This window comes from Neisseria subflava (genome assembly GCF_003044935.1).
Classification (GTDB): Bacteria; Pseudomonadota; Gammaproteobacteria; order Burkholderiales; family Neisseriaceae; genus Neisseria; species Neisseria subflava_E.
Genome location: NZ_POXP01000001.1, coordinates 172299 through 229969 on the forward strand (window position 1 = coordinate 172299; position 57671 = coordinate 229969).

Below are 57671 nucleotides of genomic sequence, written 5' to 3' on the forward strand. Positions count from 1 at the left end.
TGAAATCCTGCTCAACCCAGCCACCCAAGTCAGCCTGCGTACAGAAACCCTGCTGATGTTTGCAGCCAGACAGCAACACTTGGAAACAGTCATTTTACCTGCCCTAAAAAACGGCACGCATGTCGTTTCCGACCGCTTTACCGATGCAACGTTTGCCTATCAAGGCGGCGGACGCGGCGTTCCCTTGCAAGATATTGCCACGCTTGAGCATTGGGTACAGGGCGATTTCCGCCCAGATTTAACTTTGCTGTTGGATGTGCCTTTGGAAGTGTCAATGGCGCGCATCAACCAAACGCGTGAGAAAGACCGCTTTGAACAAGAAGAAGCCGAGTTTTTCAATCGGGTGCGCGAAGTATATCTGCAACGTGCTAACGAACAGCCGGAACGCTATGCCGTCATCGACAGCAGTCAAAGTCTGGACGCGGTAAAAAATCAGATTGAAACCGCGCTAGATAGTCATTTTGAATTGAATGTTTAAGTTTAAATAAAATGCCGTCTGAAAGAAGGGTAGTGTGGCGAAGAAATATTATTACAGAAGTTTTTAGACATAAAACCAAATAAAACGAAATATCAAAACAAATGTAATAAATATCGGTATGCGCCACCAAAAGAACATGATAAAATTACGGTCCCTTACAAAGCCGGTCTGTTAACAACCCGACTTTAGAAATTTTAAACGTCTGAAGCAGCCTGTTTCAGACTTGTTCGCTGTAAAATCTCTCTCGCAAACAGGATCGATAAATGGAAAATTCATTAAAAGAAGCCGCCCTGCAGTTCCACGAATTCCCCGTGCCGGGCAAAATCTCCGTTACCCCAACCAAATCTCTGGCTACGTCTAAAGACTTGGCGTTGGCGTACTCTCCGGGCGTAGCCGCTCCTTGTATGGAAATCCATGCCGATCCGCAAACTGCCTATAAATACACTGCCAAAGGCAATTTGGTTGCCGTGATTTCCAACGGTACCGCAGTGTTGGGTTTGGGCAACATCGGCGCATTGGCCGGTAAACCTGTAATGGAAGGCAAAGGCGTATTGTTCAAAAAATTCGCCGGCGTTGACGTATTCGATATCGAAATCGATGAAAAAGACCCGCAAAAACTGGTAGACATCATCGCTTCTTTGGAACCGACTTTCGGCGGTATCAACCTCGAAGACATCAAAGCGCCTGAGTGCTTCTACATCGAACGCGAATTGCGCAAACGTTGCAAAATCCCTGTATTCCACGACGACCAACACGGTACCGCCATCATTACCGCTGCCGCTGTACTGAACGCTTTGCGTTATACCGGCCGTAAAATCGAGGAAGCGACCTTGGTGTGCTCCGGCGCAGGTGCCGCAGCGATTGCTTGCTTGAACCAATTGCTGGATTTGGGTCTGAAACGTGAAAACGTAACTGTCTGCGACTCCAAAGGCGTGATTTACAAAACCCGCGAAGACAAAGACCGTATGGACGAGTCCAAACAGTTCTACGCCATTGAAGATAACGGCCAACGCGTATTGGCCGATGCCGTTAAAGGTAAAGACATCTTCTTGGGTCTGTCCGGCGCAAACCTGCTGACGCCTGAAATGCTGAACACCATGAACGAAAAACCAATCGTGTTCGCCATGGCAAATCCGAATCCGGAAATCCTGCCTCCATTGGCAAAAGAAACCCGTCCGGATGTGGTCATCGGTACCGGCCGTTCAGACTTCCCGAACCAAGTGAACAACGTATTGTGCTTCCCATTCATCTTCCGTGGCGCATTGGATGTCGGCGCGACCACCATCAACGAAGAAATGAAACGCGCTTGCGTATACGCTTTGGCTGACTTGGCAATGGAAGAGGTAACTGAAGAAGTGATTGCTGCTTACGGTAAGAAATTTGAATTCGGTGCGGAATACCTGATTCCTACTCCATTCGACTCCCGCCTGTTGCCGCGCGTTGCTTCTGCTACCGCTAAAGCAGCTATGGAAATCGGCGTGGCTACCCGTCCAATCGCCGATTTGGATGCGTATGCTGCTAAACTGGCCGGTTTGAAATTGTAATCCGGTAAGTAGTATTTGATTGAAAAGGCCGTCTGAAAGTTGTATTTCAGACGGCCTTTTTGTTTACTGGGTATTTTAGAAATGGCTTAATGCAGCAATTGGAATGAAAAACACGATAAGCTGCTGATTCAACGGAGACGTGGGCATATGGATTGCTTTCTAAGATAGGTTTCTTATTTTTGAAGTATTTTGATTTTGCAGAATTTTTATGGGATTAAATACAATATTTTTGCCAGTTTTTTAGACAACATCAGGCCGTCTGAAATTGGGTTTTCAGACGGCCTGAGTTAATGAAACGGTTTATTTTTGCCAATAGGTTTTGACGTTGACGAATTCGTACAGTCCGAATTCGGATAGCTCCCGTCCGTAGCCTGAAGCTTTGACGCCGCCAAAGGGGAGGCGCAAGTCGCTGCTGGTGTGGCGGTTGATAAAGACAGAGCCTGCTTGGATTTTTTCGGCGTATTGCCATGCGTTTGCCGTGTCGGCTGTGTAGATACAGGCGCCGAGGCCGAAAGGTGTGTCATTGGCAAGTACGACGGCGTGATCAGGATTGTCGGCGCGTAAGATCATGGCAACCGGGCCGAAGACTTCTTCGTGCCAAACGCGGCAGTTGGGATTGACTTGATCCAATACCGTGGCAGGGTAAAACCAGCTTTCGCCATCAGGGATATAGCCGCCGCTCAAGCATTGCGCACCGTGTGCAACCGCATCTTGAACCTGCTCGTGTACGGTTTGACGCAAGTCTTCACGGTGAAGCGGGGCAAGGGTGGTGTTCGGATCTTTGGGGTTGCCGGTTTGCAGTTTGGTGCATTCGGCAAGGAAGAGCGGGATAAATTGATCGGCAATATCTTGGGTAACAATGATGCGTTTGGCGGCATTGCAGGATTGTCCGGCATCGCGGAAACGTGAATAGCAGGCATCGATGGCTGCGCGTTGCAGATCGGCGTCGGGCAGGATGATAAACGGATTGCTGCCGCCTAGTTCAAGGACGGTTTTTTTCAGATGTTTGCCTGCGTGAGCAGCCAGCAGGCGGCCGGTATGGGTTGAACCGGTAAATGCCATGGCATCGGTATCTTCAATGGATTTAAGCGTATCTTCATGGTTTAACCATGCGCCGATAAGCGGCAAACCTTTGGGGACGAGGCTGAAGAGGGTTTCGCTGACGCGGGCGACACTGGGCGCAGGTTTGACCGCGCAGGCATTGCCGGCACATAGGGCAGGGATGGCAAATCGTAAAATCTGCCAAACAGGATAGTTCCACGGCATGACTGCCAAAACAACGCCCAAAGGCTCGAAGCGGACTTGGCTGAGGCTGGCTTGGGTGGCGATGGTTTTATGGGCAAGTAGTTCAGGGGCAAGGCGGACGTAGTAGCGGATAAGCTCGATGGATTTGCTGATTTCGGCACGACATTCGTGCAGGCAACGGCCGACTTCTTCGCAAACCATTTCGGCGAGGCGTTCTTGGTTTTGGGTGAGGCTGTTGGCAAATTGCTGCAAGAGGGCGGTACGCTCGATAATGCTTGATTGTGCGAAGGTTTGCTGAAGGGTTTGGAGGCGGTTTAATTCGTAGGTGAACTCGATATAGCTTTGCACCGGTCTGCTGTAAATGGTTTCTCCGGTGAAAACGTGGGTGCTGTGAAACATGGTTGGCTCCTTTGTTTTTATGTTTTTATGAGGCCGTCTGAAAATGTTTCAGACGGCCTTTTATTGTGATAATTGTACTTCAAGCGACCAGTTGGGGAAAAATAGATTTTAAGCCGGCAACAATAATCTCTACGGAAATAGCAGCAAGCATCATGCCCATAATGCGGTTGAGGATGGTCAGGCCGGTCGTGCCCAAGCGTTTACTGATGCGCCCGGCAACGATCAGGATGAGATAGCAAATCAGGCTGACCAGAAAGCCGGAGATGATAATTAGGGCAATATCGCTGTAATTTTTGGCGGCAGAGGAGTAAATGATGACGGTAGAGATACCACCGGGGCCGATGGTAATCGGAATGGCAATGGGTACGACGGCAATGGCTTTTTCATTGCGGCGGACTTGTTGCGCACTTTGATGTTCTTCTGAATGGGAATCAATTTTGGGTTTGGCAGGATTATCGTTGCCGTTCATTAAGGAGATGGCAATCAGCAAAACCAGAATACCGCCGCCGACTTGGAAAGAGCCCACGCTGATACCGAGTACTTTCAACAAGATACCGCCGCCTAGCGCAAAGACGACAATCACGATGAAAACGGCTAGTGCGGCAGTACGCGCAATTCTGCGTTTTTCTTTGGTGCTGTGGTTTTGTGTCAGATCAAGATAAATTGAGAGCGCGCTGAAAGGATTAATCAGCACGAGAAATGCCACAAGCAGCTTGCCGATTTCTACACCCAGTTCCATATTATTCCTCGCTTTCAGTTAGGTCATCGTTATCCGCATTACGGCGGCGACGGTTTTTGTGTTCGTTGGCAATACCCATCAACAGGGCGAGTACCACCATGATGGAAAGCGTAGCCGTACCGCCGTAGCTGACCAAGGGGAGGGGGACGCCGACGACGGGCAAAATGCCGCTGACCATGCCCATGTTTACAAAGGCGTAGCAGAAAAAGGTCATGGTCAATGCGCCTGCTAGAGTACGGCTGTAAAGGGATTGCGCTTGCGCGGCAATCCACAATCCGCGTGCCAGAATGATAAGGTAAACCAGCAGTAAAAGGATATTGCCAATCAGTCCGAACTCTTCGCCGAATACTGCGAAAATAAAGTCAGTCGTTGATTCGGGAATATAGTCCAAATGGGTTTGCGTACCGTTGAGCCAGCCTTTACCCCATACACCACCCGAGCCGATGGCAATCATGGATTGGATGATGTGGTAGCCTGCGCCCAACGGGTCTTTGGTTGGGTCGAGCAGGGTGAGGACGCGGGTTTTCTGGTAGTCGTGCATGCCGTAGTTCCACAAGATCGGCAAAGCGGCCACAAAGGCAATAATGGCGGCAAAAATGGCCTTCCAAGGCAATCCGGCAAAGAAGATGACAAAAATGCCCGAAGCCATAATCAGCGCGGCTGTACCGAGGTCGGGCTGCTTCAAAATTAGGGCGACAGGAACAAGAATCAGCACGAGGGCGACAATATAATGTATCCATTTCAGACGGCCTTCATAGCGTTGGAAATACCACGCGACAGTCATGGGAATACCGATTTTCATGATTTCGGAAGGTTGGATACGGGTAAAGCCGAGACTCAGCCAACGGGTCGAGCCGTTGACGGTAACGCCGGCGACTTCGACGCCAATCAACAGTAATACGCCGACAATGTAAATAGGCAGGGCAACTTTGGCAGCCGTTTGCGGCTTGAATACGGCAATAATCCATAAAAGGGCAAAGCCCAAAACGGTATGGATGGTTTTGTTTTCCAATTGGCCGAACTCTTGCCCGTCTGCAGAATAGAGCAGGAACAGGCTCATGATGTAGATGGCGAGCATGGCAAAAAACAGCCAAGGGTCAATCGGGGCTGTAATGGTGGATTTGAAATTTTTCCACGCTGATGTGTTATTCATGATGAACCTCCGGCTGTGAGGCAGGGCTTGTCGGCGTCAGTCCGTAGGCAGATTGGAAAATGCTGGTAATAGGCTGATGTTTGTCCGTTGTTTCGGTTTTGGCCGAATCTGATTCAAGGCCATCTGAAAACTGTTGCGGCTTGACGTGAAGCATATAAAAATCAGTCATTTCACGGGCCAATGGCGCGGCATACGCACCCCAGCCGCCGTTTTCCAAAATAACGGCAATGGCGATTTCAGGTTTTTCCAATGGCGCAAACGAGATAAACCATGCGTGGTCGCGGTGTTGTTCGCGCAGGGCTGCGGCATTGTAGCGGCCGCCTTGTTTAATTTGTACGACTTGGGCCGTACCGGTTTTACCGCCCATCGTATAGGAGAGTCCGCCACCGATACGGTGCGCCGTACCACCCGGTTTCAATACTTTTTCCATTGCGCGTTTGACGTATTCGAAGTTGTCGGCTTTGAACGGAATTTGACGCTCAGGATTGGGGTTGATACGGGTAATTTTGCGCGCGCCGAAATCCAATATTTCTTTGACCAAATGCGGCTGATGGACAACACCGTTGTTGGCCAGAGATGCTGTCGCATGTGCCATTTGCAAAGGCGTGTAGGCATTGTAGCCTTGGCCGATACTGACGGAAACCATCTCGCCGGCGCGCCATTCTTTGGCAGTAGGGTCGGAAGATTTGGCAAAGCGTTTGGCTTTCCATTCGCGGCTGGGCAAAACGCCTGTGTATTCGCTGGGCAGGTCAATGCCGGTTTTCTGGCCGAAACCGAATTGCGCCAGATACGGAGAGGCTTTATCGATACCCATTTCGTAACCCAAACGGTAGAAGAAGGTATCTGAGGATACTTGAATGGCTTTGCTCAAGTTGGCCGAGCCGTGACCGCTGCGGACGGAGTCGCGGAAGATATGGCGGCTGCCGGGTATGCTCCATGCGCCGGGAGCGGGGACGATGGTGTTTTGAGTGATTTTGCCGCTTTCCAACAAAGCCATGCCCATAAAGGGTTTGAATGTAGAACCCGGCGGATAAAGGCCTTGGGTAACGCGGTTGATCAAAGGCTTTTTCCAATCGTCATTCAGCATTTTCCAAGTGTCGCTGTCGATGCCATCAATAAAGAGGTTGGGATCGAAGGAAGGTTTGGAAACAAATGCCAAAACAGTACCGTCTTGCGGATTGATGGCCACCAATGCGCCACGGCGGTCGCCCAAGATGCGGTCGGCTTCCTGCTGCATGCGGATATCCATGCCTAGGCGCAAGGTTTGCCCCATTTTGGACGGGACATTTTTCAATATGCGGACGATATTGCCGTAAGCGTCTTTTTCGACTTCCTGATAGCCTGGGATGCCATGAAGCTGGTGTTCGTAATATTTTTCCAAGCCTGATTTGCCGATATGCGTACTGCCGCGATAGAGGGCAGTCAGGCCTTCTTCTTCCAGAATTTCTTTGTCTTTATCGCTAATACGGCCGATGTAGCCTAAGAAATGGGAGGTCAGCTTGCCGTAAGGATATTCGCGAAATGTGCGTGAATTGACCTCTACGCCTTTGAATTCGCGCAGATGCACGGACAAACGGGCTGCCTCTTCATCGGTCAGCCTGAGCTTGAGTGGGATATTTTCAAATTTTCGATAGCTTTCGCGGTATTTTTTGAAGCGTTTTAAATCTGTCGGCGTGATATCGACGTATTTTTTCAATGCTTCAATGACATCTTCCATCTTACCTTCGATGCGGCTGGGAATAACTTCGAGCGAAAAGACTGGATAGTTTTTGGCCAAAGGAACGCCGTTGATATCGACGATTTCGCCACGTACGGGCGGAGTTGGAATCAGGGTGATGCGGTTACTCGATGCCTGACCGGAAAACTCATTGTGTTGAGTCACTTGCAAGTAAAAGAACCGCGCCAGCAAGATGGAAAAGAAGATGACAATCAGGACAAAAGCAACGAGCAGGCGCAATAAAGCGTCGGCTTGTGCAGCCTGAGCAGAAGGTTTTTTGGTATGTTGACCACCGGAAAGACGGCGTGGAAGAATCGGTTTCATCTTTTCAGTGGGAGCGGTAAATACGGGTCACAATCAGCATCAGCTGGCTGAGTATCGGCCAAAGCAATGCGCCGACAAATGGGGCAACAAAGCCTTGCAAAGTAATGACCTGATGATTGAGGAACAGACGGGCAACAGTTAAGACGGCCTGATTGAGAAGCAGCGCAGCCAAGACAGCGGCCAATTGCATAATATGGCCGTAAAGCATGATTTGGCGGCGGCGGTTTAAGATGAAATAAGTCATCACGACGTAAGACAGGGCATGTAATCCCAAAGTCGCGGCGGTTGCTGCATCGACAATCAGACCGATGGCAAAAGCCAGTCCCATGCCTGCGCGTTGCGGTTGGTGCAATGCCCAATACAGTAACATCAGTGCCGTCATTTCAGGCAGCCAGAAGAATCCGTCAAAGGAAAACGGCATAAAGTCCAGTATCATCATCACAATGAGACTGGCCGCCATGATGTGCAGCGGTACTGCACGGTAAGAATCGTCAAAATCGTTCATGAAATCAGCGTGGGGAAGAAGGGGCGGAAGAAAGTACCAAGACAAAACGGCTGCTGCGTAAAGCGGCCAAAGGCGTCAGTTGCGTATCGTAATAAGGTGTTCCCGATGCGCGAACAACCTTGCTGACGGTTGCAACGGGAATCCCCGCCGGATAAGTACCGTCCAAACCGGAAGTCAGTAGAACATCGCCAGGTTTCAAGTCCGAGCCGGTTGGGAAATAGCGTAAATCCAAACCGCTGCCATTACCGTATGCCAAATTGCGTTCACCGGTGCGGCTGACGGCTACGGGGACAATGCTTTGTCCGCTTGAGATCAGTTCAATTTCCGCGCTTTGTGTGTGGACTTGTGTCAACAGGCCGATCAAACCACTTTGATCGATGACCGCATCGCCAACTTTCAAGCCGTCTTGACTGCCCTTGCCGATAATCAGTCTTTCGGAAAGCGGATCTTTGCCATTGGAAATGACTTCCGCACCGATAACGTTGTGAATGCCTTTTTGTTGCAAACCGTATAGTTTTTTTAATTCGCGCAATTCATTGGTATTGACTTTATCCCGCTGCAAATCAATTTTCAGACGGCCATTCTCTTCCAGAAGCTGGCGGTTTTGTTCCAAAAGCTCGGATTTGGACTGGGAGAGGTCGGCAAAATATTGATAAAGTTGAACAGGTTGATTGGCCAACCATTGAACAGGATAGAGCATGGGCATTACTGCTGCACGTACAGGCTGCATCAATGAAAAGCGATAATCTGCCACTATCAGGCCGGCAGCCAGCATGATATAAACGACAAAACGAGGCAACAGCTTAGGGCCTTTTGCCTCGTCAAAGCGCAAAGAAGAGCGTTCCATAACCATTTACCTTATGGGTTTTCCGTAAATACGGTATCCCATTTGCCGATATAGTCCAAAGCCTTACCGGCACCATAGGCGACGCAGTTTAGAGGCTGATCGGCAATACCGACGGGCAGGCCGGTTGCATCGGCTAAGACGGTATCAATACCGTGCAGAAGCGCACCACCGCCGGTCAGCATAATGCCGCGGTCGGCAATGTCGCCGGCCAGTTCGGGAGGAGCCTGTTCCAAAGCCAGACGGACGGCACGGATGATTTGATTTACCGTTTCACTCAATGCTTCACGAATTTCATTTGAAGTAACCGCCAAGGATTTAGGCGTGCCTTCGGCCAGATCGCGGCCTTTAATGCGCATGGCTGTTTCGGTTTCAAAGCCCGAGGCCGAGCCGATTTGTTTCTTCAATTCTTCGGCTGTAGCTTCACCAATCAAGACACCGCGATGACGGCGCAGGTAATGGATGATGCTTTTATCGAATTCATCGCCGGCTGCGCGGACAGAAGCAGAATAGGCCATGCCGCCCAGTGAAAGAATACCGATTTCAGTCGTACCGCCGCCGATATCGACAATCATCGAACCTGCAGCATCTTCAATCGGTAAACCCGCACCCAAAGCGGCGGCCATCGGTTCTTCAATCAAATGTACACTTGCCGCGCCGGCAGCAAACGCAGAGTCCAAAATCGCTTTACGTTCCACTTGGGTAGAGCCGCCCGGAACACAGATAACCACACGAGGCGGAACCAAAGATTGTCCTTCGGTGGCTTTTTTAATCAACATACCCAGCATACGCTCAGTAATCACAAAATCGGCAATTACACCGTCTCTCATCGGGCGGACGATTTCAATATTGCGCGGCGCACGACCCTGCATTTTTTTGGCTTCCGTACCCACAGCCATAATTTTACTTTTATTGCCTGCGCCGGATTGAATCGCAACCATAGACGGCTCATCCAAAACAATCCCTTTGCCGCGTACAAAAATCAGCGTGTTGACCGTACCCAAGTCGATGGCAATATCATTAGAGAGGAAACGAGATAAAAGACGAAACATAGGATTCCTGAAATTCCGGCCCAGCCCGGATGTGTTTAGCATTATTTAAAATAAGAAAAACAGGTACACGGTTTTAGACGGATAAATGCGCCCTTAAAAGGCCGTCTGAATCAAAACACCATGCCAACCTGTTTGGTTTTCGGTTATAATTCTTCGCTTCATAGAAGACGAAATGCAATGATACCCCAAACCCAAGAGGCATTGCTATCAGACAAGGATTTTTTATGGCTTTAAGCTTAAATGATGTGGAAAAAATCGCAAAACTCTCGCGCCTCACTTTAACGGACGAAGAAAAAAATAAAACGCTTGCCGAGTTGAACGACATTTTCGCCATGGTTGAAAACATGCAAAGCGTCAATACCGACGGCATCGAACCTATGGCGCATCCGTACGAAGCCGCTTTGCGCCTGCGCGAAGATAAAGTGACTGAAACCGATCACACTGCCGAATATCAGGCTGTTGCCCCAGAAGTGCGCAACCGCCTGTATATCGTTCCTCAAGTGATTGAAGAATAAGGTTTCAGACGGCCTTTGCTTATCGGCAAGCCCCTATTGCAAGGCCGTCTGAAAGGATATTCTGTTCAGACGGCCCGATTTATTGATTTAAACGGATGTTTTCAATATCTGTTTTGAAAGCAAAAACTGTTTTATAGAAAGTACGGCACAATGACCGCTTACACGCTCAAACAAGCCAGCAGCCTGCTGCAATCCAAACAAATTTCCGCAGTCGAATTGGCGAACGAATATTTGGCCGCTATTGCTGCGAAAAACCCTGCCATCAACGGCTATGTTACCATCGACCAAGATAAGACCCTTGCTGAGGCCAAAGCAGCCGATGTGCGTATAGCAGCCGGTAATGCAACGGCTTTGACCGGTGTACCGGTTGCTTACAAAGATATTTTCTGCCAAACAGGTTGGCGCAGTGCATGCAGCTCCAAAATGTTGGATAACTTTGTTTCTCCTTATACTGCCACTGTGGTGCAAAACCTGTTGGATGTCGGCATGGTCACTCTTGGCCGTACCAATATGGACGAATTTGCCATGGGTTCGACCAATGAGACTTCATTCTACGGCGCAACCAAAAACCCGTGGAACCTTGAACATGTTCCCGGTGGTTCGTCAGGCGGTTCGGCTGCCGTGATTGCAGCGCGTTTGGCGCCTGTTGCCTTGGGTTCGGATACCGGCGGTTCTATCCGCCAGCCAGCGTCGCATTGCGGTATTACCGGCATCAAGCCGACTTACGGTACGGTTTCACGTTTCGGTATGGTTGCTTATGCTTCCAGCTTTGACCAAGCCGGCCCTATGGCGCAAACGGCCGAAGACTGTGCGATTTTGTTGAACGCCATGGCCAGCTTTGACGAGCGCGATTCCACCAGTTTGGAGCGCGACAAAGAAGACTACACCCGTGATTTGGACAAGCCGCTCAAAGGTTTGAAAATCGGTTTGCCTAAAGAATATTTCGGCGAAGGCGCAGATGCCGATGTTCAGACGGCCTTACAAAGCGTTATCGATTTGCTCAAAGCCCAAGGCGCAGAGACTGTTGAAGTTTCCCTGCCGCAAACATCATTGTCGATTCCTGCTTATTACGTTCTCGCCTCTGCGGAAGCAAGTACCAACTTGTCCCGTTTCGATGGCGTACGTTATGGCCACCGTGCAGCACAATTTGGCGATTTGGAAGAAATGTACAGCAATACTCGTGCCGAAGGTTTCGGTGGCGAGGTCAAACGCCGTATCATGATTGGTACTTATGTATTGAGTCATGGTTACTATGATGCTTATTATCTGAAAGCGCAAAAACTGCGTCGTCTGGTTGCCAATGATTTTCAGACGGCCTTTGGTCAATGTGATTTTATTCTTGCGCCGACTGCGCCGACTGCCGCGCCGAAACTCGGTAGCGACATCCACGACCCTGTCCAAATGTACTTGTCCGATATTTACACCATCGCCGTGAATCTTGCCGGTTTGCCTGCACTGACTCTGCCTGCCGGTTTCAGCGCAAACGGCCTGCCGGTTGGTGTGCAATTTATCGGCAACTATTTCTCCGAAGCCAAAATTTTGGGTGCCGCACATCAAGTTCAGCTGAACAGCGATTGGCACACCAAAGCGCCGGAATAATGTTTTAGGGCCTTGATGATTCAAGGCCGTCTGAAAATAAACCATATAAAAGCGCCTGAATGTATTGAGGTGCTGCATATTGTAGATATTTAAAAACATGACAGCCACCGACTTCATTCAAATCATTGGGACAGCTGCGTTTGCCATTTCAGGCTATTTGGTCGGCTACAACAAGCGGTTGGATGTGCTCGGTGTCGTCATTACTGCGTTACTGACGGCTGTCGGCGGCGGCATGATACGCGATGGCTTGGTTGGCCGGATTCCGCAAGTGTTTTTGCAAACCGATGCGCTGATTGTTGTGTTTGCTACGCTTGCCATCGCATGGTTAATAAGGGTGCAACGTTATCGCAGCACCTATTTGGCCGCTGCTTTTATTATTGCCGATGCCATCGGTTTGGCAGCGTTCAGCATTACCGGTGCACAAATCGGTATGGCCTTGCAGCTTAATCTGTTTGGCGTTATTTCTTTGGCTTTTGTGACTGCCGTTGGTGGCGGTATTGCGCGCGATATTTTGGTCAATGATGTGCCGATGATTTTGCGCACCGACCTTTACGGCAGCGTAGCCATTTTGATTGGCGGACTGATTTATCTGTTCGGGCATTTGGGCTGGATTAATATCTTTACGTTAAACCTGCTCTTTGCTGGCGGATTGTTGTTTCGCCTGACTGCATACCGTTTCCATTGGCAACTGCCCGGTTTCCAACGCCGCAGGAAATAAACTTATCTTACAGACGGCCTATTATGTTTTTTATTCAGGCCGTCTGAAAAACGAATCACTCATTTAACCGATTAACTTTTTTTCGACAGAAAGACCCTTATGACTTGGGAAACCGTAATCGGACTGGAAATCCACGTCCAACTCAACACCCAATCCAAAATCTTCAGCGGCGCATCCACTGCATTCGGTGCCGAGCCTAATGCCCACGCCAGCGTGGTTGAGTGTGCGTTGCCGGGCGTATTGCCGGTAATGAACCGCGAAGTCGTCGAAAAAGCCATCAAACTCGGTTTGGCTTTGGATGCGAAAATTAATCAGAAAAACGTGTTCGACCGTAAAAACTATTTTTATCCTGATTTGCCGAAAGGTTATCAAATCAGCCAGTTGGATTTGCCGATTGTTGAGCACGGCAAGCTGGAAATCGTAGTAGGCGATGAGGTTAAAACCATCAATGTTACCCGTGCGCACATGGAAGAAGATGCGGGTAAATCCGTACATGAAGGTTTGAACGGTGCTACCGGTATCGACTTGAACCGTGCCGGTACGCCTTTGTTGGAAGTTGTCTCCGAGCCTGAAATGCGTTCTGCAGCCGAAGCCGTGGCATACGCTAAAGCATTGCACGGTTTGGTGACTTGGCTGGATATTTGCGACGGCAATATGGCGGAAGGCTCGTTCCGTGTCGATGCCAACGTTTCTGTACGTCCAAAAGGTCAGGCAGAGTTCGGTACGCGCCGTGAAATTAAAAATCTCAACTCTTTCCGCTTCTTGGAACAAGCCATCAATTATGAAGTGGAAGCGCAAATTGAAATCTTGGAAGACGGCGGTAAAGTACAGCAGGCAACCATGTTGTTTGACCCTGAAAAAGGCGAAACCCGTGTGATGCGTTTGAAAGAAGATGCGCACGATTACCGCTATTTCCCAGATCCGGATTTGCTGCCGGTCATTATTTCAGACGGCCAGTTGCAAAAAGCCAAAGAGCAAATGCCTGAATTGCCGCATGAAATGGCGGCGCGTTTTGTTGCCGATTACGGCGTGTCTGACTATGATGCGCGCCTGTTAACTGCCAGCCGTGCTCAAGCTGCCTATTTTGAAGAAGCAGCCAAGGCTTGCGGCCAAGGTAAATTAACGGCGAACTGGATGAACGGCGAGCTTGCCGCCACCTTGAACAAAGAAGGCTTGGAATTGGCTGAAAGCCCTATTACAGCTCCACGCCTTGCCGAGTTGGTTGCTAAAGTTGCAGATGGAACATTAAGCAGCAAACTGGCGAAAAAAGCTTTTGAAGCAATGTGGGCCGAGCCTGAAGCAGGTATTGCAGAAATCATCGAGAAACATGGTTTGCAACAAATTACTGACACTGGTGCAATTGAAGCGATGGTGGATGAAGTGTTGGCAAATAATGCGAAAGCCATTGAGCAATTCCGTTCCGGTAATGAGAAAGCCCTGAATGCGATTGTCGGCCAAGTGATGAAAGCAAGTAAAGGCAAGGCTAATCCGGCTCAAGTTCAAGAGTTGATTAAAGCTAAATTAGCTTGATAGATAGGACAGGCCGTCTGAAAAATAGGTCTTATTTTTCAGACGGCCTTTATTTTTGATTCTAAAATTATTCTAAATGCCATGACACATACTATTACCTTATCAGATGAAATCACATTTACGGCAAACGAGGATGAAACCGTTCTTGCTGCCGCGACCCGTCAGAATTTAAATTTGCCTCATTCTTGTAAAAGTGGCGCCTGCGGACAATGTAAGGCCGAGTTGATGAGTGGCGAATTTGAAATGGGCAAGCATATTGATAAAGCCATCAGTGAAGAAGAAAAAGCGCAGGGCAAAGTGTTATTGTGTTGCACTACCGCGAAGAGCGACCTCAAAATCAATGTGCCGGGGTTTAATCCGAATGCTTTGCCGGTGCGCACTTTGCCTGTACGCATTGAAACGATTGAAATCAAACATGATGTTGCTTTGTTGCGATTGGCTTTGCCTAAAGCGCCGTCATTTGCATTTTATGCCGGACAATATATTGATTTGCTGCTTCCCAGCAATATCAGCCGCAGCTATTCAATCGCCAATTCGCCTGATCAAGAAGGCATTTTGGAATTGCATATCCGCAAACGTGAAAACGGCATATGCTCAGAAATGATTTTTGGTGCCGAGCCTAAAATCAAAGAAAAAGGCATTGTCCGCGTTAAAGGCCCATTGGGTACGTTTACTTTGCAAAAGGACAGCGATAAACCGATTGTTTTGTTGGCAACCGGTACAGGTTATGCCCCTATTCGCAGTATTTTGCTTGATTTGATTCGTCAGAATAGCGAACGTCAGGTTCATTTTTACTGGGGGGCACGTCAGCAGGAAGATTTGTACGCATTGGAAGAAGCAGAAGCATTAATAGGCCGTCTGAAAAATGCGAAATTCTCGCCTGTTCTTTCTAAGCCTGATTCCGATTGGAAAGGGGAGAATGGGTACGTGCAAAATATTGCCGCACAAAATTATCCTGATTTGAGTCAATATGAAGTTTATGCTTGCGGGTCACCAGCCATGACGGAGAGTGCGCAAAGTTTGCTGACTCAAAAATGTGCTTTACCGGAAGATGCCTTCTTCTGTGATGCTTTTTCACCGGCATAGTGATGTTTATACAGGATTTATATGTTTGAATGCAGCTGTTAAGAGTAAAATTTGATGGCAATTTGTTTGAGAAAGAGTGTGTTTTTGCATACTCTTTTTTCTATGTGGTAGTTATTGCATAGATGTTTATGTCTTGAAGAGATGACTATTTTGTTATCAAAAATTGAATTTATTATTTATCATAAAGAAAAAGGCCGTCTGAATATTTCAGACGGCCTTTGTTTTGAAGCAAGTATTAGCTACCAATCAGTTTCAAACGTTGACCAGGGGTCACCGTACGTGTATTGCGGTTCCAACGGCGGATATCGTTAATATCAACATTGAAACGGCTGGCGATGGTGTTCAGGGTATCGCCTTTGCGTACAGTGTAGGAAACGTTTTGAACCGGGTTGCTGCGGACTTTTGCCGGAGCAGCTGTAACACGGAGGATTTGGCCTTTTTTGATATTGTTGCCTTTGATGTTGTTGGCAATAATCAAATCGGCTACGCTCAGGTTATAGCGTTTGGAGATGTTAAACAATGTATCGCCATCTGCCACACGGTGTGTGCCTGCTGTAAGTGCAGCGGTTTGTGTGTTTTGTTGGCCATTTACACGAGCAAGACGTGCATTGATGCGTTGTTGTTGTTTAGCGGTATTGGCTGCGATACGTTCTGTACGAGCGTTTTCAGCAGTAACAACAGTTTGAACTTGTTTGGCTTCAGAAGTCGCTTCAGCAACAGTCGCTGCAGGTTCCTCCGCAGGTTGGCTTTGTACCAAAGCCATCAGGTCATCATGCTCTTCTTGAACCGGAGCAACAGCAACAGATTCAACTGCTGGAGTAGGGGCTACATCGTTTGCGGCAACAGTCGGTGCAGTCAAGTCGGCAGGGATAGCTGCTTTTGGTGCTTCTGCAACATTTGTGGCAGCAGGCTCAGCAGTAGTATGGGTCATGGCTACAATAGGGGCGGCTACTTCCGCATTTGCAACTTGAGGTTGTGCTTTAGTTTCTGTTACCGCTACGGAAGTAACGTTTTCAGTTTTGCTGCGTGCAATAAAGTCAACCGGTTTGCTGGACTGTGGAACAACAGGAGCAACAATATTGGTCACGGTATTTTGAGCGACTTTAACCGGTTCTGCTACGCTTGAAGCAATAATTGGAGACATAGCCGGCATATTGGATTGGTAAGTATCCGGAGTATTGTCTTTGTCGATAAAGTTAATAATGTCTTGATTTTGGGTAGCTGAGTTTTTAGCCACCAAAATGCTGCGGCCTTCAGAAATGGCGCTACCGCTCAGGCCATTGAGGCGTTTGAGTTCGGCTACGCTCATGCCGGTATCGTTGGCGATGGCATTCAGTTTTTTATTGCCCAAAGAAGTATAGATATCCCAAGACATCAGGGTATCTGGATTGGCATTGCGGTAGTTCTTTTCAAATGCAGAAACCGCAGAAACCGGCAACAACAGACGACGGTTGTTTTTAGGGATAAATACCGGGGCATTGAAACCTGGGTTGAGTGCCAACAGTTCGCTTTCGCTGATGTTTGCAAAGCGAGCGATTGTGCTGTTATCGATAGGTTTGTCGATGCTGACAGATTTGAAATACGGCTGATTGCTGATTTCGCTGATATTCATACCGAAGGTTTGCGGATTGGCAACGATATTACGGACAGCCAAGAGTTTTGGAACGTAGTTGCGTGTTTCGTTCGGCATACGCAGGTTTTCGTATGTCGGCTCCAAACCTTGCGCGCGGGCACGGTTTACGGCGCGACCGACGTTACCTTCACCCCAGTTGTAAGCGGCAAGGGCCAAAGACCAGTCGCCGAACATACCGTGCAAGTATTGCAGGTAGTTCAATGCAGCATCGGTAGCGGCGTAAATATCGTGGCGGCCGTCATACAAAGGTGTTTTTTCCAAGCCGAAGTGGCGGCCGGTAGCCGGCATAAATTGCCATAGGCCGGATGCGCCGACGTGTGATTTGGCTTTGGTTACGAATGCGCTTTCAATGAAAGGCAACAAAGCAATTTCGGCGGGCATATTGCGTTTTTTAACTTCATTGGCAATATGGTACATATAAGGTTTGCTGCGGGAGATGGTGCGGTCGAAATATGCGCTGTTTGCAGCAAATTTGTTTTCATGGCGGCGAACCAGTTCTGTGTTGACTTCGTTGATGCGGAAGTCTTTACGCAACGATGCCCATAAGCTACCGGAACCGAAGGTTTGTGCTTTGGCTTGGTCGAGCAGGGCGGAGTTGAGGCGCATCATGGCCATGCCGACTTGGTTGGGCGTAGCGTTTTGCGCATAGGCTGTGGCGGAAACCGCCGACAGGCTTGAAACGGTCAGAGCGATGGTTTTTAGTTTTGCCATAGTAAATAAAGTTATCAAATATATAATAAAATTTCGTCTTTTTGATAGTATCGTTTCAGCATTTAAACGTCAAGTCGAGCAGGGAATTTGCTTGTGTGATGTGGCTGTGGTGTTAAAATTCTGTCACACAAGTCGGGATGCATAGGGGAGCATTTAATGGAAACTTTTTTTATGCAAATGCCAATGGGACAATATCTCGCTCAAAAAGAGGCGGATTTTTTCAGACAGCATTTGCAGTATTTGAATAGGCAGGTGGCGGTTCAATTGGGCGGTATATGGCAGAGGCCGTCTGAAAATATGATTGTGGTGCCTCGCGATGTATGGATGGATGCTGAAATGTTGGCATTTGAAACGCATTCCGTGGATGTGTTATTGATGCCTCATCTTTTGGAAGTTTCATCTGCAGATTTGGTGTTGCAAGAGGCGTTTAGGATATTAAAACCTGAAGGCAGGTTGATTTTGACGGGGTTCAACCCTAAATCTTTGTGGGGATTGAGCTCGTGGTTTGATGGGGAAAAGCTGCCTTTAAAATCTCAATGCTTGGCTCTGGCTGAGTTGAAACGAAAAATTGCGGATATTGGTTTTGAAATAGAATATGGGCAGTTTATGGATTATCTGCCTGCTGTGAATTCGCCTTCTGCTTTGAAGTTTTGGCGGTTTATGGAAAAGGCAGGGGATAGGTGGTGGCCGCAGTGTGCAGCGGTTTATGGGATGGTGTTAACGAAACATTTGATTGGTGTCCATCCTTTGCCTGAATTGGAATCTGCATTTGATGGCAATACGGTTGCTTTAAGTACGGCACGTTTGGCCGAATAGTTTTCAGACGGCCTGTATATTAATGATGAATTTGGAGAAGAACGATGCCTGAATTACCTGAAGTGGAAACGACTTTACGCGGAATCGCGCCTCATATTGATGGCAAGAAGATAGAAAAAGTCATTATTCGCCAGTTTAAATTGAGATGGCTTATTCATCCAAACTTGGCGCAAATTTTGGCCGGGCGCAAAGTTTTGGCATGCAGTCGGCGTGCGAAGTATTTGATTATTACTTTTGAAACGGGTATTTTACTTATTCATTTGGGTATGTCCGGCAGTTTGCGGATTTTTACCGCCGATGATGAGCGTATCGCCACGCCGGATAAACATGATCATTTGGATTTTGTATTTAATGACGGTACCGTATTGCGTTATCACGACCCGCGTAAATTTGGTGCGGTATTGTGGTATGAGGGTATTGCCGAGCATCATCCGCTGTTGGAAAAACTGGGGCCGGAGCCGCTCTCGGACGATTTTGATGCAAATTACCTGTATCAGAAATTGAAAACGCAGAAGCGTGCGGTCAAATTGGCGCTGATGGATAATGCGGTGGTGGTTGGCGTTGGCAATATTTATGCGAATGAAAGTCTGTTTAAGGCAGGTATTTCGCCATTGCGTCCGGCAAATAAGCTGACCAAGAAAGAATGCGCATCATTGGTGGAAACCATTAAAGCGATTCTGCTGAGGGCGATTGAAACGGGCGGTAGTACGCTGCGGGACTTTGTCAATAGCGATGGCAAAAGCGGCTATTTCCAGCAGGAATATACGGTCTATGGCCGCCACAATGAGCCTTGTGTCCAATGTGGTGGGTTGATTTTTAAAGAAACTTTGGGGCAGCGTGGAACATTTTATTGTCCAAATTGCCAGAAATAGTTTCAGACGGCCTTAAATGTCAGAGGCCGTCTGAAAATAATGAACACAATACAGAAGAAATTTTATGTCTAAACAAAAAGCTCCTTTTTTTAAACGTCTGAGCCGACTTTGCCGTTTGGCAACTTGGTTATTCAGAACCGGCCGGGATTTGCGTGCCATCGATGGCAATAATGCAGAGGAACGCAATCACGCTGTGGTTGTTTTGGGAAAAGGTGCGTTGGACGCTTTGGATATTGAATTGGAAATCGGCGTACCGCCTCAAGGAAATGTGAGCGGTACTTTGGTGGTGGCCAACCATGTGTCTTGGTTGGATATTTTTGCCATGAGTGCCGTTTATCCGAGCAGTTTTATTGCTAAACAGGAAATCAGCGGTTGGCCGGTTTTGGGGAAAATGGGTAAAAATGCCGGTACGGTGTTTATCAACCGCAATTCCCGCCGTGATGTCGAGCCGATTAATCAGGCGATTTGTGCGGCATTGAAAGCAGGGCAGAATGTAAGTTTTTTCCCCGAGGCGCGCACTTCTTCCGGCTTGGGTATTTTGCCGTTTAAAGCAGCCCTGTTTCAATCGGCTATTGATGCGAAAGCGCCGATTCAGGCGGTAACCTTACGCTATTATGATGGCGAAGGACAACGGACGGATTTGCCATCCTATGCGGAGGTAAACCTGTTTCAATCTTTATGGCGTATTGTTTCGATGAAGAAAATCCGTATCCGTTTGGATTTCTCGCCTCAATACAAACCGACAGATATGCCGGATAAAGACCGCTATGCTTTGAAGGATATTGCGGAAACAGCCATCGGCGAAATTGTGGCTTCGGATTCGCCCGTTCAGCCCTTACCTAAAAAATAATTTCAGTCAGGTACTTGTTTTATTTCAGACAGCCTTCATTTAAAGAAACAGCTGTTTTCGGTTTAATTGAATTGATAGTTTGATGTAATTAATATTATTTGAACTATAAATTATACAAATCGATAGGCCTGCATTAGAATGCAAGCATTGATTCATTTCTCAAACCCGAATTTTTAAGGAGCTTAAAAATGGCTTTGCAAGATCGTACCGGTCAAAAAGTACCTTCCGTAGTATTCCGCACTCGTGTCGGCGACACTTGGAAAGATGTTTCTACTGATGATTTGTTCAAAGGCAAAAAAGTAGTCGTGTTCTCTCTGCCTGGCGCATTTACTCCAACTTGCTCTTCTTCTCACCTGCCACGCTACAACGAATTGTTTGGTGCGTTCAAAGAAAACGGTGTTGACGCAATCTACTGCGTATCTGTAAACGACACTTTCGTAATGAACGCTTGGGCTGCTGAAGAAGAAGCCGACAACATCTACATGATCCCTGATGGCAACGGTGAATTCACTGAAGGCATGGGCATGTTGGTTGACAAAGAAGACTTGGGCTTCGGTAAACGCTCTTGGCGTTACTCCATGCTGGTTAACGACGGCGTGGTTGAAAAAATGTTTATCGAACCTGAAGAACCAGGCGATCCTTTCAAAGTGTCTGACGCTGACACTATGTTGAAATACATTGCTCCTGACTGGAAAGCTCAAGAGTCTGTTGCCATCTTCACCAAACCTGGCTGCCAGTTCTGTGCTAAAGCTAAAAAAGCTCTGCAAGACAAAGGCTTGTCTTACGAAGAAATAGTATTGGGCAAAGATGCAACTGTTACTTCCGTACGCGCTATTACCGGCAAGATGACTGCTCCTCAAGTATTCATCGGCGGTAAATACATCGGCGGTAGCGAAGACTTGGAAGCTTACTTGGCTAAAAACTAATTGCCTGTATGCTTGAGACGGCTTGAAAAGGCCGGCTGAAAGACCAAATATAGAGTTATTCAGACGACGTTTGCAAATCGGCGTTCTGAATAACTCTATATTTACAAGTAGAATTTGAGATTATTGTTTTAAATCGATATTTAGATATTTGCTATTGATTTTTAAATTTTGATAGTTTATGAAGTTTAGGCCGTCTGAAAACGGATAACCTGATGGCAATATCGGTTTGGATATAGACAGTAAGGATAAAATATGAAAAAAATTCAAGCAGATGTGGTAGTACTGGGTGGCGGTACAGCCGGTATGGGTGCATTTCGCAATGCCCGACTTCATACAGACAATGTTTACCTGATTGAAAACAATGTATTCGGAACAACTTGTGCGCGTGTCGGCTGTATGCCGTCCAAATTGCTGATTGCAGCTGCGGAAGCGCGCCATCATGCTCTGCATACCGATCCGTTTGGCGTGCATTTGGATAAAGACAGCATCGTCGTCAACGGCGAAGAAGTCATGCAACGCGTTAAATCCGAACGCGACCGTTTCGTCGGTTTTGTAGTCAGCGATGTAGAAGAGTGGCCTGCCGACAAGCGCATTATGGGTACGGCAAAATTTGTTGACGAACACACCGTCCAAATCGATGACCACACTCAAATTACTGCAAAAAGTTTTGTGATTGCCACAGGTTCGCGCCCTGTGATTTTCCCTCAGTGGGAAGTTTTGGGCGATCGCTTGATTGTGAACGATGATGTTTTCTCTTGGGATACTTTGCCTAAAAGCGTAGCCGTGTTCGGCCCCGGCGTTATCGGCTTAGAGTTGGGTCAGGCTTTGCACCGTTTGGGCGTGAAAGTTGAGATTTTCGGCGTAGGCGGAGCCATCGGCGGTATTTCCGACCCTGTTGTTGCTGAAGAAGCCAAAGCTGTTTTTGGCGAAGAGCTGACTTTGCATTTGGACGCCAAAACCGAAGTCAAATTGGACGCAGAAGGCAATGTTGAAGTTCATTGGGAACAAGATGGCGAAAAAGGTGTGTTCCATGCCGAATATGCTTTGGCTGCCGTCGGCCGCCGTCCAAATGTGGACAATATCGGTTTGGAAAACCTGAATATCGAAAAAGATGCGCGTGGTGTGCCTGTTGCCGATCCGCTGACCATGCAAACCAGCATTCCGCATATCTTTATCGCCGGCGATGCGTCCAATCAATTGCCTCTGCTGCATGAAGCTTCCGACCAAGGCAAAATTGCCGGTCACAATGCCGCTATTTTCCCGAATATTGAGGGCGGCTTGCGCCGTAGCGTAATCGGCGTGGTATTCACCAGTCCGCAAATTGCCACTATCGGCTTGAAATACGCGCAAGTTGCGGCGAAATATCAGCCTGATGAGTTTGTAATCGGCGAAGTTTCCTTCCGAAACCAAGGCCGCAGCCGCGTTATGTTGGTAAACAAAGGTCATATGCGTTTGTATGCTGAGAAAGCGACCGGCCGTTTCATTGGTGCGGAAGTTGTCGGCCCTGCTGCCGAACATTTGGCACACTTGATGGCTTGGGCGCATCAAATGAAGATGACGATTCCGCAAATGCTGGATATGCCGTTCTACCATCCGGTTATCGAGGAAGGTCTGCGTACTGCATTGCGTGATGCCGATGCAAAATTGAAACAGGCTTGATTATTTGATGGAATAAAGGCCGTCTGAAACTCATAATGAGGTTTCAGACGGCCTTTTTTATGCTGTGAAGTTGTTAAATCAATTCTAAATCCGGACCGGCATTTTGCGCACGACGGCTTCGTAATTGAATGTCTAAGCGCAAGTCATGGGCGGAGTCGGCATTTTTAATGGCGTCTTGATAGCTGATATCGCCGTTTTCATACAAATCATATAAGGCTTGGTCAAAAGTAATCATGCCCATGCCGGTTGATTTTTTCATCATTTCTTTGATGTTGTGGACTTCACCTTTTCGAATCAAGTCGGCAATAATGGGCGAATTGAGCAAAACCTCGACAGCCGCTACGCGTCCCCGTCCGCCTTCACGGGGAATCAGGCGTTGCGAAATAAAGGCTTGCAGGTTGAGCGATAAATCGGTTAGCAACTGGTTACGGCGCTCTTCGGGGAAGAAGTTGATGATGCGGTCCAGCGCTTGGTTGGTACTGTTGGCGTGCAGTGTCGCCATACACAAATGGCCGGTTTCCGCGAAGGAAATGGCGTAGTCCATGGTCTCGCGGTCGCGGATTTCACCAATCAAGATAACATCCGGTGCTTGGCGCAGGGTATTTTTCAATGCAATCGGCCAATTTTCTGTATCTACACCGATTTCACGTTGGGTGATGATGCAGTTTTTGTGTTGGTGGATAAACTCAATCGGGTCTTCGATGGTAATAATGTGGTCGAAGCTGTTTTCGTTTCGATAGTCGATAAGGGAGGCGAGGGAAGTGGACTTGCCCGAACCTGTACCGCCGACAAAAATAATCAGGCCGCGTTTTCTGAGGGCAATGTCTTTCAGAATCGGTGGCAGATTGAGCGTTTCAAATTTAGGGATATTGCTGGTAATGGAGCGGAATACCAAAGCAGTTGCACCGCGTTGAACCATTGCATTGACACGGAAGCGGCTGGTATCGGGCAGGCTGATGGCGAAGTTGCATTCGTTGGTGGAAGAAAATTCTTCGATCTGTTTGGAAGACATAATCGAAAAAGCGATTTCCATACATTTTTCAGCGCTTAACGGCTCATCGGTCAGCCGTATGATTTTGCCGTCCACTTTCATGGCCGGCGGGAAGTTGGTGGTAATGAAAAGGTCGGAGCCTTTGTATTTGCTCATATGGCGTAGCCAAGCGAACAATTCTTCTTTTGCGCCCGGAGTATTTTCGTCAAACATAAGAATTCAGATAGTTAATATTAAGTTATTTTATTGAAAATAATTATAACAGAAGCAATCATTATTTGCTGTTTTGCCCACTAGAGTGGCTATCTGTTTTAAATTGAGTGTCGTGCTGGGAATATAGCAGATTTTTCAGTATCCCTGTGATTTTAAATTCTGCTGTTATAATGTTGCCCGATTAGTGAATGGAAAGGTGGTAACGAGATGTCAGTACAAACAATTGCCGTGGTCGGCGCAATGGAGCAGGAAATTGAGCTTTTGCGTGAAAGCATGGCCAATGTCAAGCATGTGTCCTTCGGTAAATTCTCGGCATATGAAGGCGAATTGGCCGGAAAACGCATGGTATTGGTTTTGAGTGGTATCGGTAAGGTTAATGCAGCGGTTTCGACTTCTTGGGTCATTCATCAGTTTGCACCGGATTGTGTCATCAATACCGGCAGTGCAGGCGGTTTGGGCAAAGGGCTGAAGGTTGGCGATGTGGTCATCGGCGAAACTATGGCGCATCATGATGTTGATGTAACGGCTTTTGGTTATGTTTGGGGACAAGTACCGCAACTTCCTGCGGTGTTTGCATCGGATGAAAACTTGATTCGCCAAGCAGAAAAGGCAGCTCAAGTGTTTGAAGGTGCAGCCGTAACGCAAGGTCTGATTGTCAGTGGCGACCGTTTTGTACACAGCAGCGAAGGTGTCACAGAAATTCGCAGTCATTTCCCAGAAGTCAAAGCAGTAGAAATGGAAGCTGCGGCGATTGCGCAGACCTGTCACCAGTTGGAAGTGCCGTTTGTGATTATTCGTGCCGTATCCGATTCGGCAGATGAGAAAGCGGACATCAGCTTTGAAGAGTTTTTGAAAACGGCGGCCGTCAGCTCGGCGAAGATGGTGACCGAGATTGTCAAATCGCTATAAAATCATGCAAAAGCGTTGAATTTCCGTTAGAATACGGAACGATTCAACCTTATTCTAAGGCCGTCTGAAAACCGAATCCCTGTTTTTTCAGACGGCCTTTCAGCCTTTAATTGCATTTATCTTAATAACAATATGAAAAACATACGGAATTTCTCCATTATTGCCCACATCGACCACGGTAAATCGACGCTTGCCGACCGTTTTATCCAATACTGCGGCGGTTTGGATTTGCGCGAAATGAGCACGCAGGTGCTCGATTCCATGGACATCGAAAAAGAGCGCGGCATTACTATTAAAGCGCAAACCGCCGCACTCAACTATAAAGCACGTGACGGGCAGGTGTATCAGCTCAATCTAATTGATACTCCAGGACACGTCGACTTCTCTTACGAAGTATCACGTTCGCTGTCGGCTTGTGAAGGCGCGCTTTTGGTGGTTGACGCGTCTCAAGGTGTAGAAGCGCAAACCGTGGCGAACTGCTATACCGCGATTGATTTGGGCGTGGAGGTTGTGCCTGTTTTGAATAAAATCGACTTGCCTGCCGCAGAACCCGAGCGCGTGGAGCAGGAAATCGAAGACATTATCGGTATTGATGCCATTGGTGCAGTGCAATGTTCTGCAAAAAGCGGCATTGGTGTGGAAGATGTTTTGGAAGAAATCGTTGCCAAAATCCCTGCGCCGACCGGCGATGAAAATGCGCCGTTGCAAGCGGTTATTGTCGATTCGTGGTTTGACAACTACGTCGGCGTGGTCATGTTGATTCGTGTGAAAAACGGCACCATCAAGCTGAAAGACAAAGTACGCTTTATGAGCACCAAGGCGGAAACGCAGGTTGAGCAGCTGGGCGTATTTACACCAAAATCAGTTCAAAAACAAGGACTCAAAGCCGGAGAAGTAGGCTTTTTGATTACCGGCGTGAAAGAATTGGGACAGGCGAAAGTTGGCGATACGGTTACTTTGGTTGCCAACCCTGCTTCTGAGCCGCTGTCCGGCTTCCAAGAAGTACAAAGCCAAGTATTTGCAGGACTTTATCCCGTAGAAAGCCACGACTACGAAGCCTTGCGCGATGCTTTGGAAAAATTGCAGCTTAACGATGCTTCGTTGAAATTTGAGCCTGAGGTTTCCCAAGCATTGGGCTTCGGCTTCCGTTGCGGCTTCTTGGGCCTGTTGCACTTGGAAATCGTTCAGGAACGTTTGGAGCGCGAGTTCGACATGGACTTGATTACCACTGCGCCAACAGTGGTTTATGAAGTCGTGTTGAAAAACGGCGAGAAAATCGAAGTTGAAAACCCGTCCAAACTGCCTGAAATTAGCACTATCGAAACCATTCTTGAGCCGATTATCACTGCGACCATTCTTGTGCCGCAGGAATATGTCGGCAACGTCATGACTTTGTGTAACCAAAAGCGCGGCGTTCAGGTCAATATGCAATACATGGGCCGCCAAGTCATGCTGACTTATGATTTGCCGATGAACGAAGTCGTAATGGATTTCTTCGACAAGCTCAAATCGACTTCGCGCGGCTATGCTTCGTTGGACTACCATTTCAAAGAGTTCCAACCGTCTGATTTGATTAAGCTCGACATTATGGTCAACGGCGAAAAAGTCGATGCATTGAGCCTGATTGTGCACCGTCAAAGCGCCGTTCACCGCGGTCGAGAGCTGGCATCAAAAATGCGCGAACTGATTCCGCGCCAAATGTTCGACATCGCCGTCCAAGCCGCCATCGGCAGCCAGATTATCGCCCGCGAAAACGTCAAAGCCCTGCGTAAAAACGTTTTGGCGAAATGTTACGGCGGCGATATTACGCGTAAGAAAAAACTTCTTGAAAAACAAAAAGCAGGTAAGCGCCGCATGAAACAAGTGGGCAATGTGGAAATCCCGCAAAGCGCATTCTTGGCGATTCTGCAAGTGAGTGATAAATAATGAGTATAAATCTGACTTTAGGCGCAATCGTTGTACTGCTGGCCGGCTTGGTTCTCAACTTCAAAAGCAGCAAAGAGCGTCAGGAAAACGGCGAATGGAGCTCCGGCCTGCAATGGAGTTATCTCTTGTGCATGGTCGGCGTATTCGGCATTTTGTCCGAATTTATGAGCTTTACCGCCGTATTGCTGGTGTTTGTCGTGTTCACCGGTATTGTTTGGGCAATCCATAAAGGCCGTCTGAAAAAAAGTGAAACCGGCGAAGACAATGCACATTTTACCGACTACATGGGCGGCTTTTTTCCCATCATCTTGGTTATCTTTGTATTGCGCAGCTTTATTGCTGAACCGTTCCAAATTCCGTCCAGCTCCATGCGTCCGGGCTTGGTCAAAGGCGATTTTATCTTGGTGAACAAATTCTCTTACGGTATCCGCCTGCCGATTTTGAATAAGGTCATTATCCCTGTTGGCAATATTGCACGAGGCGATGTCGTGGTGTTCAATTACCCACTTCAGCCTGAGATGAATTACATCAAACGTATCGTCGGTATTCCGGGCGACGTTGTGGAATATCGTGATAAGGTTTTGACTGTTAACGGTGAAATTATTCCCGAAAAACCAAACGGCAATTATCAATACGCAGATGATACCGATCCATCTATGATTCATACGCTTGAGCGTTTTCAGACGGCCTTGAACGGCAAAAACTTTGACGTGGTCAAGGAGGCCGGTCAGCCTTCCGTATCTATTGCCGTATTGAACAAATATACCTCGGAAGTAATGCCTGAAAGCAATTACTCGCTTGAAACAAGCGGTTTGGAAAATTGCGAATACGCAGAAGACGGCAATGGCTTTATCTGTAAAGTTCCCGAAGGCCGTTATTTCGCGATGGGCGACAACCGCGACAACAGTGCCGACTCCCGTTATTGGGGATTTGTCGATGATAAACTGATTGTCGGGAAGGCCTTCTTCGTTTGGATGAACTTTGGCGAACTCAGCCGTATCGGTACCAGCATCCAATAAGCAATAAACAGATTAAAAGGCCGTCTGAAATTTTTCAGACGGCCTTTTTTGTATCTATTTTTTGTCTTTTAACGAACCTAAATAAATCGCCAATAAAGTCAAAGTGGCACCGATCCATTGGACGGTGTTAATCGGTTTATCCAGCCAGAAATAATCGATCAACATGGCAGCAACTGGTTCGGAGAGCAGTAGTAGGCCGGTCAGCGATAGGGATAAAAGCGGGATGGCGTAAGCAATCAATGCCCAAGCGAAGCATTGCATGACGATGCCGTAGATTGAGACTAGAATCGCATCGTTTAAAGTTTTAGGGTAAAGATTGGCGGTATCGAATAGTAGAGATGGGATGATCAGCGCCATTGCGCCGCCGAAGCTTAAAATCATCATGAGCGGAAACAAACCGACTTTTTCCTGCTCATGAGTTTTGCTTACGAAAACCATAGACAGGGCCAGCATGCCACCGGACACTACGCCGCTGACAAATCCCCATGCAGCATTGTCGTTATGACCGAATTCTGGGCTGCCGATTAAGGCTACGCCTATGGTGGCCAATATCAAACTTAAAATTTGCAGGGCGCTTAGACGTTCCGAATAAAAGAAGAAGCCGATGGCGGCTAAAAAGAAAATCTGCAGGCTGTTGAGCAAGGTGGAAATGCCGGGGCCTACGGCGTGAATGCTTTCATGCCACAGAGCGAGGTCGAATGCGAGGAAAACGCCGGATAAGATTGCGTAGCCGACCGTTTTTCTTTTCGTGGGCATTTTTTGTCTGAAAAAACGCCCGAGCAGGAAGAATATAGGGGCGGCAATCAGCAAGCGCCAGAATGCGATGGCGTAAGAGCCGACATCGACAAATTTGACGATCAAGCTGCCCAAGCCGAAGACGACGCAGCCGACGACCAATAGGGGCGCTGCATAATTTCCCGAACGTGTGTCCATCGGCTTCTCCATCAATCAAATGAAGACGATTATTCCATAAAAGGTAGATGGAGCGCTAATGATAAAGAGCCGTAAGCCAAGATAAAGGGTTTATGATGAAAGGCCGTCTGAAAACTGTTTCAGACGGCCTTTTGATGATTTTCTGGCTTGATTTCGTATTGTTGTAGTATAAAATCGTTTTACGCCGTGTTTTCAGACGGTCTGATCAGTTTTGGTTTTGAGAAAAGGATATTGGAAATGGCAAACCCTATTCGTGCGTTTTTGGATTATGTGCCGTCGGTTGATGAGTCTTGTTTTGTAGATGAGACTTCGGTAGTGATTGGCGAAGTGTCGCTGGCGGAAGATGTATCGATTTGGCCTTATGCTGTATTGCGCGGCGATGTGAACAGTATTTCTATCGGCAAGCGCAGCAATGTGCAGGACGGCAGCGTTTTGCATGTGTCGCATAAGAATGCGGCGAAGCCTGACGGTTCGCCTTTGATTATCGGCGATGATGTGACGATTGGACATAAGGTTATGCTGCATGGCTGCCGAATTGGGAATCGTGTGTTGGTGGGCATGGGCTCGATTATTTTGGATGATACGGTTGTCGAAGATGATGTGATGATAGGCGCGGGCAGTTTGGTGCCTCCGCGCAAGCGTTTGGAAAGCGGTTTTTTATACGTTGGCTCGCCTGTGAAACAAGTGCGTCCGCTGACTGATGAGGAAAAGGAATTTTTGACGTATTCCTCTGCGCATTATGTCCGCCTGTCCGGTCAGCATAAAAATTCAAAATAAGGACAACCAATACAATGAACGCAATTTATCTGGCTTCGGGCAGTCCGCGCCGTCGTGAGATTTTGGAGAATTTGGGTTTCACGGTACACCGCCTTCCTGCGGATATTGATGAAACCCCTAAAGAAGGCGAAGCCGCAGTAGAGTATGTGCGCCGTATGGCCTGCGAGAAAAATCAGGCGGCGGTGGCGCAATGGTTTGCAGCTCATGATCAAGAGCCTGAATTTGCTGTATTGACGGCGGATACGACGGTGGCGGATGGTGCGGCTATTTTGGGTAAACCGGAGTCCGAGGTGGATGCGGTCGATATGCTGGAACGCTTGTCGGGACGGACGCATCAAGTGCTGACGGCTGTATGCGTTTATTGGCAAGGTGTGCGCCATGATGTGGTGCAGACGAGCGAAGTGCGCTTTAAAACGTTGACGGCTGAGGAGATTGCAGCCTATGTTGCCAGCGGCGAACCGATGGACAAAGCCGGTGCGTATGGGATTCAGGGCTTGGGCGGCGTATTTGTCGAGCATTTACAGGGTAGTTTTACGGGCGTGATGGGTTTGCCGGTTTATGAGACCGCGCAACTACTGAAATCTTTGGGTTTGGAAGCGCCGCCGTTTGCTTAAAATTAGGCAAATGCCAACTGAAAGCGTGCCGACAAAAACGCTTGTTTCAGTTACAATACTGCCTTAAACAGCTTGCTTGAAGAAAGATATGAAAGAACATAAGGCCCGGAAACGCTTCGGGCAGAATTTTTTGCAGGATACGCGGATTATTAGCGATATTGTCAACGCGGTCAGACCGCAGCCCGATGATATCGTGATTGAAATCGGCCCGGGCTTGGCAGCCATTACCGAGCCTTTGGCGAAAAAACTCAACTGCCTGCATGTCTGCGAAATCGACCGTGACATCGTACGCCGTCTGAAAACCTTGCCGTTTGCAGACAAATTGGTGATACACGAAGGCGATGTATTGCAGTTTGATTTTAACAGCATTGAAGGCAAGAAAAAAATTGTCGGCAACCTGCCGTACAATATTTCCACACCGCTTTTGTTCCGATTGAGCGAAGTGGCAGACGATGTGATCGATATGCACTTTATGCTGCAAAAAGAAGTGGTCGAACGCATGGTGGCGCAGCCGAAAACCAACGACTATGGCCGTCTGGGCGTAATGCTGCAATATTTCTTCGATATGGAAATGTTGATTGAAGTACCGCCTGAGTCCTTTGATCCTGCGCCGAAGGTGGATTCGGCCGTCGTGCGCATGATTCCGGTGAAACACCGTATCGGTAAAGCCGAAGATTTTGAACATTTTGCCAAACTGGTGAAACTGGCCTTCCATCAACGCCGCAAAACCATACGCAATAATTTGAAGGAACTTGCCGGCGATGATGATTTACAGGCAGTCGGCATCAGCCCGCAAGACCGCGCCGAACATATCGCGCCGGAGAAATATGTGGAGCTGAGCAATTATCTGGTTCAAAAGGCCGTCTGAAACAGTGATGGCAATTTTTAAGCAACCTCCTATTCAATGGGGGTTTCTGGGTGATTCATATTTGTGGCGCGAGTTGGCGCAGTATTTTTCCGGTAAGGATATGCCGCCTGAGCGGCACCGTTTTGAAGCAGCAATTATCGGCGCAGTTTGGGTATTGACCGGGCATCGTCTCGATAGGGAAGAGCAATTTAAAGTCAATCGGTACAATAAAGGCGGAATCTCCGGTGGCATAGTCAGTTGCCGCTTTTGGATTGAAACGGCCATTCCTTTGCTTTGGCAGCGGCAAGCGCAACTCAATCCCCGAAAATTTTGGCAGTTTGGAAAGAAATAATGATTAAATTCAAAAATGTACACAAACATTTTAAAGATTTGCACGTTATCAACGGCGTGAATCTGGAAGTCAAGCAAGGCGAGGTGGTCGTTGTATGCGGTCCTTCAGGCAGTGGCAAATCTACGCTGATTCGTACGGTAAACCAACTCGAGCGCATTGAAAGCGGCGAGATCTGGGTGGACGGCATCAATGTTGCCGATCCGAAAACCGATTTGAACAAAGTGCGTGAAGAAGTGGGCTTTGTGTTCCAAGGGTTCAATCTGTATCCGCATTTGACTGTCTTGGAAAATATTATTCTTTCTCCGATGAAAGTGAAAAACCAAAGCCGTGAAGAGGCGGAAAAGAAAGCGATGGAGCTTTTGGAACGTGTCGGCTTGGCGCATAAAAAAGACGCGCTGCCCGGTCAGCTTTCCGGCGGTCAACAGCAGCGTGTCGCGATTGCACGCGGTTTAGCGATGGAGCCGCGTGTGATGTTGTTTGACGAGCCGACTTCTGCGCTTGACCCTGAAATGGTCGGCGAAGTATTGAAAGTGATGAAAGACTTGGCGGAAAGCGGCATGACCATGATGTGTGTGACCCATGAAATGGGTTTTGCGCGCGAAGTCGCCGACCGTGTGATTTTTGTCGATAAAGGCCAGATTCTGGAAGATGAAACGCCGGAAGAATTTTTTACCAATCCGAAACACGAGCGTGCCAAACAATTCCTGCAACAGGTGATGACACATTAAACTCGGGCCGTCTGAAATTTCAGACGGCATGATCGGTTTGAATGATTTTGAAAGTTGAAAATAATGTATTTTGTTGACCGTACTGCTGTTGTGCTAAAGCCGACCGCCCGTTTTTTGGAATGGCTGAAATCCGCCGATGAAAATATGCCCGACCTGACCGTCGAGCAACTGCGCACCAACTGCTCCGTATTCCTCGTGCCGCAATTTGACGAACCCGAATCCGTCATTTCTTATTTTGACGAACGCTACCAGCAGATTTTTGAAGCCGAATTGGCAGGCTGGGACATTGATAAAAGCAAATGGCCGCAAGACATGAGCTTGAAGGCTTTTTGGGAATTTTTCGATACCGAAATCCACGATATGGTTTTGGATATGGAAGAGGCGGAATTGAACATTACGCCTGTTTTCGACAATATGATGTAAAGCCGTGCGAAGTTTTCAGACGGCCTTAAAGCCCTCGCGTTCTTTGAAAATTCTGATTGTCTTCTTACACCTTTCGGCGTTGTCCTTATGCCTTGCCGAGTTTTACGGCTGGATGATGTGGCTGGGTTTGGCGGCGTTGGCCGGCAGTTTTGCCTATGCTTGGCGCAGCGTTAATTTTAACGCTAAAAATGCGGTCAGAAAAATTATCATCGACCGCCAATACCGTGCGACGGTTTACTTGAATAGCGAGGAAGAGGGAAGAAGCGCGGTTTTGCAAGACAGCAGTATGTTGACGGTTTATGCTTTGTTTTTACAATGGAATGTTGACGGAAAAATAGTCAAACACTGCATCTTGCCCGATATGGCCGACCGTGATGCATACCGCCGTCTGAAAGTATGGGCGCGCTGGTGTCGTGAAAAAGAAGACAAAGCAGAACTTGCGGCAGATATGGATTAAACGGCTGTTTCAGACGGCCTTTTGAAGCGATAAATACAATGAAAACATTACAAGACTGGCTTTCTCATTTGGAGACTGCCCATAGTTCCGGCCTTATCGATATGGGCTTGGAACGCGTGGGAGAAGTGAAAAAACGCATGAATTTGGTGCCGCAATGTCCTGTCGTCGTGGTGGCGGGTACAAATGGCAAGGGTTCCGTATGCGCCTATTTGTCGCATATTTATAAAGAAGCCGGTTTTAAAGTCGGTACGCTGACCAGTCCACACCTTCTGCGTTACAACGAACGAATCGCCATCAACACTCAGCCGGTTTCAGATGAATTGATTGTTTCCTCATTTGAGCGTATCGAAGCGGCGCGCGGCGAAATTTCGCTGACGTATTTTGAGTTTAATGCTTTGGCGTCCGTCGATATTTTCATGCGTGAAAATGTGGACGTAATGATTTTGGAAGTTGGTTTGGGCGGACGATTGGATGCTGTGAACGTATTCGATGGCGACTGCTCGGTTGTTACCAGCGTGGATTTGGACCATCAGGCATTTTTGGGTGATACTGTCGAGCAGGTCGGTTTTGAAAAAGCCGGAGTGTTCCGTAGCGGCAAACCTGCCGTATGCGGTCAGAATCCTGCGCCTGAATCATTGGTCAAACACGCAGAAGAAATTGGCGCAAAACTGTTGATGGTTCAGCGAGATTTTGATTTTGCGTCAATGGAAAGCGTACAGTGGAACTACCGCTTCCATCCGCAATCTTCAGACGGCCAAAGCCGTAACCGCAATTCCTTGCCGTTTCCTGCTTTGCGCGGTGCCTATCAGTTGTCTAATGCCGCATGTGCATTGACCGTGTTGGAATGTTTGAACGAACAATTGCCGGTTGATATCGGCGCGATTAAACGCGGTTTGCTGTTGGTTGAGAATCCTGGACGTTTCCAAGTTTTGCCCGGCCGTCCGCTGGTGGTTTTGGATGTCGGCCACAATCCGCACGCAGCCCGTGCTTTGCGCCGCAGTCTGATTAACCTTGCCTTTGCCCAAAAACGTACTGCTGTATTCAGTATGTTGTCCGACAAAGATATTGATGGCGTGCTGGAAATCGTTAAAGACCAGTTTGACGAGTGGAATATCGCGCCTTTAGATGTACCGCGCGGCATGACGATAGAGGCTTTGCAGGCCAAACTGGCTGAACACGGCATCGACAATGTAAATGTTTTTGAAACTGTCGCTGCTGCCTACCGCGCTGCTTTGGCTAAAGCAACCGAAAATGATAGAATCGTTGTTTTCGGCTCATTCCATACTGTTGCCGATGTAATGGCTGTTTTGAAAGAACACTAACGAGGAAATTATCATGTCCGACAATAAACAAAAAGAAACTCCAAACGGATACGATTTAGACGGTTACGAACAACTCAAACGTCGCAACCGCCGTCGCTTGGTCTTAGCCTCCGGCTTGGTGGTGGCATCGGGTATGCTGTTCGGTCTGGCACTGACTTCCGGCGACGATAAAAATTCACCGTTTAAAGAAGCGCCAGTCGGTCAGAGCCAAGTCAAAACGGCTGACGAGCCGAGCAAGGCTGTTGTTTTAGAGCCGAATAAAGAGGATGTTGCTGCTGCTGAAGAGGCTGCCCGCCATGCGGATGCAGAAGCACCAAATAAACCGCAAAATGCAGGCGACGAAGAAGACAATGTACCGGTTGAAGTATTGAAGCCAAACCGTGAATCTGCTCCCGAAGATGTCGGCGAGCCGTTGGTTTTGATCAACGATACTTTGGATGACGGTAATATTAAAGGCTTGGAAGAGTCCGAACGTATTCAACGCGCCGAGGCTGCCAAACGCGAAGCTGCCGAACGCCGAGCCGAAGAACGCCGAGCAGAAGAACGCCGCCAACGTCAGGCTGAACAACGTGCTGCTGCCCGTAAAACACAAGTCCAACAGGAAACTGCCGAGAAAGAAAACGCATTGGCAGCTAAAAAACGCGTACTTCAAGCGCGTGCTGAAAAAGCAGAGCGTGAAGCCGCTGCCGAACGCAATAAATTGGCACAATTGGAAAAAGCAGAGAAAGCCATTGCCGAGCGTAAATCTGCCAAAAACAGCAAAGACAGCGTAAAAGACAAGGCCGAACCTGCCAAGAAAGCAGAAGCTAAAGTTGAAAAACCAAAAAATGAAAAAGCTAAACCAGAAACGGCCAAAACAGAAAAAGCCGATAAGGTAAAAACTGCCGAGAAGCCGTCTGAAAAAGCCAAACCTAAAGCTGAAAAAGAAAAAGCAGAAGCCAAACCTGCGAAAAAAGCTGCCATTCAGGCTGGTTATGCTGAAAAAGAACGTGCGCAAAGCCTGCAACGTAAAATGAAAGCCGCAGGTATCGACTCGACCATTACTGAAGTGATGACTGATAAAGGTAAGGTGTATCGCGTGAAATCAGCCAGTTATAAAAATGCACGCGATGCAGAGCGCGATTTGAACAAATTGCGTGTACATGGCATTGCCGGTCAGGTGACCAGTGAGTAATTTGCCTGTTGCCGATTTGTTGGCTGCCGCCGTTATCGTCATCTGCATCATTATCTCGTTGACACGGGGTATTATTGCCGAAGCAGGAGCGATGGTGGCCTGGGTGGTATCGTTTATTGCAGCCAGAACGCTCGCCGTGCCGTTTGCCGATGTGGTCTTTAAATCGGTTGAGCCGCATTCTTTGGCGGTTGCCATGGGTTTTGCCGCTGTGTTTTTTCTGGCATGGCTGTTGCAGAAACTGGCACGATCGCTGTTAAGCAGTTTGATGTCTGCCGTTGGTTTGGGAAGCATCAACCGTTTGCTTGGAGGCGTATTTGGTGCAGTGAAAGGTGTGATTTTGGTGACACTGGCAGTGATGATTTTTTCACACACTGATTTGCCGAAAACGGAAGAGTGGCAAAGTTCGCACACAATTCCGTATTTTGAATCACTTGCAGATGCTGCAATGCCTTATCTGCCTGGAAAAGATACCGCAATGCCGCATCTTTCGGGTAAAGCAGCTGAAGTTGAAGAATTGGATGATTGAGTTTGACGGATTCAGACGGCCTATGGGTCGTCTGAATCCGTTTTTATTTGCGTAAATTTGACATCATATTGTCAACAATTCGAGCGAACTCATCTAAATTATTTTATAATGACAGCTTACCCATTTAATCTTCAAACTCGGAGAAGCACGATATGTGTGGTGTATTAGGTTTGGTTAGTCATGAGCCGGTCAATCAGATGTTGTATGATGGTTTGCAGATGTTGCAACACCGTGGTCAGGACGCAGCAGGTATTGTTACTGCCGAAGGCAATATATTTCATATGCACAAGGGCAAAGGCATGGTGCGCGAAGTGTTCCGTACCCGTAATATGCGCGACTTGGTCGGTAATGCAGGCATTGCACATGTCCGCTATCCGACTGCAGGCAATGCGGGCAGCAGCGCAGAAGCCCAGCCGTTTTATGTCAGCTCTCCATTCGGCATTGTTTTAGCACACAATGGTAATCTGACCAATACCGAAGAGCTCTATGAAAACGTATGCAACAAACACCTGCGCCACGTTAATACCAGCTCCGATTCTGAAGTCCTACTCAATGTATTCGCGCACGAATTACGCCGCGAAGTTTCTAAAAATACAGCCCCTTATCAACTTACCATCGACAATATTTTCAACGCCGTTTCCGAAGTACACCGCTTAGTGCGCGGCGCGTATGGCGTAGTGGCCATGATTGCCGGATATGGTATGCTGGCTTTCCGGGATCCTTTCGGTATCCGTCCATTGGTTTTGGGTTCGCAAATTGACGAATCCGGTAAAAAATCGTATGCCGTTGCCTCTGAATCAGTTGCTTTCAACGCGCTTGCCTATGATTTGGAACGCGATATCCAGCCGGGCGAAGCCGTATTTATTGGTTTTGACGGCACGATTATTTCCCGTCAATGCAGCGATAAAGCCAAATTAAGCCCTTGTCTTTTTGAATATGTTTATTTTGCCCGCCCAGACTCCGTCATCGATGGCGTTTCCGTTTATCAGTCCCGTATGGATATGGGCGTATCTTTGGCAGAAAAAATCAAACACGAGCTGCCTGTCGATGATATCGATGTCGTGATGCCGATTCCCGATACCAGCCGACCCAGCGCGATGGAGCTTGCCGTCCATCTCGAAAAACCTTACCGCGAAGGTCTGATTAAAAACCGCTACATCGGCCGCACCTTTATTATGCCCGGCCAAGCAACACGCAAAAAATCAGTACGCCAAAAACTCAGCCCGATGGAAACCGAGTTTAACGGCAAAAGCGTTTTGTTGGTGGATGACTCCATCGTGCGCGGTACGACCAGCCGTGAAATCGTTGAAATGGTACGCGCGGCAGGTGCACGCAAAGTCTACATTGCTTCTGCAGCTCCCGAAGTGCGCTATCCAAATGTGTACGGTATCGATATGCCGACCCGTGAAGAACTGATTGCAAACGGCCGCAGCGCAGCAGAAATCGCAACCGAGATTGGCGCAGACGGCATCGTCTTCCAAAACTTAGAAGACTTGGAAGCAGTAGTTAAAGCACTCAATCCAAAAATTGAATCCTTTGATTCCTCATGCTTTAACGGTGTTTATCAAACCGGCGATATCGACGAAGCATACCTAAACCGCCTCTCCGCCGAAAAATCAGGTTGCGGCGGCTTGAAAGTACATCCAAGCAAAATGGAACACAGCATTAGTATCAGCGATAGCGATGATGAAGAATAAAGTAAATTGACTTACAATAAAGGCCGTCTGAAAATCAACGTTCAGACGGCCTTTAATTATGTTTTAGACACATCATGAGTACCGAAACCAAAAATTACATCACGCCTACCGGTTGGCAGGCATTGAAAGACGAACTTTATCATCTGGTCAACAAAGAACGCCCGGAAATCGTCCAAATCGTTAACTGGGCGGCAAGCAATGGCGACCGCAGCGAAAATGGCGACTATCTTTACGGTAAACGCCGTATGCGCGAAATCGACCGCCGTATCCGCTTCCTAACCAAACGCTTGGAAGCCGCTGTCGTCGTCGATCCAGAAGCGCGTGAAGCCACGGACCAGATTTTTTTCAGCGCCACCGTTGGCTTACTGCGCGGAGACGGTCGTGAACAAACCGTCAAAATCGTCGGCGTAGATGAAATCGATACCGCTAAAAACAAAATCTCATGGATTTCCCCTTTGGCGCGCAGCCTGATAAAAGCACGTGAAGGGGATGAAGTTGTCTTGGATACACCGGAAGGACGTGAGGTTATAGAGATTCTGTCGGTGGAATATATTAAGATTGACTGATTATGAGTGAGTAAAAACTATTAAGGCCGTCTGAAAAATATACTTTCAGACGGCCTTTTATTTGAATATATCTACGCTTTTAAGATTTTCCGGCTTTATCTCCGATTTTGCTTTCTTTTCCTTGAATCAGATTTTGAATATTGCTTTTATGGCGGTATAACACCAATGCGGCAATGAATACAGTTGCCCATGCCCAAGAGGCGTGCGGCATCATGAAGAAGGCGAAGATGGGCGCACAGACGGTGGCGACCAGGGCAGCGAGGGAGGAAACTTTGAAACCAAACGCCATAACCAGCCAAATCAAGGCGCAGAGCAGGGCGGTTGCGGGGGAGAGGGCGAGCAAAACACCCAATGCGGTGGCTACGCCTTTGCCGCCTTTAAAATTGAAAAATATTGGCCACATATGGCCGACCAATGCGGCAATGGCGACCAGGGCTATCGTTGCATCAGACAAATTTAAAGCATCTTGCAGACAGCGCGCCAAGATGACGGCAACCAAGCCTTTTACTGCATCGCCGAGCAGGGTCAGTGCGGCCGCTTTTTTCTTGCCGCTGCGCAAGACGTTGGTGGCACCGGGATTGCCGGAGCCGTAAGTGCGCGGATCGTCCATGCCGTAATATTTTGATACGATGACGGCAAAAGACAGGGAGCCGATAAGATAGGCGGCAATAATGGCAAGTACATTGAACATTTTGGGTGCTTTACTTAAAATGGGAATGGTTATTCTATCAAAAAAAACGGACAGGCAAATGGATAAAATCTTTTTGTACGGCATGAAAGCCGATACTTTAATCGGCGTATATGATTGGGAACGCGAGCGTAAACAGACTTTGATTTTGGATTTGGAGATTAGTGTTCCCGAGCGTACGGGCACGAGCGACGATATCGGCGACACCATCCATTATGGCGAAGTATGCGAAGTCGTACGCCGCAACCTTGCCGAACAGGATTTTTTACTGCTGGAAACGTTGGCGGAACATATCGCCCAATTGATTTTAAATGATTTTGGTGCGGCCAAAGTGCGCGTTCGTATTGTGAAACCGGGCATCTTGCCTGATGTGGCGCAGGTTGGTATTGAGATTGAACGTGTTCGGGAATAGGGCTTATCTATGCCGTCTGAAAAAGGATTTCAGACGGCCTTTAATATTTAATAATTTGGAAATGAGGTAAAAAAAATGGATTTGAAAGAAACTAAATTAAGCAGCGAGCCAATCTACGAAGGTTCTTTTGTTACCATCAGCCGCGATCGGGTGCGCCTGCCCAACGGCAATGAAAGCCAACGGGTTGTGATCCGCCATCCGGGTGCTGCGTGTGTGTTGGCGGAAACGGAAGACGGCAAAGTTGTTTTGGTTCGCCAATGGCGTTATGCCGCCGATCAGGCGACGTTGGAATTGCCGGCGGGTAAATTGGATATTGCAGGCGAAGATCCTGCCGAATGCGCTTTGCGTGAGTTGGCGGAAGAAACGCCATATGTCGCCGACAGCGTCAAACTGTTGCACTCCTTTTACACTGCAGTCGGTTTTTGCGATGAAAAAATGTATCTCTACCAAGCGCAAGGCGTGCGTTTGGGCAGCGAGTTGAGCAATGATGAGGATGAAATTACAGAAACCGTCCTGATGAGCAAGGAAGAGGTGCGCAATGCATTGGCAAACGATGAAATCAAAGATGGTAAGACTTTGATTGGTTTGCAGTATTGGTTGACTCAGAATTGATATGTTAAGTAGAAAATCCTTGATAGATTTCTGAATACTTGAGCCTGATATTTGATAATAAGGTTTTCATACAAACAAGGCCGTCTGAAAAAGCTTTCAGACGGCCTTGTTTTATTTTGTAGCCGGATTTTAGCCTAATAAAGCCGGTGCAAACCGTGTGATTGTATCGCGTAAAACGATGAGTTTGCCGTGGAAGAAATGGGACGAACCGGCAATGGTCACAACAGGCAGGCCTTGTGGTTCTGCCCATGTCAGGGCTTTGTTGATTTCGACGACTTCGTCTTCCGCGCCATGAATCATCAATGTTTTGGCGATATCGGGAACGTTGGATGGTTCCGGGCGGTCGGTGTAGTGATGGACGGCGGCGCCCATCAGCAACAGTAAATCGGGCGTGCGCGCTTGTGCGGCAAATGTGGAAACGTAGCCACCGAATGAGAAACCGGCCAGGACGAATTGCGGCGCGTCAGGATGTTGCGCACGGGCGTAGTCGATAACGGCAATGCAGTCTTGCGTTTCGCCACGGCCGTAGTCGTGTTCGCCTTGGCTATTGCCTACGCCGCGCAAATTGGGCAGGTAGCAATGGAAGCCGAGCTGGCTGAGGGCTTTGGCGGCGGTTTGGATGACTTTGTTGGTGTTGGTGCCGCCTTGCAGGGGATTTGGGTGGTTGATGACGGCAACGCCGCGGGCGGATTCTTGTGTGCTTGGCAGGTAGATGGTTTCCAGCAAACCGGCCGGGCCGGGGATTTGAATGATGTCGGGTTTGAGCATGGGTGTGTCCTTGTTTATTTTCAGACGGCCTGAAACGGTTTACAGATAAAAATTCTTGCCGTTGTTTTGATTGTTGGCTTTCAAATCAGCAAGCATCCGTTTGAAGTCCAAGCCGTATTTTTCGCTTAATTTTTCGGCGCGTTTTTTCAGGTTGTCGAGATTTTGTTCTTTAGGGCTGCTTTGGAATGCCATGACCGCTACGTTGCCGTGGCTCTCGGCAGGCAGCTCGAGTACGCGGCCGTCAAAGACGTTGAGCAGGCGTTCGACAAAGCGTTGATAACGCTGGTCGCCACTCCACCAGTTGGTGACAAATACGCCGTCTGGAGAGAGGGCATTGCGGCAGTCTTGGAAGAAGGGCTCTTCCACCAAAGCATCGATAATCTGTTCGCCGTCAAAACCATCTACCAAAATCACATCGGTATTGTGGCGGAACACTTTAATATATTCCGCGCCATCCGCCTCGATAATTTCAAAATTTTCGCCTTCGTGCGGCAATTCAAACAGGCTGCGCGCCACGGCGATGACTTGCGGATTGATGTCAATGGCGGTTTGCTTAGTGTGGGGCAGATAGCTGTCTATCCAACGGGCAAACGAGCCTCCGCCCAAGCCGATTTGGGTGATGTGTTTGGGCGGGGTTTCTACAAACAGCAGCCAACCCATCATGGCGCGGCTGTACGACAACACCAGCTCGGACGGATGATCGACATTCATGGAGCTTTGAATGGTGTCGCTGCCCAAGTGTAGGGAACGGATATTGACTTCTTCGGAAATGCCGACTTCGGGCAGATGGGATTTGGCTGGGCGCAGGCGGCGGTAAGGATGGCGGGGTGGCATGGGTGCAGATGGAAAGATATAAAAGGCGTTATTTTAACAGAAACAATGATGTTTTGCGCTGGGGCGGTTTTCAGACGGCCTTTGAGTGTGTTGGATGGAAAGATAAGGCATGTATTTAATTTTCTTTAAAATCATTGGTTTTTATAATTTCGTGAGTAACTTTGTTTTAAAATGCTTGCCAAGATGGGAACTTATCGGCATAATGCCGACTTCCTTGCCGGTATAGCTCAGTTGGTAGAGCACCTGACTTGTAATCAGGGGGTCCCGAGTTCGACTCTTGGTGCCGGCACCAGTTAAAGACTGATGGTGCCGCAAGGCATTTCAGTAAGCCGGTATAGCTCAGTTGGTAGAGCACCTGACTTGTAATCAGGGGGTCCCGAGTTCGACTCTTGGTGCCGGCACCAATTAAAAGCCCGATTGTGAAAGCAGTCGGGCTTTTTGCTTATGCTTTGATATTTTAAAAGCAGACCTTATAATACCGCGTTTCCATTACAACAAAGGGCTGCCCGTCGGGCGGAACACACAAAACACCATGATTACCGTAAACACTTTGCAAAAAATGAAAGCAGAGGGCGAGAAAATCGCCATGCTGACCGCTTATGAATCCAGCTTTGCCGCGCTGATGGACAATGCCGGCGTAGATGTACTGCTGGTAGGCGATTCTTTGGGCATGGCGGTGCAAGGTCGTCAGTCCACGTTGCCGGTGAGCTTGCAGGATATGTGCTACCACACTGAATGCGTGGCTCGCGGCACTAAAAATGCCATGATTGTCAGTGATTTGCCGTTTGGCGCATATCAGCAGAGCAAAGAGCAGGCATTTGCGGCGGCGGCAGAGTTGATGGCGGCCGGCGCGCATATGGTCAAGCTCGAAGGCGGTGTCTGGATGGCGGAGACCACTGAATTTCTGCAAATGCGCGGTATCCCTGTTTGCGCCCACATCGGCCTGACTCCGCAATCCGTGTTTGCATTCGGCGGCTATAAAGTACAAGGCCGCGGCGATAAGGCGGAAGCGTTGCTCAACGACGCCAAAGCGCATGATGCGGCAGGTGCGGCAATCGTATTGATGGAATGCGTTCCTGCAGAGTTGGCGAAAAAAGTAACCGAAACCGTTTCTTGCCCGACCATCGGTATTGGTGCAGGCGTGGATTGCGACGGTCAGGTTTTGGTGATGCACGATATGCTCGGCATTTTCCCCGGTAAAACCGCCAAATTCGTGAAAAACTTTATGCAGGGCAAAGACAGTGTTCAAGCTGCGGTCAAAGCCTATGTGGATGAAGTCAAAGCAAAAACGTTCCCATCTGTCGAACATACGTTTGCCGGATAAAATAAAAACCAGGCCGTCTGAAACTTATTTCAGACGGCCTTTTTAATGAATAAAAGCGTATAATCGGCGCGTGATTTCCGTTGATGAAACAGCGGAAAAGATAAAGGATTTTTCAAACCATGCAAATTATTCATACGATTAAAGAATTGCGCGAGTGGCGCAAAACTGCCGGAAAAGTGGCATTTGTGCCGACCATGGGCAATCTGCACGAAGGCCATCTTGCGCTGGTGCGCGAAGCGAAAAAACGTGCTGATAACGTTGTGGTCAGCATTTTTGTCAACCGTCTGCAATTCGGACAAGGCGAAGATTTCGACAAATATCCGCGCACTTTGCAACAAGATGCCGACAAATTGGCAGGTGAGGGCGTTGCCGTCGTGTTCGCGCCTGATGAAAAAGAGCTGTATCCGAATGTGGAACAGCGTTTCAATGTCGAGCCTCCGCACCTGCAAAACGAATTGTGCGGCAAATTCCGTCCGGGCCATTTCCGCGGCGTGGCGACCGTTGTAACCAAGTTGTTCAATATTGTTCAACCCGATACCGCCTGTTTCGGCAAAAAAGACTATCAGCAGCTGGCGATTATCAAAGGCTTTGTCGAAGACTTGAACTTCAATATCGACATTGTTCCTGTCGATACCGGCCGCGCTTCAGACGGCCTGGCACTTTCCAGCCGCAACCAATATTTGAGCGAAGCAGAGCGCGCAGAAGCGCCACGCCTCTATCAAGAGTTGCAAAACATTGCCTCCGCCCTGAAAAACGGCAATCTGGATTACGCCCAGCTTGAGGCCGAATGTATCCGCCGTTTGACCGATACCGGCTGGGTGGTTGATTACGTTGAAATCCGCCATGCACACAGCTTGGCAGTGGCTCATGTTGGCGATAAAGAATTGGTGGTGCTTGCCGCCGCCCGTTTGGGTACCACGCGCCTGATTGATAATTTGGAAGTGGCTTTGGCTTAAAACCAAGCTGCTGTTAAAGGCCGTCTGAAACCTGTTTTTCAGACGGCCTGTTTCAAAGGGGTTAAATCATGAAACAAAAAGCTTTAATCTTGCTTTTTCTGCTGGCTGGGGCCGCTCATGCCAATGACAGTATGGGTACGGTCAGTACAAGCGGCATCAAATATCTGAAAAATCCGCATATCGATATGCAGAGCGAAGATTTGCACATCAGCGAAAGGCAAATCCGCGTGCATTACAAGTTTAAGAACACCTCCTCGCAAGACATTACTGAAACTGTTCTTTTTCCTTTGCCCATCGTTCCTGCGGCTACAGTTTCCGACTTTGCCGACACCAAGGGCTTGGTTGACAGCTTCCGCATTTACGTCAACGGCAAATCTGTCCGCCCGCAAGCCCACGTCCGCGCCTATTTTGAACGGCGTAACGGCTCGCTGGTGGACGTGACCGCCGATTTGAAAAAATGTGGTTTGAGCGATCAGGAGTTGATGCACCCGTGGACACAAAACAAAGATGCCGAAAAGCTTAATAAGAAAATTCGTACTTGCAGCTCGCCTAAAATCAAATCCTTGCTTCCAGCCAGCGAATTGAACACAATGGGCTGGACGTATTGGTCGGCGCAGATTATTTACAGCTGGAAGCAAACCTTTAAAGCCAACGCCGTAACCGAAATCAAACACCAATACACCCCGCTGGTCGGCGGCAGCTTCCTGCCTTCGCTTAAAGCCAAAGACAGCAAAGCATTCATAGATGAGTACTGCATGGATGAAAACTTCCTTAAAAACTTTAAAAATGTGAAAGGAGGTTCAAAGGTCTATCACCATTTGGGCTATGTCCTGACCACAGGTGCCAACTGGGCAAAACCTATCGGTAAATTCACTTTGACCATAGACCGCGAGCCCAATACTGTGTTGTCACTCTGCTGGGACAAATCCTTGCGCAAAGTAGGGCCGAACCGCTTCCAAGCAGTCAAAGAAAATTTCCTGCCGAAGAAAGACTTGGACATTATTTTCGTTTATGACTAATCTTATTCGGTATATATAAAAGGTCGTCTGAAAGCTTATTTAGGTTTTCAGACGGCCTTTTGTTACAATAACGCTTTTGCGTTTCTAAGGTTTTTCCATGTCCAAACCCACCGTTTCCCCGATGATGCAGCAGTATCTCGCCATCAAATCGCAACACGCCGACAAGCTGGTGTTTTACCGCATGGGCGATTTTTATGAGTTGTTTTTGGATGACGCAGTGGAGGCGGCAAAGCTGTTGGACATTACCCTGACCACGCGCGGGCAGATGGACGGCGTGCCGATTAAGATGGCGGGTGTGCCGTTTCATGCGGCGGAGCAGTATCTTGCGCGACTGGTTAAGATGGGCAAAAGCGTGGCGGTGTGCGAGCAGGTGGGCGAAGTTGGCGCGGGTAAAGGGCCGGTAGAGCGCAAAGTCGTGCGCATCGTAACGCCCGGCACGCTGACTGACGCGGCGTTTTTGGAAGACAAGGAAACCAACCGCATTGTAGCGGTGAACGCAGACAAGAAAAACGTTGCCATCGCATGGGCTTCTTTGCAAAGCGGCGAATTCAAAACCAAGCTGACGACGGCGGACAAACTTGCCGACGAGCTGGCGCGTTTGCAGGCGGCGGAAATCCTGTTGCCCGAAGGCAAAAGCCTTCCTGACGGTTTTCAGGCAACCTCCTCCAACATCACGCGCCTGAACTCGTGGCAGTTTGCCGCCGACGCGGGCGCGAAATTGTTGACCGAATATTTCGGCTGCCAAGACCTGCACGGCTTCGGTTTGGACGGCAAAGAACACGAAGCCGCCGTCGGCGCGGCGGGCGCGCTGTTGAACTACATCCGCCTGACGCAAAACCTGATGCCGCAACACCTCGACGGCATTTCGCTTGAAACCGACAGCCAATATATCGGCATGGACGCCGCCACGCGCCGCAATCTCGAAATCACGCAAACCCTCTCCGGTAAGAAATCTCCGACCCTGTTTTCCATACTTGACGGTTGCGCCACCCACATGGGCAGCCGCCTCTTGGCACTCTGGCTGCACCACCCCTTACGCAGCCGCGCCCATATCCGCGCCCGCCAAGAAGCCGTTGCCGCATTGGGTTCACAAAACGAAACCTTGCAAGGCCGTCTGAAAAACATCGCGGACATCGAACGCATCGCCGCCCGCATCGCCGTCGGTAACGCCCGCCCGCGCGATCTTGCCGCCCTGCGCGACAGCCTGTTTGCCCTGTCCGAAATCGAATTGTCCGCCGAGGGTAGCAGTCTCTTAGAAACCCTCAAAGCCGTTTTCCCCGAAACCCTGCCCGTCGCCGAAACCCTCAAAGCCGCCGTAATGCCCGAACCTGCCGTCTGGCTCAAAGACGGCGGCGTTATCAACCAAGGCTATTCGGCAGAACTTGACGAGTTGCGCCACATCCAAAACCACGGCGACGAATTCCTGCTCGACCTCGAAGCGCGCGAACGCGAACGCACCGGCCTCTCCACCCTCAAAGTCGAGTTCAACCGCGTCCACGGCTTCTACATCGAGCTATCCAAAGTTCAAGCTGAACAAGCCCCCGCCGACTACCAACGCCGCCAGACCCTGAAAAACGCCGAACGCTTCATCACTCCTGAACTCAAAACCTTCGAAGACAAAGTCCTGACCGCGCAAGAGCAGGCATTGGCACTGGAAAAACGCCTGTTTGAAGCCCTGCTGAAAGAAGTTCAGACGGCCTTGCCGCAGCTTCAAAAAGCAGCCAAAGCCGCCGCCGCCCTCGACGTACTTTCTACGTTTGCCGCCATTGCCGCTGAACGCGGCTTCGTTTGTCCTGAGTTCGCCGACTACCCCGTCATCCATATCGAAAACGGCCGCCATCCCGTCGTCGAGCAACAAGTGCGCCACTTTACCGCCAACCACACACGCCTCGACCACAAACACCGCCTCATGCTCCTGACCGGCCCCAATATGGGCGGCAAATCCACCTACATGCGCCAAGTTGCCCACATCGTTCTCATGGCGCACACCGGCAGCTTCGTGCCTGCCGATGCCGCCCAAATCGGTCCCATCGACCAAATCTTTACCCGTATCGGCGCATCGGACGATTTAGCTTCCAATCGCTCGACCTTCATGGTCGAAATGAGCGAAACCGCCTACATCCTCCACCACGCCACCGAGCAATCCCTCGTCCTCATGGACGAAGTCGGTCGCGGCACTTCGACTTTTGACGGCCTCGCCCTTGCCCAAGCCATTGCCGAACATTTGCTGCAAAAAAACAAATCCTTCAGCTTCTTCGCCACCCACTATTTCGAGCTGACCAAACTGCCTGAAGCCCATGCAACCGCAGTCAATATGCACCTTTCGGCGCTCGAGCAAGGACAAGACATCGTCTTCCTCCACCACATCGAGCCAGGTCCTGCCAGCAAAAGCTACGGTATCGCCGTCGCCAAACTCGCAGGTCTGCCCAACCGCGCTTTGAAATCGGCTCAAAAGCATTTAAACGATTTGGAAAACCAAGCTGCCGCCAACCGTCCGCAGTTGGATATTTTCAGCGCCATGCCGTCTGAAAATGGGGAGGATGAGGAAGGGAAAGAACAAGAAGTTGAGCCTGTTGATAATTTGCAGACCAATGAATTGACTGAAGCGTTGGCGCAAATTCAGCCCGACAACCTCACGCCGCGCGAAGCCTTGGATGCCTTGTATCGTTTGAAAGATATCTGCAACAAGGCGTCGTAAATAACTCAAAGGCCGTCTGAAACAGGGGAAATATATAATGAGTTTTACTGATATTACCGTGGTTGGTATTACCGGCGCAGATTCTTATACCGAGGGCACGATGTATGCCATTATCCGCAGCTGTGCCGAATTGCCTGGAAGCCGTGGATTGCTGATCAGCCCGAGCTGTCCTCAAGGTTTGCCGGAAAATATCCGACATCAGCTTTGCCGGAAATTCGGTTATCTGGAATACAATCTGTTTGTTTTGTACCAACTGATGTATTACATTGATACGGATTATTGTTTGATTGTTCAAAATGACGGATGGGTGCTGAACGGTCAAAACTGGCAGGATGCCTATCGGGAATATGACTATATCGGCGCACCTTTGCCGATTTTGTTGGAAACCGAAGCAGACGGGCAGTTTTTCCTGAAGGGAACAGACCAATATTTGGCCAAACAACATCTGATTCAGACTTCTCCGAATTTGGACGAGCCGCAGAACGGCGGTTTCAGCCTGCGCAGCAGACGGCTTTTAACCATGCCGCGACAACTGGGTTTAAATGTAGAAATCCGACCGCCTTTACCGCCGAAAGACGAAAAAATTGCCGATATGGAATGGCTGATACAGCTGCACCACGAAGATATGTTTTTGACGGCGCAACACCGTTATAGATTGCAGGACTTGGGTTTGAAATTCGCGCCTCCGGATATTGCTACGCAATTTTCTTCAGAAACACTGTTTATCAATCGAATGAGGAATGTCCCTTTAGAGCGCGTCTTTGGGGCACACTGGATGGGCAATGTGGTCTTGACCAGCTGCAACCGTGTCCGGTTTGCCCAATTGAATGGTGATGAGTTGGAAACATTCTCCCGTTTTTTTAGAAATTTGGGTTATGAATGTGAATAAAGTAAGGTCGTCTGAAAGTTCAGACGGCCTTTTTCAATGGCTGTTAATGTTGATGATGGTGGGCATGGCGTGCGGCCGCGCGGTTGGTGCCGACAGGCACAATCAGCGTTGCGTAAGTATTGTCTTTCTGACATACGCTTTTATCGCCATAATCGCTCTCGTTCACCACTTTGATTTTCCACAAGCCGTCAATCAGCGTAATCACATTGACCACGCCGTTTTTATCGGTTTTGCCGGAGAAGCCCTGAGGCTCGCGGTGGTCATGGGTTGATTCCAAGTCCATTTCGGCCAAAGTGTCCGAGCTGGCGGTAACGGTGGCTTTAACCAAAGGCTCTCCTTTGTACAGGACTTTGACCGGCAAAATACCGCCGGCTTTGACTGCGTTCGGATTTTTCAGCGGAACCAGTTCCAGCTCTTGGCCGATAGGGCGGGTCAATACCGCTTCATCGACTGCGCCGTTGCCCACGTGGACGAAACTCTTGCCGAACATTTGCGATTGTTCGCAATAGGTGGCACCGGCCAGCTGTTTCAAGGTTTGCTGTTTCCAGCCGTCTTGGTTTTTCGACCAGAAAGTCGGTTGGTAGGTCGCGCTGACCCAGTAGGAGCCTGCGGGCAGGGCGGCTTTGGAAACGTATTGATAGTTTTCGCCCTTATTTACCAAATCAACGGTTTTCTTTGAGCTGTCGGTCAATTGCAGCGGTTTGAAAATATGCACGCGGTCATCGGCGATTTTTTCGACATTGGGGAAGTCGTGGCTGTAACCCAAATCCGCATGCAGGATTTTGCCGGCAGGCTGATGTGTCGGTGCGGCCACCCAAACATCGTGTGCCTGTGCCACTGCGCCCAATCCCAGCAATCCTAAAAGCATCCATTGTTTCATAGTTTCTACACTCCATTTTGTTGTTGAATGAAAGGCCTTGTATTTTGGCGAGTAGAAACATTACTCTTATTTGCATTTTTTGTAAATAATAAGAACTATATTTTTTAATTATAAATAATTATTTATATTGAATTTTCAGACGGCCTGAAGTATTAGGTAATGCTGTTTGCAACGTATGTTTATCCTGTGTAAATAGTTGCTTTAATCTTTATCTAATTAATTTATATACAATTTATTGTGATGTTTATCTGAGTGGGCATTTTTTCCCATCTTCAGCCCGGATTGTATATAACCAAAACTGATAAACGCGAAAGCAAACATTATTTCCAGTTTGCATCCAATCCCGATAAAGTGCTCCCATATTTTCAACAGGAGCCGACCATGAATATCCGTACGCTTTCTTTTGCCGCATTAACCGCCGCGCTGGCTTTGAGCGCGTGCTCGCCAAAAGCCGAACAATCCGCCGACAATGCTTCTCAAGCTGCCGGAGGTAAGGGGAGCGAAGTCAAATTGCTGAATGTCTCCTACGATGTCGCCCGTGATTTTTATAAAGAATACAATCCTTTATTTGTCAAAGAATTTGCCGAAAAAAACGGCGGGCAGTCGGTTGAAGTCCAACAATCGCACGGCGGCTCCAGCAAGCAGGCTTTGGCTGTCGCCAACGGTTTGGCTGCCGATGTGGTGACCATGAACCAGACTTCCGATATCGAGCTTTTGGTGAAAAAAGGTTTGGTCAAAGCCGATTGGAACACGCGCCTGCCGGACAATGCCGTGCCTTATACCAGCAATGTCGTTTTCTTGGTGCGCAAAGGCAATCCAAAACACATCCAAGACTGGGGCGATTTGGCCAAAGACGGCGTGCAAATCGTTTTGGCGAACCCGAAAACCACCGGTAACGGCCGCTACGCCTTTTTGGGTGCGTACGGTTATGGTTTGAAAGTCAATAACGGCGATGAAGGCAAAACCAAAGATTTTGTGGCCGCATTGCTGAAAAACACGCCGGTATTTGAAAACGGCGGCCGCGCAGCAACGACGACTTTCAGCCAACGCCATATCGGCGATGTTTTGGTTACCTTTGAAAATGAGGCCAACTACGTCAGCAAAAAGCTGACCCAAGACCAGTTTGAAATCGTCTATCCGAGCTACACCATTCTTTCCGAAGCGCCGGTTGCCGTCGTGGACAGCGTGGTCGATAAAAAAGGCACACGCGCCGCTGCCGAAGCCTATCTGCAAAACCTCTGGAGCGAACCGGCCCAAGAGTTGGCCGCCAATCTTTACCTGCGTCCGCGCAATGCCGAAGTGTTGGCCAAACACAAAGCCGACTTCCCCGATATTGAAACTTTCAATCCGAATGAGAAATTTGGTCCGTGGGAAGAAATCATGAAAAAATTCTTTGCCGATGGCGGATTGTTTGACCAGCTTTCCAGTAAAAAATAAGGCTTAAACATAGAGGCCGTCTGAAACTTCAGACGGCCTTTTGTTACAATAAGCCTTTTTCTTATCCATCTTTTCCCATGTCCCAACGCAAAATCATCCATATCGATATGGACGCATTCTATGCTTCGGTAGAACTGCGCGAGCAGCCGCAATTGAAAGGACTGCCCGTCGTTGTGGCGTGGGACGGTACGCGGTCGGTCATTTGTGCCGCGTCTTATGAAGCGCGCAAATTCGGTTTGCACTCGGCCATGTCGGTGGCGACGGCGAAAAGGCTGTGTCCGCAGGCGGTGTTTGTGCCGCCGCATTTCGATTGGTACCGCCAAGTGTCGGCGCAGATTCATGCCGTGTTTCGGCGTTATACTGATTTGATCGAGCCTTTGTCTTTGGATGAAGCCTATTTGGATGTTACCCGAAATTTTGAAAATATCCCGTACGCTAGCGAGGTGGCCAAACGTATTCGTGCTGAAATTTTTGAAGAAACCGGTTTGACAGCCTCCGCGGGCATCGCGCCCAATAAGTTTTTGGCCAAAATCGCTTCCGACTGGCGCAAGCCAAACGGGCAGTTTGTGCTGCCGCCGCAAAAAATCATGGCGTTTTTGGAGAGCCTGCCGTTGGGTAAGATTCCCGGTGTCGGCAAAGTCACGCTGAAAAAGATGAATGCCCTCGGTATGCAGACCGCCGGCGATTTGCGCCGTTTTGAGCGCGGCGAACTTTTAAACCATTTCGGTCGCTACGGCTACCGCCTTTACGATTTGGCACGCGGTATCGACGAGCGGCCGGTCAAAGCCGAACGCGAACGCCTGCAAATCTCAACCGAAATTACTTTGCCCGAAGATTTGTCTTTGGCGCAGGCTTCAAGCCATTTGCCGCACCTTGCCGAAGACCTCTGGCGGCAGGTTGAACGCAAAAACGTCGAAGCCAAAGGCGTTACCCTCAAACTCAAAACCCACGATTTCCGCATTATCACGCGTTCGCTGACGTATTCTTCCGTCCTTCCCGACAGCGCCTCGCTGCTTCAGGCGGCGCATACTTTGCTGCAACGCATACCGCCGCAACGCGAAGACGCCTTCCGCCTGATCGGTATCGGCGTGAGTCATTTGCTGCCGAAAAACCAGCAGCAGACGCTTTGGTTATAAAGAAATAGAAAAGCATTCTTTCCGTTTGAAGATAGGGCGCAGGACAATATCGTTCCATAACCATATCGGCAGCCGTTTAAACAGGCCGTCTGAAAATTATTAGGAACAACCAGCCATGTCTTTATTCCGCCCACAATTCTGGAAAATCCCCGAAATCAGCGATGACGAACGCCGCCGCCTGCCTGAGTTGGCAGCTGCTTTGGAGCACCGTTTGCAAGACATTGCCGCTCGCTATCCGCAAGCCGTGTTCGCATCCAGCCTTGCGGTTGAAGATATGGTCATTACCGATGCCGTGTGCCGTCTGAAACTGCCCATACGCATCATCACGCTCAATACGGGCAAACTCAATCCCGAAACCGCCGCGCTAATTGCCGAAACCAATGCGCGTTATCAAACCGAATTGGAAGTGTTTTATCCCAACCAGCAAACCGCCGATGAATTTGAAGCGGAATTCGGCACGACCGCGATGTACGACAGCATCGAGTTGCGTCGCCGTTGCTGCCATATCCGTAAAATCGAACCGCTCAACCGCGCTTTGCACAACGCGCCTGCATGGCTGACCGGACAACGCCGCAGCCAGTCGGAAACGCGCAGCGAATTGAATTTTGAAGAGCTGGATACGGGCCGCAACATCGCCAAATTCAATCCTATTTTCGATTGGGAAGAGCAGGATGTTTGGGCATATGCGCACGAGCACCAAGTTCCGCTTAATGCGCTTTATCATCAAGGCTATCCCAGCATTGGGTGCGAACCCTGCACGCGTCCGGTCAAGCTGGGCGAAAATATCCGTGCCGGGCGATGGTGGTGGGAAAGCAAAGACAATAAGGAATGCGGTTTGCACAAATAATCAAAGGCCGTCTGAAAACGTTTCAGACGGCCTTTTTGACGATTTAACAAAATGATTTATCAGGAATTTGTTTTCCGCTCAACGAAAGTAGAGAGCAAGGCGGTATCGATGTCCCATTTCCAAATGCCTTGTTCCGAGCCGTCCATGCCGCGCAGGAAGAGGTAGCGGATGGCGATTTTAGGCAACGGCTTGCCGCGCAGGGCATAGTAGCGCGCGATGGCAACGGCGTAGATCAGGGCTTGCAGGTAGTAGTGATGATGTGCCACAGCTTCGTTCATCGCCTGTTGCGTGTACGCGCTTGCATCGTTGCCCAAATGGTTGGATTTGTAGTCGATTAAAACGACATTGCCGTCTGAATCTTGGCAAACCATATCGATAAAGCCGTTTAAATAGCCTTGCAAATCATGGAAATCAAGCAGTTGCGCGGCTTGGACGCATTCGGGCGGCAGGTTTGCTTCGCTTGAGGCAAACCAACGGCGCAAGTCGTCCAGTTTGAAATCATCCATATACAGGGTAAACCCCATTTCGGGTAGGCGTCGGGTTGGCGGAATCTGCGACAGGCTCTCGCCGATTAAAGGCGTTAGGCGGCAGGTATTGAGCATGGCGCTTACCATCGGCAGCCATTTGTCTTCAAAGCTATGGCGTTGCAAGACTTCTGCAATCATTTCGGATTGGCTCTCGGCAGAGGCGGAGAAGTCGAGTTTTTCCAACATTTCATGCAAACATACGCCGGCATTTGTGCCGCGTGGGAAATGATGGATATCGAGGCCGTCTGAAAGCGGGGACAGCAGGTTTTCAGACGGCATGGCACGGTCTGCGCTTTCTGCCGGATCGATGGCAGGTTGCAAAGGCTCGTGTTGTTCGTCGGTTGACTTGGTGTGCCGGCTCAAACCGGTAAAGCTGGTGTGGCGGATAAAGTCAAAATTGCGACGTTTGATGCTATGTGCGCTCAAGGCTTGGTCTTGCTGGCGGCTGTATTGGTAGATGGTTTCCGGCGGGACTTCTTCCGTGAAGGCAAACTCCGTATTTTCAGGCGTGTTTGTGATAAAGCGTTGCCAGTTGGTTTTGAGCATTTCCACAACGTCTGTCGCGCTTTTATAGCTTTGGCTGACGCTTTCGCGGCCGGCATCCGGTAAACCTTCGAGCAGATAGGCAAAAGGATTGTTTGGCGTACAGTTTTTGTTGGCGGCGGCGTAGATGTTGAGCTGTTCTTCGGCGCGGGTAAGGGCAACATAGAGCAGACGCAAATCTTCTGCCGTCTTTTCGTCGGCAAGATGGCTTAGTTCTGCTTCCGAGGTTTGAGATTTGGCCAGCAGCTCGGTTTCGTGGTTTTCAGTATGCAGGATTTTCCAGTTTTCTTTGGAATTGTCTTTGGTATCCCACGCGAAGGGGCAGTAAACCAAAGGATATTGCAAACCTTTCGACGCGTGCATGGTAACGATTTTGACCAGTTTTTCGTCGCTTTCAAGACGGATGGTTTGCGCGTCTGATGGGAAATGGCCGCTGCGTGCACGGCTGATTTGTTCGTTTAACCATTTATGCAGGGCGGCAGGGTTGCGGCTTTGGCTATCTTCTTCGGCCAAAAGCTCCAGAATTTGGTAGTAGTTGGTCAGGCTGCGTTCGTTGCCGCCTTTGAGCAGGCGTGTTTCGATATCATGTAGGGCGGCAAACTGCTGTACGGAGGCAAAAATGCCGCCTTTCCGCCATTTTTCCATGGCTTGGGCAGACGACTCCAGCCATTTCAGCAGCTGGTGTTCGTTGTGGTTGAGCTCGTAAATCTCTTTGGCGGTATAGCCGAACAAAACGCCGGTCAAGACAAAGCGCAGCCAGTCGGTTTGCCTTGGGTTGAGCCAAAAGCCGATCAGCGCGGACAGCGAGTCGGCCTCGGCGGAATCGAAAACGGATTGGCGCGACAGCAACACGCTTTGGATACGGCGCTGTTTCAGTTTACCGGCAATCATCGCCGCTTCGTTGTTGGTGCGCACCAAGACGGCAATATCACCGGATTCCAACGCGCGGCCTTTGAAGTTCAGACGGCCTTCGGCTGCTTCATTAAGCGCAAAGGCAATTTCATCGGCGCAATATTCGGCGGCTCGGCTGCGCAAAATCTCTTTGCCGGTCTGATCGTCCGTATTGAGCCAGCGTACTTGGATGGCAGGGCGGTGTGGCGACAACCGGCTTTCGGCACGGCTGGCGGAGACATCGCTGTAATCGATATTTTCCAATACGAAGGGGTGTTTTTTTTGTTTGAACAAGGCGCTGATGCCGTTAATCAGTTTGGCATGGCTGCGGTAGTTGACAGCGAGGGTGTAATGCCTATCCGCATCTTGCGCGGCTTGCAGATAGGCGTAAATGTCCGCACCGCGAAAGCTGTAAATCGCCTGTTTGGGGTCGCCAACGAGAAACAGCGGGCAGCCTTGCTCAATAAAGATTTGGCGGAAAATTTCGTATTGCAGCGGGTCGGTATCTTGGAATTCGTCAATCAGCGCGATTTCCCAGTTTGCCGCCGCCGCTTTTGCCAACGCATTGCCGTGTTCATTGGTGGTCAATGCCTGATGGACATCCAGCAGCAAATCGTCAAACACGCGCTCGCGGCGTGATTTTTTTTGTTCGGCAATGGATTGGTTGATGTAGGAAAGGAGGTCGAGTTGCAGGCAGATGAAGACCGCTTCTTCCGCGCTTTCCATTGCCTGCAAATCACGACCGAGATTGGCCAAGGCTTGCAGCTGAATAATTTCAGTCGCATCGGCATCGGCTTTATATTCTTTTTTCAGTTTGCTGTTGATCGTGTCGATACTGAAGAGGCTTAATTTCCCTAGCGTTTGTTTGCTCAGGCGGGGCTGATGGTTGGATTCGGCGTTTGTTTTTAAATCGGTAAAAACATTTTCAAAGGTTTTTCTTTTGTAGGTTTGGCCGTTCAGTTTGGGAAAGATTGCCCAAAACGCTTTTTCCAAGTCTTCCAACTGGCCGCAAATTTTTTGCCATGTTTCTTGAAGGTTGGCTTGGGCTTCTTTCAAATCACCTTTAGGCCGTCTGAATTTCAGATAGGGGCGGCCGGTATAGCTTTTGATTTCGGCAAGCATTTCTTCGGGCGTGCATTTCCGGTCAAAAACCAATTGTGCCAATGTGGCATCGGTTGCCACTTTCTGCCGCCAAAAGTCTTGCGCAGGAATCAGCAGCCTCTCGCGCGAGTCGTCCGACAGCTCGACATCCAAAGGCGCACCGCACAAAAATGCGTAATCGCGCAAGACGCGCTGACAGAAGCCGTGGATGGTGTAAATCGATGCGTTGTCAAACTGGCTCAGCGCGGCTTTGAGGCGGAGAATCAAGCGATGGCAGCTTTCCTGTCCGTCTTGCTCGCCTAAGGCCAAAGGAATCAAGCGATTGAGAAAGTCATCGGGGGATTTTTTCTCTTTTTCGTAATATTTGTTCAGGCCGTCTGAAATATGTTCCGGCTTGCCGCCCAAGGTTTGGATTTCGTTTAAAACCTGCAACACTTCGTCCAAACGCGCACGCAAACGGGTTTTCAGTTCTGCTGTCGCCGCTTTGGTAAAGGTAACGACCAGAATTTTCTCGATGTCTTTTTTTTCTAAAACAATCAGTCGGGTAAAGAGCGCGGCAATGCCGTAGGTTTTACCCGTACCGGCAGAAGCTTCGATGAGGTTGGTGCCGTCGATGGAAAGTGTGAGCGCGTCAAAAGGAAGGGCGGAAGACATGGTTGGAACGGAATAATATTAGCGAGGCATTATCATAACAGAGATAGTGTGTGGTTTTGCATTGATGATAAAAATGCCGTCTGAAAACTTCCTGTTTTCAGACGGCATGTCTTAATGGCTATTCAAATGACTTCAATAGCGCATCTTAGTAACGCAAACGGCGTTTAGCGTAGCTTGGTTGGCGAGGACGATAGGTATAACGGTTCGCCGCAGAAGCTTTAGTGTTGTCATAGTAGTGCACAACATTATTACCGTTGATGGCCGTATTGTTGACGCTCAAACCGGTTGGAGAGCCGGTAGTAATAACGACATTGTCGCTTTGGATGACGTTTGCCGTATTGGTTACGTTGGCGTCATTTTTACCTTTGGCGTTGATGCCGCCGTTTGGTTTGCCTGAAGCGTAGCTGCCGTTGACATTGACGGTCAGATTTTTTTCGTTAACGCTGCTGATCGCGCCGGAAGTATTGACTTTGTTGCCTTCTACTTCAACGGAGTTGTTGGATACCAGGTTGGTACCGTGCAGGTTGACGTCGCCGTTGTTGGCATTGATTTTAATGTCATTGCCGGCCGCTACATTCGCGCCTGCGGCGGTAGAAGAAGCGTTATCGGTTTTGTTGACGCCGACAGAGCCGTTGACGTGAGGAACGGCAACACCGGTTTCAACATTGATTGTCGCACCAGCGCCGATACCGACATTAACGGCTGTACCTTGGTTGGAGGCAGTATTGGCTGATTCGGTGAAGGTTACGCCGTTGCCTGCGGTAATGTTGACGTTGTTGTTGGCAGTAATGTTGGATGCGATTTCAGCAGAGTCTTTGGCGTTGATGACAACATTGGTCGCATTCATATCGCCTTTGACGGCGGTAGATTCTTTTTTGTTTTCATCAGCGTAGTTGACGTTCAGGTTGGCATTCACATCTACGTTTGAACCGTCTTTGGTGTACGCGCCGACAGTCAAAGAAGCGCCGCCTTGTTTGCTGCTGCTGTTGCTGGTGTTGTGGGCGGCAGTGTTGTGGTATGAACCTGCATCAATGTTGATCGCACCGGTAACATCATATTTTGTACC

The 57671-nt window shown here is 48.9% G+C and carries 53 protein-coding genes and 2 tRNA genes (2 of these 55 cut by a window edge); 39 read left to right on the forward strand and 16 right to left on the reverse strand.

What is annotated here, in order from left to right:
- Positions 1-478, forward strand: partial view of a dTMP kinase gene (gene tmk, locus DBY95_RS00825; protein WP_107723041.1) — the 3' portion only. It extends 149 nt beyond the left edge of the window; only the last 478 of its 627 coding nucleotides appear in the window; its start codon lies beyond the left edge, outside the window; its stop codon occupies positions 476-478.
- Between the two features lie 263 nt (positions 479-741).
- Complete coding sequence (locus tag DBY95_RS00830) at positions 742-2022, forward strand: malic enzyme-like NAD(P)-binding protein (protein WP_107723042.1); 1281 nt, start codon at positions 742-744, stop codon at positions 2020-2022.
- Between the two features lie 300 nt (positions 2023-2322).
- On the opposite strand, the gene DBY95_RS00835 is transcribed toward DBY95_RS00830, so the two are convergent.
- The 7 genes from DBY95_RS00835 to DBY95_RS00865 form a co-directional block, all read right to left on the reverse strand.
- The gene (locus tag DBY95_RS00835; RefSeq protein WP_107723043.1) at positions 2323-3666 is read right to left on the reverse strand and encodes an aldehyde dehydrogenase family protein; all 1344 of its coding nucleotides are present in this window, start codon (positions 3664-3666) and stop codon (positions 2323-2325) included.
- Between the two features lie 79 nt (positions 3667-3745).
- Positions 3746-4405, reverse strand: coding sequence for a MarC family protein (locus DBY95_RS00840; RefSeq protein WP_107723044.1), 660 nt, complete (start codon positions 4403-4405; stop codon positions 3746-3748).
- A gap of 1 nt (position 4406) precedes the next feature.
- On the reverse strand, positions 4407-5558 hold the full coding sequence (rodA, locus tag DBY95_RS00845) for a rod shape-determining protein RodA (protein ID WP_107723045.1): 1152 nt from the start codon (positions 5556-5558) through the stop codon (positions 4407-4409).
- Complete coding sequence (mrdA, locus tag DBY95_RS00850; RefSeq protein ID WP_107723046.1) at positions 5551-7599, reverse strand: penicillin-binding protein 2; 2049 nt, start codon at positions 7597-7599, stop codon at positions 5551-5553. The genes rodA and mrdA overlap by 8 nt, the downstream gene beginning before the upstream one ends.
- A 4-nt stretch (positions 7600-7603) precedes the next feature.
- Positions 7604-8104, reverse strand: a complete 501-nt coding sequence (gene mreD / locus DBY95_RS00855) for a rod shape-determining protein MreD (protein WP_049336486.1) — start codon at positions 8102-8104, stop codon at positions 7604-7606.
- 4 nt (positions 8105-8108) lie between these two features.
- Positions 8109-8951: a rod shape-determining protein MreC gene (mreC, locus tag DBY95_RS00860; RefSeq protein ID WP_107723047.1), complete on the reverse strand. Its 843-nt coding sequence runs from the start codon at positions 8949-8951 to the stop codon at positions 8109-8111.
- An 11-nt stretch (positions 8952-8962) separates the two neighbouring features.
- On the reverse strand, positions 8963-10000 hold the full coding sequence (locus DBY95_RS00865) for a rod shape-determining protein (RefSeq protein WP_107723048.1): 1038 nt from the start codon (positions 9998-10000) through the stop codon (positions 8963-8965).
- Positions 10001-10224: 224 nt separating this feature from the next.
- Here DBY95_RS00865 and gatC point away from each other — a divergent pair, with 224 nt between their 5' ends.
- The 5 genes from gatC to DBY95_RS00890 all read left to right on the forward strand — a co-directional run bounded on the left by gatC (position 10225) and on the right by DBY95_RS00890 (position 15448).
- Positions 10225-10515 (forward strand): Asp-tRNA(Asn)/Glu-tRNA(Gln) amidotransferase subunit GatC, encoded by a 291-nt coding sequence (gatC, locus tag DBY95_RS00870; RefSeq protein WP_107723049.1) that lies wholly within the window; start codon positions 10225-10227, stop codon positions 10513-10515.
- Positions 10516-10665: 150 nt separating this feature from the next.
- Positions 10666-12114, forward strand: coding sequence for an Asp-tRNA(Asn)/Glu-tRNA(Gln) amidotransferase subunit GatA (gatA, locus tag DBY95_RS00875; protein ID WP_107723050.1), 1449 nt, complete (start codon positions 10666-10668; stop codon positions 12112-12114).
- A 97-nt stretch (positions 12115-12211) separates the two neighbouring features.
- The gene (locus DBY95_RS00880) at positions 12212-12832 is read left to right on the forward strand and encodes a trimeric intracellular cation channel family protein (protein ID WP_049331484.1); all 621 of its coding nucleotides are present in this window, start codon (positions 12212-12214) and stop codon (positions 12830-12832) included.
- A gap of 99 nt (positions 12833-12931) precedes the next feature.
- Positions 12932-14362 carry an Asp-tRNA(Asn)/Glu-tRNA(Gln) amidotransferase subunit GatB gene (gene gatB / locus DBY95_RS00885; protein ID WP_003685244.1) on the forward strand — a complete coding sequence of 477 codons (1431 nt, stop codon included), beginning with the start codon at positions 12932-12934 and terminating at the stop codon, positions 14360-14362.
- Positions 14363-14443: 81 nt separating this feature from the next.
- Positions 14444-15448 (forward strand): FAD-binding oxidoreductase, encoded by a 1005-nt coding sequence (locus tag DBY95_RS00890; RefSeq protein ID WP_107723051.1) that lies wholly within the window; start codon positions 14444-14446, stop codon positions 15446-15448.
- Positions 15449-15683: 235 nt separating this feature from the next.
- On the opposite strand, the gene DBY95_RS00895 is transcribed toward DBY95_RS00890, so the two are convergent.
- Entirely contained in the window at positions 15684-17792 is a 2109-nt protein-coding gene (locus DBY95_RS00895) for a LysM peptidoglycan-binding domain-containing protein (RefSeq protein ID WP_107723052.1), read from the reverse strand.
- A gap of 156 nt (positions 17793-17948) precedes the next feature.
- Here DBY95_RS00895 and DBY95_RS00900 point away from each other — a divergent pair, with 156 nt between their 5' ends.
- The 5 genes from DBY95_RS00900 to DBY95_RS00920 all read left to right on the forward strand — a co-directional run bounded on the left by DBY95_RS00900 (position 17949) and on the right by DBY95_RS00920 (position 22915).
- Positions 17949-18608 carry a class I SAM-dependent methyltransferase gene (locus tag DBY95_RS00900; protein ID WP_107723053.1) on the forward strand — a complete coding sequence of 220 codons (660 nt, stop codon included), beginning with the start codon at positions 17949-17951 and terminating at the stop codon, positions 18606-18608.
- Between the two features lie 44 nt (positions 18609-18652).
- Positions 18653-19480 (forward strand): DNA-formamidopyrimidine glycosylase, encoded by an 828-nt coding sequence (mutM, locus tag DBY95_RS00905; protein ID WP_107723054.1) that lies wholly within the window; start codon positions 18653-18655, stop codon positions 19478-19480.
- A gap of 64 nt (positions 19481-19544) precedes the next feature.
- Positions 19545-20330 (forward strand): 1-acylglycerol-3-phosphate O-acyltransferase, encoded by a 786-nt coding sequence (locus DBY95_RS00910; RefSeq protein WP_107723055.1) that lies wholly within the window; start codon positions 19545-19547, stop codon positions 20328-20330.
- Between the two features lie 188 nt (positions 20331-20518).
- Entirely contained in the window at positions 20519-21256 is a 738-nt protein-coding gene (locus tag DBY95_RS00915) for a redoxin family protein (protein ID WP_101755088.1), read from the forward strand.
- A gap of 252 nt (positions 21257-21508) precedes the next feature.
- The gene (locus DBY95_RS00920) at positions 21509-22915 is read left to right on the forward strand and encodes a dihydrolipoyl dehydrogenase (RefSeq protein WP_107723056.1); all 1407 of its coding nucleotides are present in this window, start codon (positions 21509-21511) and stop codon (positions 22913-22915) included.
- Between the two features lie 73 nt (positions 22916-22988).
- Here DBY95_RS00920 and DBY95_RS00925 read toward each other — a convergent pair whose 3' ends face one another.
- The gene (locus tag DBY95_RS00925; protein WP_107723057.1) at positions 22989-24119 is read right to left on the reverse strand and encodes a PilT/PilU family type 4a pilus ATPase; all 1131 of its coding nucleotides are present in this window, start codon (positions 24117-24119) and stop codon (positions 22989-22991) included.
- 207 nt (positions 24120-24326) lie between these two features.
- Between DBY95_RS00925 and DBY95_RS00930 the strand changes: the two genes are divergently transcribed.
- From DBY95_RS00930 to lepB, 3 genes are all read left to right on the forward strand, one after another.
- Positions 24327-25028, forward strand: a complete 702-nt coding sequence (locus DBY95_RS00930; RefSeq protein WP_107723058.1) for a 5'-methylthioadenosine/adenosylhomocysteine nucleosidase — start codon at positions 24327-24329, stop codon at positions 25026-25028.
- Positions 25029-25160: 132 nt separating this feature from the next.
- Positions 25161-26954, forward strand: coding sequence for a translation elongation factor 4 (lepA, locus tag DBY95_RS00935; RefSeq protein WP_107723059.1), 1794 nt, complete (start codon positions 25161-25163; stop codon positions 26952-26954).
- On the forward strand, positions 26954-27973 hold the full coding sequence (gene lepB, locus DBY95_RS00940) for a signal peptidase I (protein ID WP_049322907.1): 1020 nt from the start codon (positions 26954-26956) through the stop codon (positions 27971-27973). Before lepA ends, lepB begins: the two co-directional genes overlap by 1 nt.
- A gap of 54 nt (positions 27974-28027) precedes the next feature.
- On the opposite strand, the gene DBY95_RS00945 is transcribed toward lepB, so the two are convergent.
- Positions 28028-28906 (reverse strand): DMT family transporter, encoded by an 879-nt coding sequence (locus tag DBY95_RS00945; protein WP_107723060.1) that lies wholly within the window; start codon positions 28904-28906, stop codon positions 28028-28030.
- A gap of 237 nt (positions 28907-29143) precedes the next feature.
- Here DBY95_RS00945 and DBY95_RS00950 point away from each other — a divergent pair, with 237 nt between their 5' ends.
- The 12 genes from DBY95_RS00950 (at position 29144) to greB (ending at position 38389) form a co-directional block, all read left to right on the forward strand.
- On the forward strand, positions 29144-29683 hold the full coding sequence (locus tag DBY95_RS00950; protein ID WP_107723061.1) for a gamma carbonic anhydrase family protein: 540 nt from the start codon (positions 29144-29146) through the stop codon (positions 29681-29683).
- 14 nt (positions 29684-29697) lie between these two features.
- Complete coding sequence (locus tag DBY95_RS00955; RefSeq protein WP_107723062.1) at positions 29698-30297, forward strand: Maf family protein; 600 nt, start codon at positions 29698-29700, stop codon at positions 30295-30297.
- 88 nt (positions 30298-30385) lie between these two features.
- Positions 30386-31165 carry a 16S rRNA (adenine(1518)-N(6)/adenine(1519)-N(6))-dimethyltransferase RsmA gene (gene rsmA / locus DBY95_RS00960; RefSeq protein WP_107723063.1) on the forward strand — a complete coding sequence of 260 codons (780 nt, stop codon included), beginning with the start codon at positions 30386-30388 and terminating at the stop codon, positions 31163-31165.
- A gap of 7 nt (positions 31166-31172) precedes the next feature.
- Positions 31173-31496: a hypothetical protein gene (locus tag DBY95_RS00965; RefSeq protein WP_107723064.1), complete on the forward strand. Its 324-nt coding sequence runs from the start codon at positions 31173-31175 to the stop codon at positions 31494-31496.
- Positions 31496-32224 (forward strand): amino acid ABC transporter ATP-binding protein, encoded by a 729-nt coding sequence (locus tag DBY95_RS00970; protein ID WP_003747231.1) that lies wholly within the window; start codon positions 31496-31498, stop codon positions 32222-32224. Before DBY95_RS00965 ends, DBY95_RS00970 begins: the two co-directional genes overlap by 1 nt.
- Before the next feature lie 63 nt (positions 32225-32287).
- Entirely contained in the window at positions 32288-32647 is a 360-nt protein-coding gene (locus tag DBY95_RS00975; protein ID WP_003747228.1) for a hypothetical protein, read from the forward strand.
- A gap of 4 nt (positions 32648-32651) precedes the next feature.
- The gene (locus DBY95_RS00980; protein ID WP_107723065.1) at positions 32652-33104 is read left to right on the forward strand and encodes a protein YgfX; all 453 of its coding nucleotides are present in this window, start codon (positions 32652-32654) and stop codon (positions 33102-33104) included.
- A gap of 38 nt (positions 33105-33142) precedes the next feature.
- Positions 33143-34426 carry a bifunctional tetrahydrofolate synthase/dihydrofolate synthase gene (folC, locus tag DBY95_RS00985; protein ID WP_107723066.1) on the forward strand — a complete coding sequence of 428 codons (1284 nt, stop codon included), beginning with the start codon at positions 33143-33145 and terminating at the stop codon, positions 34424-34426.
- Between the two features lie 13 nt (positions 34427-34439).
- Entirely contained in the window at positions 34440-35600 is a 1161-nt protein-coding gene (ftsN, locus tag DBY95_RS00990) for a cell division protein FtsN (protein ID WP_107723067.1), read from the forward strand.
- The gene (locus DBY95_RS00995; RefSeq protein ID WP_107723068.1) at positions 35593-36126 is read left to right on the forward strand and encodes a CvpA family protein; all 534 of its coding nucleotides are present in this window, start codon (positions 35593-35595) and stop codon (positions 36124-36126) included. The genes ftsN and DBY95_RS00995 overlap by 8 nt, the downstream gene beginning before the upstream one ends.
- 152 nt (positions 36127-36278) lie before the next feature.
- Complete coding sequence (gene purF, locus DBY95_RS01000; RefSeq protein WP_107723069.1) at positions 36279-37823, forward strand: amidophosphoribosyltransferase; 1545 nt, start codon at positions 36279-36281, stop codon at positions 37821-37823.
- A gap of 74 nt (positions 37824-37897) precedes the next feature.
- On the forward strand, positions 37898-38389 hold the full coding sequence (greB, locus tag DBY95_RS01005) for a transcription elongation factor GreB (RefSeq protein WP_003685038.1): 492 nt from the start codon (positions 37898-37900) through the stop codon (positions 38387-38389).
- Positions 38390-38468: 79 nt separating this feature from the next.
- Here greB and plsY read toward each other — a convergent pair whose 3' ends face one another.
- Positions 38469-39080, reverse strand: a complete 612-nt coding sequence (gene plsY / locus DBY95_RS01010) for a glycerol-3-phosphate 1-O-acyltransferase PlsY (RefSeq protein ID WP_063075428.1) — start codon at positions 39078-39080, stop codon at positions 38469-38471.
- A 58-nt stretch (positions 39081-39138) separates the two neighbouring features.
- On the opposite strand from plsY, the gene folB reads away from it, so the two are divergent.
- Positions 39139-39489: a dihydroneopterin aldolase gene (gene folB / locus DBY95_RS01015; RefSeq protein ID WP_049322923.1), complete on the forward strand. Its 351-nt coding sequence runs from the start codon at positions 39139-39141 to the stop codon at positions 39487-39489.
- A 75-nt stretch (positions 39490-39564) separates the two neighbouring features.
- Complete coding sequence (locus DBY95_RS01020; protein WP_107723070.1) at positions 39565-40101, forward strand: NUDIX hydrolase; 537 nt, start codon at positions 39565-39567, stop codon at positions 40099-40101.
- A 129-nt stretch (positions 40102-40230) separates the two neighbouring features.
- On the opposite strand, the gene DBY95_RS01025 is transcribed toward DBY95_RS01020, so the two are convergent.
- Both DBY95_RS01025 and DBY95_RS01030 read right to left on the reverse strand, forming a co-directional pair.
- Positions 40231-40869: an alpha/beta hydrolase gene (locus tag DBY95_RS01025; RefSeq protein WP_107723071.1), complete on the reverse strand. Its 639-nt coding sequence runs from the start codon at positions 40867-40869 to the stop codon at positions 40231-40233.
- Positions 40870-40908: 39 nt separating this feature from the next.
- Positions 40909-41703, reverse strand: coding sequence for a polyamine aminopropyltransferase (locus tag DBY95_RS01030; RefSeq protein WP_107723072.1), 795 nt, complete (start codon positions 41701-41703; stop codon positions 40909-40911).
- 216 nt (positions 41704-41919) lie between these two features.
- Here DBY95_RS01030 and DBY95_RS01035 point away from each other — a divergent pair.
- The 7 genes from DBY95_RS01035 to DBY95_RS01065 all read left to right on the forward strand — a co-directional run bounded on the left by DBY95_RS01035 (position 41920) and on the right by DBY95_RS01065 (position 48589).
- Positions 41920-41995, forward strand: a tRNA-Thr gene (locus tag DBY95_RS01035).
- Positions 41996-42031: 36 nt separating this feature from the next.
- A tRNA-Thr gene (locus DBY95_RS01040) sits at positions 42032-42107 on the forward strand.
- 128 nt (positions 42108-42235) lie between these two features.
- A complete protein-coding gene (gene panB / locus DBY95_RS01045) occupies positions 42236-43027 on the forward strand; it encodes a 3-methyl-2-oxobutanoate hydroxymethyltransferase (RefSeq protein ID WP_049333454.1) in 792 nt (263 codons plus the stop codon).
- A 119-nt stretch (positions 43028-43146) separates the two neighbouring features.
- A complete protein-coding gene (panC, locus tag DBY95_RS01050) occupies positions 43147-43983 on the forward strand; it encodes a pantoate--beta-alanine ligase (protein WP_107723073.1) in 837 nt (278 codons plus the stop codon).
- 68 nt (positions 43984-44051) lie between these two features.
- Positions 44052-45002: a DUF4424 family protein gene (locus tag DBY95_RS01055; RefSeq protein WP_107723074.1), complete on the forward strand. Its 951-nt coding sequence runs from the start codon at positions 44052-44054 to the stop codon at positions 45000-45002.
- A gap of 97 nt (positions 45003-45099) precedes the next feature.
- Positions 45100-47700 carry a DNA mismatch repair protein MutS gene (gene mutS, locus DBY95_RS01060; RefSeq protein WP_107723075.1) on the forward strand — a complete coding sequence of 867 codons (2601 nt, stop codon included), beginning with the start codon at positions 45100-45102 and terminating at the stop codon, positions 47698-47700.
- Between the two features lie 37 nt (positions 47701-47737).
- Positions 47738-48589, forward strand: coding sequence for a DUF5672 family protein (locus DBY95_RS01065; protein ID WP_107723076.1), 852 nt, complete (start codon positions 47738-47740; stop codon positions 48587-48589).
- Positions 48590-48632: 43 nt separating this feature from the next.
- Here the strand turns inward: DBY95_RS01065 and DBY95_RS01070 are convergent, their stop codons facing one another.
- Entirely contained in the window at positions 48633-49469 is an 837-nt protein-coding gene (locus DBY95_RS01070; protein ID WP_107723077.1) for a DUF4198 domain-containing protein, read from the reverse strand.
- Positions 49470-49856: 387 nt separating this feature from the next.
- Between DBY95_RS01070 and DBY95_RS01075 the strand changes: the two genes are divergently transcribed.
- The 3 genes from DBY95_RS01075 (at position 49857) to DBY95_RS01085 (ending at position 52889) form a co-directional block, all read left to right on the forward strand.
- Positions 49857-50906, forward strand: a complete 1050-nt coding sequence (locus DBY95_RS01075; RefSeq protein WP_199903855.1) for a sulfate ABC transporter substrate-binding protein — start codon at positions 49857-49859, stop codon at positions 50904-50906.
- Between the two features lie 77 nt (positions 50907-50983).
- Positions 50984-52042 carry a DNA polymerase IV gene (gene dinB / locus DBY95_RS01080; RefSeq protein WP_107723079.1) on the forward strand — a complete coding sequence of 353 codons (1059 nt, stop codon included), beginning with the start codon at positions 50984-50986 and terminating at the stop codon, positions 52040-52042.
- Positions 52043-52157: 115 nt separating this feature from the next.
- The gene (locus tag DBY95_RS01085; protein ID WP_107723080.1) at positions 52158-52889 is read left to right on the forward strand and encodes a phosphoadenylyl-sulfate reductase; all 732 of its coding nucleotides are present in this window, start codon (positions 52158-52160) and stop codon (positions 52887-52889) included.
- A gap of 59 nt (positions 52890-52948) precedes the next feature.
- Here the strand turns inward: DBY95_RS01085 and recB are convergent, their stop codons facing one another.
- Together recB and DBY95_RS01095 are read right to left on the reverse strand one after the other, a co-directional pair.
- On the reverse strand, positions 52949-56605 hold the full coding sequence (gene recB / locus DBY95_RS01090; protein WP_107723081.1) for an exodeoxyribonuclease V subunit beta: 3657 nt from the start codon (positions 56603-56605) through the stop codon (positions 52949-52951).
- 145 nt (positions 56606-56750) lie between these two features.
- Positions 56751-57671, reverse strand: partial view of a hemagglutinin repeat-containing protein gene (locus DBY95_RS01095; RefSeq protein ID WP_107723082.1) — the end only. It continues 2838 nt past the right edge of the window; only the last 921 of its 3759 coding nucleotides appear in the window; its start codon lies off the right edge, out of view; its stop codon occupies positions 56751-56753.

What these genes read in the sequence shown, in the direction of transcription:
- DBY95_RS00975 (WP_003747228.1), top strand. Translation starts at nt 32,288, where the DNA reads ATGTATTTTGTTGACCGTACTGCTGTTGTGCTAAAGCCGACCGCCCGT.
- folC (WP_107723066.1), top strand. Translation starts at nt 33,143, where the DNA reads ATGAAAACATTACAAGACTGGCTTTCTCATTTGGAGACTGCCCATAGT.
- DBY95_RS00930 (WP_107723058.1), top strand. Translation starts at nt 24,327, where the DNA reads ATGTCAGTACAAACAATTGCCGTGGTCGGCGCAATGGAGCAGGAAATT.
- DBY95_RS00955 (WP_107723062.1), top strand. Translation starts at nt 29,698, where the DNA reads ATGAACGCAATTTATCTGGCTTCGGGCAGTCCGCGCCGTCGTGAGATT.
- DBY95_RS01030 (WP_107723072.1), bottom strand. Translation starts at nt 41,703, where the DNA reads ATGCCACCCCGCCATCCTTACCGCCGCCTGCGCCCAGCCAAATCCCAT.
- purF (WP_107723069.1), top strand. Translation starts at nt 36,279, where the DNA reads ATGTGTGGTGTATTAGGTTTGGTTAGTCATGAGCCGGTCAATCAGATG.
- DBY95_RS00830 (WP_107723042.1), top strand. Translation starts at nt 742, where the DNA reads ATGGAAAATTCATTAAAAGAAGCCGCCCTGCAGTTCCACGAATTCCCC.
- DBY95_RS00865 (WP_107723048.1), bottom strand. Translation starts at nt 10,000, where the DNA reads ATGTTTCGTCTTTTATCTCGTTTCCTCTCTAATGATATTGCCATCGAC.
- DBY95_RS00900 (WP_107723053.1), top strand. Translation starts at nt 17,949, where the DNA reads ATGGAAACTTTTTTTATGCAAATGCCAATGGGACAATATCTCGCTCAA.
- rsmA (WP_107723063.1), top strand. Translation starts at nt 30,386, where the DNA reads ATGAAAGAACATAAGGCCCGGAAACGCTTCGGGCAGAATTTTTTGCAG.
- DBY95_RS00895 (WP_107723052.1), bottom strand. Translation starts at nt 17,792, where the DNA reads ATGGCAAAACTAAAAACCATCGCTCTGACCGTTTCAAGCCTGTCGGCG.
- DBY95_RS00910 (WP_107723055.1), top strand. Translation starts at nt 19,545, where the DNA reads ATGTCTAAACAAAAAGCTCCTTTTTTTAAACGTCTGAGCCGACTTTGC.
- mreD (WP_049336486.1), bottom strand. Translation starts at nt 8,104, where the DNA reads ATGAACGATTTTGACGATTCTTACCGTGCAGTACCGCTGCACATCATG.
- DBY95_RS00950 (WP_107723061.1), top strand. Translation starts at nt 29,144, where the DNA reads ATGGCAAACCCTATTCGTGCGTTTTTGGATTATGTGCCGTCGGTTGAT.
- recB (WP_107723081.1), bottom strand. Translation starts at nt 56,605, where the DNA reads ATGTCTTCCGCCCTTCCTTTTGACGCGCTCACACTTTCCATCGACGGC.
- DBY95_RS00920 (WP_107723056.1), top strand. Translation starts at nt 21,509, where the DNA reads ATGAAAAAAATTCAAGCAGATGTGGTAGTACTGGGTGGCGGTACAGCC.
- DBY95_RS01020 (WP_107723070.1), top strand. Translation starts at nt 39,565, where the DNA reads ATGGATTTGAAAGAAACTAAATTAAGCAGCGAGCCAATCTACGAAGGT.
- DBY95_RS00835 (WP_107723043.1), bottom strand. Translation starts at nt 3,666, where the DNA reads ATGTTTCACAGCACCCACGTTTTCACCGGAGAAACCATTTACAGCAGA.
- ftsN (WP_107723067.1), top strand. Translation starts at nt 34,440, where the DNA reads ATGTCCGACAATAAACAAAAAGAAACTCCAAACGGATACGATTTAGAC.
- dinB (WP_107723079.1), top strand. Translation starts at nt 50,984, where the DNA reads ATGTCCCAACGCAAAATCATCCATATCGATATGGACGCATTCTATGCT.
- DBY95_RS00965 (WP_107723064.1), top strand. Translation starts at nt 31,173, where the DNA reads ATGGCAATTTTTAAGCAACCTCCTATTCAATGGGGGTTTCTGGGTGAT.
- lepA (WP_107723059.1), top strand. Translation starts at nt 25,161, where the DNA reads ATGAAAAACATACGGAATTTCTCCATTATTGCCCACATCGACCACGGT.
- panC (WP_107723073.1), top strand. Translation starts at nt 43,147, where the DNA reads ATGCAAATTATTCATACGATTAAAGAATTGCGCGAGTGGCGCAAAACT.
- mrdA (WP_107723046.1), bottom strand. Translation starts at nt 7,599, where the DNA reads ATGAAACCGATTCTTCCACGCCGTCTTTCCGGTGGTCAACATACCAAA.
- DBY95_RS01065 (WP_107723076.1), top strand. Translation starts at nt 47,738, where the DNA reads ATGAGTTTTACTGATATTACCGTGGTTGGTATTACCGGCGCAGATTCT.
- folB (WP_049322923.1), top strand. Translation starts at nt 39,139, where the DNA reads ATGGATAAAATCTTTTTGTACGGCATGAAAGCCGATACTTTAATCGGC.
- DBY95_RS00925 (WP_107723057.1), bottom strand. Translation starts at nt 24,119, where the DNA reads ATGTTTGACGAAAATACTCCGGGCGCAAAAGAAGAATTGTTCGCTTGG.
- DBY95_RS00915 (WP_101755088.1), top strand. Translation starts at nt 20,519, where the DNA reads ATGGCTTTGCAAGATCGTACCGGTCAAAAAGTACCTTCCGTAGTATTC.
- DBY95_RS01055 (WP_107723074.1), top strand. Translation starts at nt 44,052, where the DNA reads ATGAAACAAAAAGCTTTAATCTTGCTTTTTCTGCTGGCTGGGGCCGCT.
- lepB (WP_049322907.1), top strand. Translation starts at nt 26,954, where the DNA reads ATGAGTATAAATCTGACTTTAGGCGCAATCGTTGTACTGCTGGCCGGC.
- gatC (WP_107723049.1), top strand. Translation starts at nt 10,225, where the DNA reads ATGGCTTTAAGCTTAAATGATGTGGAAAAAATCGCAAAACTCTCGCGC.
- DBY95_RS00970 (WP_003747231.1), top strand. Translation starts at nt 31,496, where the DNA reads ATGATTAAATTCAAAAATGTACACAAACATTTTAAAGATTTGCACGTT.
- mutS (WP_107723075.1), top strand. Translation starts at nt 45,100, where the DNA reads ATGTCCAAACCCACCGTTTCCCCGATGATGCAGCAGTATCTCGCCATC.
- DBY95_RS00890 (WP_107723051.1), top strand. Translation starts at nt 14,444, where the DNA reads ATGACACATACTATTACCTTATCAGATGAAATCACATTTACGGCAAAC.
- DBY95_RS00945 (WP_107723060.1), bottom strand. Translation starts at nt 28,906, where the DNA reads ATGGACACACGTTCGGGAAATTATGCAGCGCCCCTATTGGTCGTCGGC.
- plsY (WP_063075428.1), bottom strand. Translation starts at nt 39,080, where the DNA reads ATGTTCAATGTACTTGCCATTATTGCCGCCTATCTTATCGGCTCCCTG.
- mutM (WP_107723054.1), top strand. Translation starts at nt 18,653, where the DNA reads ATGCCTGAATTACCTGAAGTGGAAACGACTTTACGCGGAATCGCGCCT.
- gatB (WP_003685244.1), top strand. Translation starts at nt 12,932, where the DNA reads ATGACTTGGGAAACCGTAATCGGACTGGAAATCCACGTCCAACTCAAC.
- greB (WP_003685038.1), top strand. Translation starts at nt 37,898, where the DNA reads ATGAGTACCGAAACCAAAAATTACATCACGCCTACCGGTTGGCAGGCA.
- mreC (WP_107723047.1), bottom strand. Translation starts at nt 8,951, where the DNA reads ATGGAACGCTCTTCTTTGCGCTTTGACGAGGCAAAAGGCCCTAAGCTG.
- DBY95_RS01070 (WP_107723077.1), bottom strand. Translation starts at nt 49,469, where the DNA reads ATGAAACAATGGATGCTTTTAGGATTGCTGGGATTGGGCGCAGTGGCA.
- panB (WP_049333454.1), top strand. Translation starts at nt 42,236, where the DNA reads ATGATTACCGTAAACACTTTGCAAAAAATGAAAGCAGAGGGCGAGAAA.
- DBY95_RS01025 (WP_107723071.1), bottom strand. Translation starts at nt 40,869, where the DNA reads ATGCTCAAACCCGACATCATTCAAATCCCCGGCCCGGCCGGTTTGCTG.
- DBY95_RS01085 (WP_107723080.1), top strand. Translation starts at nt 52,158, where the DNA reads ATGTCTTTATTCCGCCCACAATTCTGGAAAATCCCCGAAATCAGCGAT.
- rodA (WP_107723045.1), bottom strand. Translation starts at nt 5,558, where the DNA reads ATGAATAACACATCAGCGTGGAAAAATTTCAAATCCACCATTACAGCC.
- DBY95_RS00880 (WP_049331484.1), top strand. Translation starts at nt 12,212, where the DNA reads ATGACAGCCACCGACTTCATTCAAATCATTGGGACAGCTGCGTTTGCC.
- gatA (WP_107723050.1), top strand. Translation starts at nt 10,666, where the DNA reads ATGACCGCTTACACGCTCAAACAAGCCAGCAGCCTGCTGCAATCCAAA.
- DBY95_RS00840 (WP_107723044.1), bottom strand. Translation starts at nt 4,405, where the DNA reads ATGGAACTGGGTGTAGAAATCGGCAAGCTGCTTGTGGCATTTCTCGTG.